At 54.3% G+C, this 57,671-nt stretch carries 37 protein-coding genes, 2 tRNA genes, 1 rRNA gene and 1 other annotated feature (1 of these 41 running past the window's edge); of the genes, 23 read left to right on the plus strand and 17 right to left on the minus strand.

The window, feature by feature from the left end; genetic code table 11:
• From BN4609_RS03185 to BN4609_RS03195, 3 genes are all read left to right on the plus strand, one after another.
• Positions 1-208 (plus strand): 16S ribosomal RNA (locus BN4609_RS03185); the annotation flags it as partial.
• 149 nt (positions 209-357) lie between these two features.
• Positions 358-434 (plus strand) — tRNA-Ala (locus tag BN4609_RS03190).
• A 593-nt stretch (positions 435-1,027) separates the two neighbouring features.
• Positions 1,028-1,104, plus strand: a tRNA-Ala gene (locus BN4609_RS03195).
• 170 nt (positions 1,105-1,274) lie between these two features.
• Positions 1,275-1,879 (plus strand) — a sequence feature (23S ribosomal RNA rRNA prediction is too short).
• A gap of 779 nt (positions 1,880-2,658) precedes the next feature.
• Here the strand turns inward: BN4609_RS03195 and BN4609_RS03200 are convergent.
• The 6 genes from BN4609_RS03200 to BN4609_RS15595 all read right to left on the minus strand — a co-directional run bounded on the left by BN4609_RS03200 (position 2,659) and on the right by BN4609_RS15595 (position 13,826).
• Positions 2,659-3,951 (minus strand): L-cysteine desulfidase family protein, encoded by a 1,293-nt coding sequence (locus tag BN4609_RS03200; RefSeq protein WP_068855268.1) that lies wholly within the window; start codon positions 3,949-3,951, stop codon positions 2,659-2,661.
• Positions 3,952-3,963: 12 nt separating this feature from the next.
• Positions 3,964-6,015 carry a protein-disulfide reductase DsbD family protein gene (locus tag BN4609_RS03205; protein WP_068855269.1) on the minus strand — a complete coding sequence of 684 codons (2,052 nt, stop codon included), beginning with the start codon at positions 6,013-6,015 and terminating at the stop codon, positions 3,964-3,966.
• 59 nt (positions 6,016-6,074) lie between these two features.
• Complete coding sequence (gene metG / locus BN4609_RS03210; RefSeq protein WP_068855620.1) at positions 6,075-8,120, minus strand: methionine--tRNA ligase; 2,046 nt, start codon at positions 8,118-8,120, stop codon at positions 6,075-6,077.
• A gap of 648 nt (positions 8,121-8,768) precedes the next feature.
• Positions 8,769-8,957 carry a hypothetical protein gene (locus tag BN4609_RS16395; RefSeq protein ID WP_164071561.1) on the minus strand — a complete coding sequence of 63 codons (189 nt, stop codon included), beginning with the start codon at positions 8,955-8,957 and terminating at the stop codon, positions 8,769-8,771.
• An 872-nt stretch (positions 8,958-9,829) separates the two neighbouring features.
• Positions 9,830-13,411, minus strand: a complete 3,582-nt coding sequence (locus BN4609_RS03215; protein WP_068855270.1) for a glycosyl hydrolase 2 galactose-binding domain-containing protein — start codon at positions 13,409-13,411, stop codon at positions 9,830-9,832.
• Positions 13,412-13,616: 205 nt separating this feature from the next.
• Entirely contained in the window at positions 13,617-13,826 is a 210-nt protein-coding gene (locus BN4609_RS15595; protein WP_164071583.1) for a biotin synthase, read from the minus strand.
• A gap of 528 nt (positions 13,827-14,354) precedes the next feature.
• Between BN4609_RS15595 and BN4609_RS03220 the strand changes: the two genes are divergently transcribed.
• Complete coding sequence (locus BN4609_RS03220) at positions 14,355-16,016, plus strand: glycoside hydrolase family 32 protein (protein ID WP_068855271.1); 1,662 nt, start codon at positions 14,355-14,357, stop codon at positions 16,014-16,016.
• Positions 16,017-16,237: 221 nt separating this feature from the next.
• Here the strand turns inward: BN4609_RS03220 and BN4609_RS03225 are convergent, their stop codons facing one another.
• The 7 genes from BN4609_RS03225 to upp form a co-directional block, all read right to left on the minus strand.
• Positions 16,238-17,353: an efflux RND transporter periplasmic adaptor subunit gene (locus BN4609_RS03225; RefSeq protein ID WP_068855272.1), complete on the minus strand. Its 1,116-nt coding sequence runs from the start codon at positions 17,351-17,353 to the stop codon at positions 16,238-16,240.
• Positions 17,354-17,478: 125 nt separating this feature from the next.
• A complete protein-coding gene (locus BN4609_RS03230; protein ID WP_068855273.1) occupies positions 17,479-18,723 on the minus strand; it encodes an ABC transporter permease in 1,245 nt (414 codons plus the stop codon).
• A 46-nt stretch (positions 18,724-18,769) separates the two neighbouring features.
• The gene (locus BN4609_RS03235; protein WP_068855274.1) at positions 18,770-20,032 is read right to left on the minus strand and encodes an ABC transporter permease; all 1,263 of its coding nucleotides are present in this window, start codon (positions 20,030-20,032) and stop codon (positions 18,770-18,772) included.
• Positions 20,033-20,042: 10 nt separating this feature from the next.
• Entirely contained in the window at positions 20,043-20,762 is a 720-nt protein-coding gene (locus tag BN4609_RS03240) for an ABC transporter ATP-binding protein (RefSeq protein ID WP_068855621.1), read from the minus strand.
• A gap of 86 nt (positions 20,763-20,848) precedes the next feature.
• Positions 20,849-22,528, minus strand: coding sequence for an ABC transporter ATP-binding protein (locus BN4609_RS03245; protein WP_068855275.1), 1,680 nt, complete (start codon positions 22,526-22,528; stop codon positions 20,849-20,851).
• Positions 22,529-22,596: 68 nt separating this feature from the next.
• Positions 22,597-23,487: an NAD kinase gene (locus BN4609_RS03250; protein WP_021992749.1), complete on the minus strand. Its 891-nt coding sequence runs from the start codon at positions 23,485-23,487 to the stop codon at positions 22,597-22,599.
• Between the two features lie 612 nt (positions 23,488-24,099).
• Positions 24,100-24,759 carry a uracil phosphoribosyltransferase gene (gene upp, locus BN4609_RS03260; protein WP_068855277.1) on the minus strand — a complete coding sequence of 220 codons (660 nt, stop codon included), beginning with the start codon at positions 24,757-24,759 and terminating at the stop codon, positions 24,100-24,102.
• Between the two features lie 361 nt (positions 24,760-25,120).
• Here upp and pckA point away from each other — a divergent pair, with 361 nt between their 5' ends.
• The 18 genes from pckA to BN4609_RS03350 all read left to right on the plus strand — a co-directional run bounded on the left by pckA (position 25,121) and on the right by BN4609_RS03350 (position 46,615).
• Entirely contained in the window at positions 25,121-26,734 is a 1,614-nt protein-coding gene (gene pckA, locus BN4609_RS03265; RefSeq protein WP_021992250.1) for a phosphoenolpyruvate carboxykinase (ATP), read from the plus strand.
• Between the two features lie 298 nt (positions 26,735-27,032).
• A complete protein-coding gene (locus tag BN4609_RS03270; protein WP_068855278.1) occupies positions 27,033-28,451 on the plus strand; it encodes a DUF6242 domain-containing protein in 1,419 nt (472 codons plus the stop codon).
• Positions 28,452-28,457: 6 nt separating this feature from the next.
• Entirely contained in the window at positions 28,458-29,141 is a 684-nt protein-coding gene (porG, locus tag BN4609_RS03275) for a type IX secretion system protein PorG (RefSeq protein ID WP_068855279.1), read from the plus strand.
• 57 nt (positions 29,142-29,198) lie between these two features.
• On the plus strand, positions 29,199-29,942 hold the full coding sequence (locus BN4609_RS03280; RefSeq protein ID WP_068855280.1) for an isoprenyl transferase: 744 nt from the start codon (positions 29,199-29,201) through the stop codon (positions 29,940-29,942).
• Between the two features lie 159 nt (positions 29,943-30,101).
• Positions 30,102-32,714 (plus strand): BamA/OMP85 family outer membrane protein, encoded by a 2,613-nt coding sequence (locus BN4609_RS03285; protein WP_068855281.1) that lies wholly within the window; start codon positions 30,102-30,104, stop codon positions 32,712-32,714.
• A gap of 52 nt (positions 32,715-32,766) precedes the next feature.
• On the plus strand, positions 32,767-33,279 hold the full coding sequence (locus tag BN4609_RS03290) for an OmpH/Skp family outer membrane protein (protein ID WP_021992255.1): 513 nt from the start codon (positions 32,767-32,769) through the stop codon (positions 33,277-33,279).
• A 74-nt stretch (positions 33,280-33,353) separates the two neighbouring features.
• A complete protein-coding gene (locus tag BN4609_RS03295; RefSeq protein ID WP_021992256.1) occupies positions 33,354-33,860 on the plus strand; it encodes an OmpH/Skp family outer membrane protein in 507 nt (168 codons plus the stop codon).
• Between the two features lie 73 nt (positions 33,861-33,933).
• The gene (locus BN4609_RS03300; RefSeq protein WP_068855282.1) at positions 33,934-34,443 is read left to right on the plus strand and encodes an OmpH/Skp family outer membrane protein; all 510 of its coding nucleotides are present in this window, start codon (positions 33,934-33,936) and stop codon (positions 34,441-34,443) included.
• The gene (murI, locus tag BN4609_RS03305; protein ID WP_021992258.1) at positions 34,443-35,294 is read left to right on the plus strand and encodes a glutamate racemase; all 852 of its coding nucleotides are present in this window, start codon (positions 34,443-34,445) and stop codon (positions 35,292-35,294) included. Before BN4609_RS03300 ends, murI begins: the two co-directional genes overlap by 1 nt.
• Before the next feature lie 324 nt (positions 35,295-35,618).
• Positions 35,619-35,825, plus strand: coding sequence for a hypothetical protein (locus tag BN4609_RS03310; RefSeq protein WP_068855283.1), 207 nt, complete (start codon positions 35,619-35,621; stop codon positions 35,823-35,825).
• A 110-nt stretch (positions 35,826-35,935) separates the two neighbouring features.
• Positions 35,936-36,481 (plus strand): NUDIX hydrolase, encoded by a 546-nt coding sequence (locus tag BN4609_RS03315; protein ID WP_068855284.1) that lies wholly within the window; start codon positions 35,936-35,938, stop codon positions 36,479-36,481.
• A gap of 800 nt (positions 36,482-37,281) precedes the next feature.
• Positions 37,282-37,836: a DJ-1 family glyoxalase III gene (locus tag BN4609_RS03320; protein ID WP_068855285.1), complete on the plus strand. Its 555-nt coding sequence runs from the start codon at positions 37,282-37,284 to the stop codon at positions 37,834-37,836.
• A gap of 95 nt (positions 37,837-37,931) precedes the next feature.
• A complete protein-coding gene (locus BN4609_RS03325) occupies positions 37,932-38,609 on the plus strand; it encodes a 2-C-methyl-D-erythritol 4-phosphate cytidylyltransferase (protein WP_068855286.1) in 678 nt (225 codons plus the stop codon).
• Positions 38,606-40,705 carry an ATP-dependent DNA helicase RecG gene (recG, locus tag BN4609_RS03330; RefSeq protein ID WP_068855287.1) on the plus strand — a complete coding sequence of 700 codons (2,100 nt, stop codon included), beginning with the start codon at positions 38,606-38,608 and terminating at the stop codon, positions 40,703-40,705. Before BN4609_RS03325 ends, recG begins: the two co-directional genes overlap by 4 nt.
• Positions 40,706-40,968: 263 nt before the next feature.
• Complete coding sequence (locus tag BN4609_RS03335) at positions 40,969-41,904, plus strand: peptidoglycan DD-metalloendopeptidase family protein (protein WP_021992593.1); 936 nt, start codon at positions 40,969-40,971, stop codon at positions 41,902-41,904.
• Positions 41,905-42,108: 204 nt separating this feature from the next.
• Positions 42,109-42,672, plus strand: a complete 564-nt coding sequence (locus tag BN4609_RS03340) for a phosphatase PAP2 family protein (protein WP_068855623.1) — start codon at positions 42,109-42,111, stop codon at positions 42,670-42,672.
• 189 nt (positions 42,673-42,861) lie between these two features.
• A complete protein-coding gene (locus BN4609_RS03345; protein ID WP_068855289.1) occupies positions 42,862-45,561 on the plus strand; it encodes a 4-alpha-glucanotransferase in 2,700 nt (899 codons plus the stop codon).
• 61 nt (positions 45,562-45,622) lie between these two features.
• Positions 45,623-46,615, plus strand: coding sequence for a M20/M25/M40 family metallo-hydrolase (locus BN4609_RS03350; RefSeq protein ID WP_241033180.1), 993 nt, complete (start codon positions 45,623-45,625; stop codon positions 46,613-46,615).
• Between the two features lie 171 nt (positions 46,616-46,786).
• Here the strand turns inward: BN4609_RS03350 and BN4609_RS03355 are convergent, their stop codons facing one another.
• From BN4609_RS03355 to BN4609_RS03370, 4 genes are all read right to left on the minus strand, one after another.
• Entirely contained in the window at positions 46,787-47,362 is a 576-nt protein-coding gene (locus BN4609_RS03355) for a chromate transporter (RefSeq protein WP_021992302.1), read from the minus strand.
• Complete coding sequence (locus BN4609_RS03360) at positions 47,359-47,904, minus strand: chromate transporter (RefSeq protein ID WP_068855290.1); 546 nt, start codon at positions 47,902-47,904, stop codon at positions 47,359-47,361. The genes BN4609_RS03355 and BN4609_RS03360 overlap by 4 nt, the downstream gene beginning before the upstream one ends.
• Before the next feature lie 188 nt (positions 47,905-48,092).
• A complete protein-coding gene (gene purL, locus BN4609_RS03365; RefSeq protein WP_241033181.1) occupies positions 48,093-52,022 on the minus strand; it encodes a phosphoribosylformylglycinamidine synthase in 3,930 nt (1,309 codons plus the stop codon).
• Positions 52,023-52,845: 823 nt separating this feature from the next.
• A complete protein-coding gene (locus BN4609_RS03370) occupies positions 52,846-54,336 on the minus strand; it encodes a family 43 glycosylhydrolase (protein ID WP_068855291.1) in 1,491 nt (496 codons plus the stop codon).
• A gap of 561 nt (positions 54,337-54,897) precedes the next feature.
• Here BN4609_RS03370 and BN4609_RS03375 point away from each other — a divergent pair.
• Positions 54,898-57,671 carry the 5' portion of a beta-sandwich domain-containing protein gene (locus BN4609_RS03375; RefSeq protein ID WP_068855292.1) on the plus strand. 832 nt of this gene lie beyond the right edge of the window, so the window shows 2,774 of its 3,606 coding nt (coding positions 1-2,774); it begins with the start codon at positions 54,898-54,900; its stop codon lies beyond the right edge, outside the window.

The raw sequence follows: 57,671 nt of genomic DNA on the forward strand, positions 1-57,671 counted from the left end.
CCACGAAGCTGGATTCGCTAGTAATCGCGCATCAGCCATGGCGCGGTGAATACGTTCCCGGGCCTTGTACACACCGCCCGTCAAGCCATGAAAGCCGGGGGCGCCTGAAGTCCGTGACCGCGAGGGTCGGCCTAGGGTGAAACCGGTGATTGGGGCTAAGTCGTAACAAGGTAGCCGTACCGGAAGGTGCGGCTGGAACACCTCCTTTCTGGAGTGAATTCTCATTCAATAAGAGCTTTTGCTCGTCTGTTTTCTCCTTCTTGTACTTATCTGTTTTTATCATAGAGAATTATGATGCTGGGTATTTATCTGTCCATGTGTTGTAATATACATGTGGAAATTTAACATCTCTGATTTGGGGGATTAGCTCAGCTGGCTAGAGCGCTTGCATGGCATGCAAGAGGTCAACGGTTCGAATCCGTTATTCTCCACCAAGTACACACCTTATTTAATATATATGGTTGTGGTCACGAAGATCTTTGACATATTGTACAAGCAAAACTGTAGTTAAGAAAACTCCGGTGCATACCGCGCCTTGAGCGCGTGTTGTGCCGCAGAACAGCTGAAAGTATGAGCCGCGCAGTCCCATGAGGGACGGCGCGAACGAGAAAGTAAATAAGGGCGCAGGGCGGATGCCTTGGCTCACGGAGGCGATGAAGGACGTGATAAGCTGCGATAAGCCGCGGTAAGGCGCAAATGGCCTGTGACCCGCGGATTTCCGAATGGGACAACCCGTCCGCTTGAACGGCGGACATCGCATCATAGGATGCGAGGCTAACCGGGGGAACTGAAACATCTTAGTACCCCGAGGAAGAGAAAATAAATCAATGATTCCCCCAGTAGTGGCGAGCGACCGGGGAAGAGCCCAAACCGCCGCTGTCTTCGGGCAGGGGCGGGGTTGTAGGAACGCCATGATGGCATGTGATGACGAGCGGAACCGACGTGGCGGTGGGGACGCCCGCGACAGCGCACAGAAGCGTCATGTGATTCATGAGGGTTTCCGGTCATCACCTTGCCTCAGACATGAGGGGGATTAGCTCAGCTGGCTAGAGCACCTGCTTTGCAAGCAGGGGGTCAACGGTTCGAATCCGTTATTCTCCACCAAGGACACACCTTATTCATATATATGGTTGTGGTCACGAAGATCTTTGACATATTGTACAAGCAAAACTGTAGTTAAGAAAACTCCGGTGCATACCGCGCCTTGAGCGCGTGTTGTGCCGCAGAACAGCTGAAAGTATGAGCCGCGCCGTCCCATTATGGGCGGTGCGAACGAGAAAGTAAATAAGGGCGCAGGGCGGATGCCTTGGCTCACGGAGGCGATGAAGGACGTGATAAGCTGCGATAAGCCGCGGTAAGGCGCAAATGGCCTGTGACCCGCGGATTTCCGAATGGGACAACCCGTCCGCTCGAATGGCGGACATCGCATCGTTATGATGCGAGGCGAACCGGGGGAACTGAAACATCTTAGTACCCCGAGGAAGAGAAAATAAATCAATGATTCCCCCAGTAGTGGCGAGCGACCGGGGAAGAGCCCAAACCGCCGCTGTCTTCGGGCAGGGGCGGGGTTGTAGGAACGCCATGATGGCATGTGATGACGAGCGGAACCGTCTGGAAAGACGGACCGCAGAAGGTGACAGTCCTGTATGCGAAGTCAGGGCATGTCAGGCGTACTCCTGAGTAACGCGGGACACGAGTAATCCTGCGCGAATCCGCCGGGCCCATCCGGCAAGGCTAAATACTCCCGTGAGACCGATAGTGTACCAGTACCGTGAGGGAAAGGTGAAAAGAACCCCGAGCTTTTGGAGATAAGCATTCATACGCTCGTCTAGATAGATGGTCATACTCATTGAGTCAATATCAGACTCATCTGTTTCTATCTTGACGATATCGAAATTGTCCAGTATTTCTTTGGGAAGAACTATACGGGCTAATTGTTCAAGCATGTTCATAATGCAAAGATACAAAATACTATGAAACAAAAAAAACATCCCCAGTACTTTTCCACTGAGCCGTTTTGTGTTAGCTTACCGCAGTTTTGAAATGCCGCTTCCTTTTGTATGAACGGATAATACACTTCTTTGTAGGAGGTGTATGCTATTGCCAAAACATATTGTTCTGTTTATCTGTTTTTACGATATTTTGTCGCAATAATTAAACTATTTGTCTACAAAAATAAGAAATATAGGCGATGATATTACGAATATCAGCATACAAAACAGTCCGTTTTAACTATTTTTAGCACACGTATCAATACCGTTCTGTCACCGTCCCGCTATTCCACCTTATTAATAATATATAAAGATAACACCTCCTACAAAGAGGTATATTATTCGTTTCAAAGGTCAATACTTCCTTTTTTCGTTTTTCAAAGATAAAAAACGACAATATGCGACGTACTGTCTTGTGGTGTGTTTTTCCGTTTCAAGGTATATGAAATAATGTGTGTCATGTCGGCGTTGGCATGATTGCGGTGCGGAGGATATACAGAAAGCCGGAGTAAAGACATCCGGTCAGCGCATATATGACAGACGTGCCACAACGCAAGGTCGTGACACGTCTGTTGTCTTAATCTGTTTTATGCTCACAGTCAGAGCCTCAGTTGGCTTGCGGCAGTGCCGTTGTCTGCATTCAGGCAGAGCGCGATGGGTTTGCCGTTCAGCAGTTCTGCTTGTGCGTCATGATGTCGAGCACCATCTCGTCGGTCTGGTTCATTGTCTCCGACCCGATGCGCGTGAGGTTGCGTATGGAGCGGTCCACGTCGTCGTCGATTATTCCCTCCACCGCCGTCACGCATCTGCCCTCTATCGCCAGAAGCGAGGAGAGCAGGGCGGTGGATACTCCCGACGCTATTTTCAGCGAGCAGCTGGGCTTCGCTCCGTCGCATATCATGCCCGTAAGGTTTGCTATCATGTTCTTCACCGAGTTGCACACGCGGTTGTAGTCGCCTCCCATGAGATAGGTGATGCCGCAGCTCGAGCCTATGCTTGCCACCACGCAGCCGCACACCGCTGACAGTTTGCCGAGGCTCTGTTTGATGTATATTGCCGTGAGATGGCTCAGTGTGAGCGCGCGTATCAGCTCCTCCTCGGTGTTCTCGTTCTCCATCGCATAGACAGCCACGGGGTTAGTGGCGCATATTCCCTGGTTTCCCGACCCTGAGTTGCTCATCACCGGAATCATGGCTCCGCCCATTCTGGCGTCGCATGCCGACGCCGTCTTCGACAGTATGTGCGAGAAGATGCTGTTGCCGAAGATGCCGTGACTGAGCGGACGGTCTATTGTCTTGCCCAGACAATGTCCGAAGTTGCCTTTGACAGACTCTTCGGCAGCCTTCAGGTTATACTGTCTTGTCTTCAGGATGAAAGCTATCTCGTCCACCGGAGTGGTGGTGGCGAAGTCGTATACGGTGCGCATGCAGAGTTCCGGATCGCCGTTGTCGCCGTCCTCGCAGCCGGTGTTCTTCACGTCGAGGAGCGTCTCTCCGTCTTTGGATATGTAGACGAAGTTGGTGTGCGAGCCCGATATCACCGCCTCCGCCTTATGACCTGCCGCCTCGCATACTACGTCGATGTAAAGCTTTTCGGTGATGTCCGCCTTCAGTCTTATGTCTATCCGTTTCTCCTCGACATACGCCTTGCCCTCCTCGAGTGTCTCCGGCGTCACGTCCTTTATCACCTCCAGCTCATACTCCGACCTGCCCACGATGGCTCCCAGAGCTATAGCTATGGGCAGACCAATCATTCCCGTGCCAGGTATACCTACGCCCATGGCGTTCTTCAGTATGTTCGCGCTCAGCATCACCGTTATCTTCTCCGGTCTCTGTCCGAGCGTCTCGGTGGCGCGTGCGGTGCAGAGAGCCACGGCGATAGGCTCCGTACAGCCCACTGCCGGCACCACCTCGCGCTGTATCAGTGCTATGATGCTCTGTCTTGTATTCTTGTCTAACATGCCGTCATGGTTTTATTCAGCTTGCCGTTCGCCATATCTCTCCAGTCCGGTCTGCAGGAACTTCAGGTAGTCGCTTATGTCCTTGTCGTATGAGCGGCTGCCTGCGAGCGGACGACCCTGATTGTCGAGCAGCACATAGAACGGCTGCGTGTTGGCTCCGAACTTCACTCTCTGCAGATAGCTCCACTTGTCGCCCACCGTGCGCAGCGTTCTCTCTGTTCCGTTCTCGGTTACGGTGAGAGGCTCCTTGAGCGGAGTCTTGTCGTCGACATAGAGCGAGATGAGCACGTACTTGTTGTTCAGCATGTCGGCGACATTGGCGTCTGTCCATACGGCAGCCTCCATTTCGCGGCAGTTGACACACCCGAATCCGGTGAAATCTATAATCACCGGCTTGCCCTCCAGACGTGCCGCCGCCATGCCTGCGTCATAGTCCTTGAACCTCGGATGCACCTCGTTCTTATACAGGTTGAAGTCCTGCGTGTTCATGGGCGGTGTGAACGCGCTTATAGCCTTGAGCGGCGCGCCCCACAGTCCGGGCACCATGTATGCGGTGAATGCCAGCGACAGCAGCGCGAGGAAGAACTGCGGGACGTTCGTCCGGCGTCTCTCGTCGTCGTGCGGGAAGTTGAACATGCCCAGCAGATAGAGTCCGAGCAGTCCGAATATGGCTATCCACAGCGCGATGAATGTCTCGCGGTCGAGTATGTGCCAGCCGTAGGCGAGGTCGGCTACGGACAGGAACTTCAGCGCGAAAGCCAGTTCTATGAATCCCAGCACCACCTTTATAACGTTCATCCATCCTCCCGACTTGGGCGCGGACTTAAGCAGTGAGGGGAACATTGCGAACAGAGTGAACGGTATTGCCAGTGCGATGGCGAATCCGAGCATGCCTATTGTCGGTGCGATGATGTTGCCTTGGGTCGACACTGCCACAAGAAGCAGCCCGATGATGGGACCGGTGCACGAGAACGAAACGAGCGCGAGGGTGAACGCCATGAGGAATATGCTCAGCAGTCCGCTTGCCGATTCCGACTTGCGGTCTATCTTGTTGCTCCACGACGAAGGCAGTGTTATCTCGAAAGCTCCGAAGAACGACGCTGCGAAAACGACGAGAAGCAGGCAGAAGAAGATGTTGAACACGGCGTTGGTGGACATCGCGTTGAGCGCGCTCGCGCCGAACAGAAGCGTGACGGCAAGCCCGAGCACGACGTATATCACCACGATGGACACGCCGTAGGTGGTTGCCTCGCGTATAGCCTTGCCTCTGTCCTTGTTGCGTTTGAGGAAGAAGCTCACGGTCATCGGTATTATGGGCCACACGCAGGGGGTGAACAGGGCGAGGAATCCGCCCGCCAGTCCGGCGAGGAAGATGTAGAAGAGCGATGTGTCGAGCGGTTCGTCATATGCCGACAGCTCCTTTATCACAGGTTGCCACAGGGCTTTCGCCTCGCTCTCTGAGAGCTGTGCGGCTGTCTGTGAGGCTGTAGCAGCGGTGTCTGCGGGTGCGGGCTGTGCCGCTACGGTGGCTGTGTCGGCAGTCCCGGCAGGCTTTGATGCAGCCTTCACGTCCTCTTTCTTCTCCTCGGGCGCGTTCTTCGCCGAGACTACGGCAGGAGCCTTCCCCGCTTTCCTCAGTTCCACCTGGGTGGGCGGCATGCACGTCTCGTCGTTGCATGCTCCGTATTCCAGATAGGCGTCAATGGAGTAATCAGGTTTTGTGAACCTTATCTTCTGTACGAACTTCACGCTGTTGCTGAAGTAGCGCACCTGCATGTTGAACAGCTTGTCGAACACGGCAATCTCCTTTCCGTGCGGTGTGAGCTTGCCCACGAGTTCTATGCCGTCCTTCTTGTTCACGTTGAATGTCGCCTCTATCGGTCCTCCTTTTATATTGGTGGAGTAGACGTGCCATCCCTCGTCAATCTTTCCGCTGAACACGATCTCGGCTTCCGCCGTTCCGTCGGTCTTCAGTTCAGCCGTGAACTTCACGGGATCCACCATCTGTGCGCCGCACATCACGGCAGTGACGAGCAGCATCGTAATTGTCAATAGTCTTTTCATAAGGGTGTCTGTTTTTGTATTATGATGATTATTATGGGAGCAGTCCCGTGACCACAGGCTTATCCCACCCGGCTTCCCGGCTTCACCTTGCCGAGCAGCGATGTCACGGTGAGCGAGCCGTCATAGTCCTCTGCCGAGAGAATCATGCCCTGGCTCTCTATGCCCATGAGCTTGCGCGGTGCGAAGTTGGCTATGAACAGCACGTCCTTGCCTATGAGATCCTCCGGCTTGTAGTACTTGGCTATGCCCGAGACAATGGTGCGGTCGGTGCCCGAACCGTCGTCGATGGTGAACTTGAGCAGCTTGTTAGCCTTCTTCACCTTCTCGCATGCCTTTATGTGACCTACACGTATGTCGAGCTTCTCGAAGTCTTCGAACGACACTGTCTGCTTCACCGGCTCTGCCTTATAGGCGGCAGCCTCGTTCGCCTTCTTTGTCTCCTCGAGCTTGTGGAGCTGACGTTCTATCACGTCGTCCTCTATCTTCTCGAACAGCAGTGACGGTTCGCCGAGCTTGTGCCCGCTCTTCAGCAGGTCGGTAGAGCCGAGTTGTGCCCAGTCGTATGCCTCCACGTTGAGCATCCCGCGCAGTTTTTTGCTGCTGAACGGCAGGAACGGCTCGAACGCAATGTCGAGGTTTGCCACCAGCTGAAGCGATATGTACAGGATGGTCTTCACGCGCTGCATGTCGGTCTTTGCCACTTTCCACGGCTCGCAGTCGGTGATGTACTTGTTGCCGATGCGTGCCAGGTTCATAGCCTCTTTCTGCGCGTCGCGGAACTTGAACACGTCGAGCAGCGACTCCACCTTCTGTTTCACGTCCTTGAACTCACTGATGGTCTGCCGGTCGGTCTCTGTCAGCTCGCCGCACTCGGGCACCACGCCGTCGAAATATTTCTTCGTGAGCTGCAGCGCGCGGTTTACGAAGTTGCCGTATACGGCTACCAGCTCGTTGTTGTTGCGGTCCTGGAAGTCCTTCCATGTGAAGTTGTTGTCCTTTGTCTCCGGAGCGTTAGCCGTGAGAACGTATCTCAGCACGTCCTGTTTGCCCGGAAGCTCCTCCAGATATTCGTGAAGCCACACCGCCCAGTTGCGTGATGTGCTTATCTTATCGTTCTCGAGGTTGAGGAACTCGTTCGCCGGCACGTTGTCGGGCATGATGTATCCGCCGTGCGCCTTCATCATCACGGGGAACACTATGCAGTGGAATACGATGTTGTCCTTGCCTATGAAGTGCACGAGACGTGTCTCCGGGTCTTTCCACCATTTCTCCCATGAGTCGGGCAGAAGCTCCTTCGTGTTTGAGATGTAGCCTATCGGCGCGTCGAACCACACGTAGAGCACCTTGCCCTCCGCGCCTTCCACCGGCACGGGTATGCCCCAGTCGAGGTCGCGCGTCATGGCTCTCGGCTGCAGGTCCATGTCGAGCCAGCTCTTGCACTGTCCGTATACGTTGGACCGCCACTCCTTGTGTCCTTCGAGAATCCATTCCTTCAGCCAGTCCTGATACTCGTTGAGAGGCAGATACCAGTTCTTTGTCTCCTTCAGCACGGGCTGCGATCCGCTTATGGCAGACTTGGGGTTGATGAGCTCGGTGGGGTCGAGGTCGCTGCCGCAGTGCTCGCACTGGTCGCCGTATGCGCCATCGTGATGGCAGTGCGGGCACTCGCCTGTGATATATCTGTCGGCGAGGAACTGTCCCGCCTCCTCGTCGTAATACTGCTTTGTGGTCTTCTCTATCAGTTTACCGTCCTCATACAGCTTTCTGAAAAAGTCTGACGCCACCTTGCTGTGGGTCTCCGATGTGGTGCGGCTGTATATGTCGAAGGAGATGCCGAACTCCTCGAAGCTCTTCTTTATCATCGAGTGGTATCTGTCCACAACGTCCTGCGGCGTGATGCCTTCCTTCTTGGCGCGTATCGTGATGGGCACTCCGTGCTCGTCGCTTCCGCCGATGAAGATTACGTCCTGGTGCTTCATGCGCAGGTAGCGCACGTATATGTCAGCCGGAACATACACTCCGGCAAGGTGGCCTATGTGCACTCCGCCGTTGGCATATGGCAGAGCTGCAGTTACAGTTGTACGTTTGTAGTTTTTCTGTTCCATTATCATGATATGTTTTGTTTCCTCTTTCAGAAAGTCCGGAAGCCTGTAAGTTCCGCACCGGTCGGTACGTGTGCGGATGGGTGGGGTGCGGTTTCCGGAATGTCCGGTGTGTATGTGGGGTGCGTGCTTTTAGCTTATCTTATTTAAAGATATTGCAAACGAGTGGAAAGAAAACTTGTTTTCAATTTCCAGAGTGCAGCTATATCTTCTGCAAAGATAATGAAAGGTGAGTGCAACAGCAAGTAAGGGAGACGTAGTTTCACTTAACTTGATACTGCCGAACCGCATCTTATCTTCTGCAAAGATACACCAAACTGCGTGCATTACAAAATAATGCGGTTTATTTTTCGCGCCATACTGACTGTGTGCCATGCCTTTTGCGTGGTATCACGGTATGCCGGTTGTTTTGTCACGGAATAATTGTATAAATATGCGTGATGACATACCGTTGTATGAATAAATATTCACCGTAACTTCAAAATACTCCTGTTTTCGCGCACGAGAATGCATCCGGTTGCAAATACGCGCGTTTTGAACGATTAGCGCAACACCTTGTCAGTCAACCGCTTGCGCTTTTTAGTGAGTCGGAAGACGTACCGACGGCTTGCGAAAGAGCCTCTTCCGCACCGCAGGAAAGCCTCTTTTGCGTCACGGGAAGGGCATTTTGGCGTCGCCGTTGAGCCTTTCCCGCATCGTCATACCGCCTTTTCCGCACACTTCCCGCGCCCGTATGAGGGTAGGGAAGAGACTCTTACGACGCCCGATGAGCCGTGTCTCATGCGTCGGGAACCATTTTACGGGCTTCCGCTTTTCTCTTTCGCGATTTTCCGTTGTCAAAATTTTTTACTGCGGGAATGCATAAATATGCATGTATGTGTGTGGCGAAAAGGCTGCGGAAGGGGTATTTGCCTGTATTAAAAACCGCTTTTCAGCGACATGTCATCATCTCCCCCTCAATAAAACCACAATGCGCCAGCCAGTAGAGACGCAAAATCTTGCGTCTCCCGACCACCCCATCGCCAACCTTTATGCACTATAATATGCTGATGATAAATGCGTTCCTCCCTTGTGAGACGCAAGATTTTGCGTCGCTACTTTGTGCGGGCGGAGATCCTACCTGAACAGGTGAATACACCTCCGACATTGCTTTTTTGCCTCATTATCGTCTCCTCAACCCCATTGCTCATTGTCGCTGTCATGTTGTAAAACGTTTTCTACTGATTCTGTATGTAATATCATACATAAAAGCTCCTACCGACTTGTCTGACGGCAGCGGCGGGTGCGGATGGAACATAACGGTTTGTCGGCGAATGGAAAAATAAATGAGGAGCCGTGTTTCGCCAAACCTGACTCCTCATAAGATTATTAACCTAACGAAGCTTATTATTCACGTATCTTCACAGACACACATTTATATAGAATGTTTACCACTATATGGTCGCAAAGTTAACACGTCTGCATGGATTTATACAATACGTATTTTGCATATGATGATTCTATCCTGATGATTGATGTCAAACGTGTTCTTAAATTGTTCCGTGTCTTTCACACACATAATAATAACAACAAAGGTACAGGAAATACTAAAAATATAATGTTAAAAGATACAAAAACACTGTATATTTGTTGAATTTCGCAGGCTGACAGGAACTATGTCACAATATGTACGACATATTTATGTCAGCCTGCGGATGTTTTCGTGATAAGTACTATTGTATTTTCTGTTCTTTCACGTTGAATCCCGACAGTTCTATGAAGGCGTTTCCGCCTCTTGCGTCGGCAGCATTCCAGCTCACGTCAACGGTGCGGCTCTCGCCCGGCATGAGGTGGAAGTAGTTGTCGGAGTAGCTCACCGGCAGAATCTGTCCGCCGTCCCCTGCCTTCAGGTTGAGCCTTATCATCATAGCCGGAGTGTCCGACGGGTTTGTCACGGTCACTGTTGAGCGTGTTCCCGTGGCCTTTACCGATGTCCGGAGAGCGGTCTGCGGCAGTGTGTTCAGCTCCTGAAGGTTGCCCTCATCGTTGGATGCCACGTAGAAGTTGTGCGACAGTGTGCGTCCCTCCGCGTCGTTGAGCCACAGGCGTATGAAGTATACGTTGCCGCCGTTGAGGCTCACCTTGTCGTCCACATGCAGTCCCTCGGGCACTACGGTGGAGTCGTCGTCGCTGCTGACTGTCGCCTGCATGGTTTTTACAGTGCGTCCCCTGACGTCGGTAATCTCCACTTTGGCGGTCAGTCCGGTGCGGTTGCCTGCGCACAGGTTCACCACTTCCACGTTGCGGGTCGATGCGTTCCACTGTATGTGGAGCGGCTCGCAAGCCTTCTTGCATCCGAAGAAGGCAGCCGTAGGTTCGAAATAATAGTCGTAGCACTGCCATGTCATGCTCGGCCAGCAGGCGTGACTCATCCATATGAGGAGCCCCTGCCGGTCGCGGCTTCCCGACTCATACATCGCCCGGTAGCCGTCGTAGTTCTGCCATTGGGCCAGCTTTGTGAACGCGGCGGCGTTGTCCGGCTTGCCGAAAGCCTTCTCTATTATGGCGTTGAACGTCGCTCCCCGCTGTGCGCCCTGCATGCAGTAGTCGTGCTGTCCCCACTCGTCGCCCTGCGGCCACAGTGCCTCCGGGCGTAGCGTACGTGCCAGTCCCTCGTATGTCATTACGTTCGGCATGCCCCGCTCAGAGTGCAGTTTGCCCGTCTGACGGTCGAAGTATTCCTTCGGAGGCAGTGCCCAGTAAGGACCGTGACCGCTCACTCCGTCGTCGGCGGAGCTTGAGATGTATCCCAGTCCGGGGTGCAGCGTCTTCACAAAGTGGCGCAGCCGTCTGTCGATAGACTCTGGCGGATAGCCCTCGTTTCTGCCGCAGTAGATGCCGATTGACGGATGGTTGCGTATGCGTTTCACGTAGTCGTCGGCGTTGCTCAGGAACATGTGCTCGTCGAGAGGGTCGGGACCGTCCGCCGGGTTGGCGAGCCAGAAGTCCTGCCACACCATTATGCCGTATCTGTCACAGGCTTCGTAGAACTCCTCGTCGCCTGTCTGTCCCACCCAGTTGCGTATCATGTTGAAGTTCATGTCGCGGTGGTTTCTCACCGCAATGTCATATTCGCGTCCGCGGTAGCACAGGTTGTTCTCGCTGAATCCCCAGTTGCCGCCCAGCGGTATGAACCGTCTGCCGTTGATGTATATCTTCAGCTGCGTGTCCATGTCCTTGTAGTCCATCTGGCGTATGCCCGCCTTGAAGGTCACGGAGTCTGACGTTCCCCTCTCCGTAACGAACTCGAAGCCCGCGTCGTAGAGGTAAGGCGTGCCGTATCCGTTGGGCCACCACAGGTTCATGCGGCGGTTGCGCAGCTCCGGAAACTCCTCCGGCAGGAAGGCTATCTCCTGCACCGCGTATGTGGGGAGCACCACGCGCTTCTCTATCTTCAGCCCTCCTATCCATCCGCGCAGTGTTCCGCTGACGCTGTAAGGCATGTGGTTGGTCAGTATGACCGACGGTGTGATGGTGGCTGCGGTGTCGGGCAGTGCCAGCTCGGAGGTTATCAGAGGGTCGCGCATGGTCACCGCTCCGGAGGCGGAGAGCCACACGTCGTTCCATATACCTATGTTCCTGCCGCGTATTGTCGATATCCAGTCCCATCCGATGGTGGCGTGGAACGTCGGGTTGTCGTATCCCAGAAGACCTCCGTTGAAGTCGGTGTCCTTGCGGTATTTCTCCTTCACCGCTCCCGGATGGGCGTTCTTGATTATCCTCACGGCGAGCACGTTGCGTCCGTCGCGCAGCAGCGGTGTGATGTCGGAGTGTCCGCGCATGAACGCTCCGTCTATTCTTGCCGCCTGCCTGCCGTTGATGAATACGTCGGCTTTCCAGTTTATGCCGTCGAGATTGAGCATGACGCGCTTGCCTTTCATGTGTTGCGGCAGGTCGAACTCGGTGCGGTACCAGAAGTCGGAGTTGAAGAACGACTCGGAAATCTGCATCAGATTGTCGGCGTAATTGGGATTGGGGAGAGCTCCTATGTTCACGTAGCTCATCAGAACCGTTGCGGGCACGGTGGCTACAGCCCACGAGCTGGCGTCGTATCCGGTGGAAGATATGGCGCGCCCGTCGCCCTTCACCTCCGAGGCACGCTGTATGCGCCAGTCTCCTCCGTTGAGAGAGAAGCGGCTGTCGCCGCCCCCTTTCACGGGCTGGGGCTTCGCTGTGAGTCCTCCGCGACCCATCACCTCAAGCTCGCTGAGCACATACGGGGCGGCTGTGGCTCCCTTGAGCATCAGCACCCGCACATATCTGCCCTTGCCTCCGGGACACGCCACCTCGTCGGTCTTGCCGTTGCCGGAAGGCAGCTGCGCCACGGTCTTCCAGTTGCGTGCGTCGTCCGACGACTCTATGCGTCCGCTGCGCGCCTTGTTTATCCAGTGAAGCCTCACCTTGTCGAACTCGCACTGTGTGCCGAGGTCCACGTAAACCCATTGCGTCCCGGCTTTCGCGCTCATCCACGCGCTGCCGAACTGCGCTGCCGGCAGCACGTCGGTGACAGCCCGGTCGCCGTCGAAGAACTTTATCTCCGTCACGGTCCAGTGCACTGCTCCGGGCATGGAGAGCTCCACCTTCAGGTTGTCGAAGCTCACGTCGCCCGTTCCCAGGTCTATCACCGCCTCGATGTTGCGTGTCGGGAGCATCGGACCCTCGTCGGTGTTCTTGTTCGGGTCGCTGTGCGCCTTGCTCTTCGACGCCTTTCCCGGCAGTCCTTTGCCGGTGAGCTTTCCGAGTGTCCGCCGTGCCGCGCCTTTCTTTCCGCCGGTCAGCGAGCTTACGGTGATGGCGTATCCGCCCTTTGACCGCTCGCTGTAAGCCATGCTGCATACTATCTTCACACGGTTAGCACTCACCTTCATGTTGTGCCACCGGTAGCTGATGAAAGCCTTCTCGCCCATCAGGATGTTGCGCGTGTACTCGCCTCCGTCTATCGCCCACTCCCTCTCACGGCGCGGAAGCGTTCCGCTGTTGGTCTCCGCCGTGAGGTAGGGCGGCTGCGTCTTGTGCACGATGCCGTCGGTGACGAGCTGCGCCGTGAGGTTGTAGTCGTGCGAGGACGAGGCGTAAGCCATGCGCCGCAGTGCGATGTTGCGGTAGGAACCGTCGGCGGTGAGCAGCGGTGCGAAGCTCTCTCCGGGCGCACCGGGATATATGCCGACAGGCGCGTTCCTGCCGTCGTCGAAGCTTGATAGCATCAGTGACAGCGACATGATGGCTGCCAGATGCGCTGGTTGTCTGTATTTCATATTTTTGTATAGATGTTTTGTCTTTCTGTATCCGTCACTTGTGTCACAGATTTCCGGTAATGTGGTCTCGATGGCTGTGCACTGTCATATGGCGGGCATGCCTCGCGCAGAGGAAGACAGCCATGCGTTCGTGACCTTAAATTTACGCCTTTATTTGTCAGAATGACAGACTGTGTAACATTAATTTACGTGAATTAACATTAATTCAATACTGTCTTGCGCCTCTGTCCATGTTTTTTTCATAAAACAGGCTGCGCTCGGCAATTTGATAGCAAGCTCTCATTGCGCTCACTGGCACTGTTTTTATATAAAACAGGCTGCGCTCGGCAATCAGAGAGCAAGCTCTCATTGCGCTCGTTGGCACTGTTTTTATATAAAACAGGCTGCGCTCGGCAATTTGATAGCAAGCTCTCATTGCGCTCACTGGCACTGTTTTTTTGAAAAAGAGACGGCATTCTTCGGATTATATATAAGTCCTCATCACGTCGTATGTCCGGACGCTTCGTGACAGCGGTTTTTACGTGCTTGTGTAACAGCTTGAGCCACAACGGTTTGCGAAACGGGCTTTTCGGGCTTGCGAAAGAGGCTTTTCCGCATCATGAAAGAGCCTCTTCCGCAGTCTCAAAGAGGCTCTTTCGCAAGCCCGAAAAGCCCGTTTCGCCAAACCGTTGTGGCACAGCGTGTTACGGAATGGGGCTGAAACGGCTCGTGACCTCTGTCTGACGAGCCTTTCCATAGTGCTGTGCGGGATGTGCGGAGGGACTGCCTTCCGCCGTGCCGGGGACTCGGGACACATGCTGCGGAGTGCGTGAAAAATGATAAAATGGACCGGATACATTTCAATTATAAGTTTTTTTATATTATTTTTGTACTGATATTACGAAACAGTCTTATGATTGGTACAATCTGTTACTGAAACAAACAATAAACAATAAAATGGATTATGAGAATGCGCAGGCTATTATTCTTGTCTGCCGCGCTGGCTTTCGGATGCGTGTCCGTGGCTGATGCGGCTGACGTAAAAATCAAGATTACAAAGAAGTACATCAATTTCCCTGTATCCCACAAGTCTGACCGGAAGACCATGGAGATGTCGGTAAAGGGCGGAGAGACATGCCGCTTCGTCATACGTCTTGCCGAGGGAGAGCCCGACTACTGGACGTTCCGCGACGTGAGCGCGCTGAAGGGCAAGACCGTCACGCTGACCTACGACGGCAGCGGGGAGGCTCTCGCAAAGGTTTGTCAGGACGACCGCATAGCGGGAGGGGAGAATATGTATAAGGAGAAATACCGTCCGCAATATCATTTCACGACGAGACGCGGATGGATAAACGACCCCAACGGACTCATTTATTATAAAGGCAAGTATCATCTGTTCTACCAGCACAACCCGTTTGAGCGCGAATGGGAGAACATGCATTGGGCGCACGCCGTGAGCACCGACCTCGTGCATTGGCGAGAGATGCCTCTGGCGCTCCATCCCGACACGCTCGGGACCATCTTCTCAGGCTCTGCCGTGATAGACTACGGCAACACTGCGGGGTGGAACTCGAAGGACGGCACGCCCGCGCTTGTGGCGTTCTACACGTCGGCGAAGGGCATACAGAGGCAGAGCATGGCATACAGTCTGGATGAGGGAATGACGTTCACGAAGTATGAGGGCAACCCTATCATCGACTCGCACGAGAAGTGGCAGACCAACGACACGCGCGACCCGAAGGTGTTCTGGTATGCTCCGGGCAAGCACTGGGTGATGGTGCTCAACGAGCGCGACGGTCATTCGATATACAACTCCGTGAACCTGAAGGACTGGACATATCAGAGCCACATCACCGGATTCTGGGAATGCCCCGAGCTTTTCGAGGTTGCGGTGGACGGAAACGGCGGCAACAAGAAGTGGGTAATGTGGGGAGCGTCGGGCACTTACATGATTGGCTCGTTCGACGGAAAGACGTTCACGCCCGACGGACCAAAGCTTTGCAACCTCAACGGAAGCGCGTATGCGGCGCAGGTGTTCAACAACATACCTGCCAACGACGGCAGAGTGATAAAGATAGCGTGGGGAAGGATATCGTTCGAAGGAATGCCTTTCAACGGCTGTATGCTCCTTCCGCAGGAACAGATGCTGTTCAACACAAGGAGCGGACTGCGCCTCGCGAGCCGTCCGGTGAGGGAAGTGGAGCAGCTGTTCACGAAGGTTTATTCGGGCGAAGACCTCAGCATGCGGCAGGCGAACGACGTGATGAGGCAGTTTGACGGCGACGACGTGCTGCGCATACGTATGACAATGCACCTCAGCCATGCCACCGACGCCGGACTGAGCTACCGGGGACAGCGCATAGTGAACTACGACATGAACGGCAACCGGCTTAACGGCGAGTTCTATGCAACCGACGATCCGGGCAGCATGATGCTCACTGCGGACGTCTACATGGACAGGAGCATGGCGGAGGTGTTCGTCGACGGAGGCATGTATTCATACTCCATGGGACTCGACGTGCGCAGCACGAGCAAGGAGGGATACGTGTTCTGGGGCAACAACATAAAGATAAGGAGTCTCGAGGTGTATAAGGTGAAGTCCATATGGGACGGATATGCCGAATGAGCGGAGGCTCCACAGTGTGTGTATATGGATGAAGCCGTGGCGCGGTGTGCGCGGTTACGGCACATGACAACGCGGAAGAGGCGGCACGGAAAAATTTTCCTGCCGCCTCTTCCGCGTTGTCGTATATTATAAATATGTGTGGCTTTATGCCGTCATGAGCCTTCCCACGTGCGGCTGCCGTCGTGTCCGCGCTTTGTGAGGACAGGCTTCCCGTCCAGCCGTTACTGCTCTTTCTTGTCGTCGGTTATTATCTTCGGACCTCTTACCCTGTCTTTCAGGGTAAGTCCTTTCTTTATTTCGATGTTGATGCCGTCGCTCAGTCCGGTTGTCACCTTGCGACGCTCGTATGTCTTTTCGTCGCCTTCGCCTTTCACGATATACACGTATGTGTCCTCACCTTCGAACTCGATGGCGCTCTCGGGAATGGTAAGCACGTTCCTTGCCTGCGCGAGCACTATCTCGGCATTGGCACTGTAGCCGCTACGTATGTTCTTGCCGCCGGTCACCTTTACGGCTGCCTTTATCTCAAACTGGTTGGCTCCGTTGTTGTCGACAGCCTTCGGCGAGATGTATTCGAGCGACGCGTCGAACTTCGTATCCTGCAATGCGCCCACCGAAAGCTTCATAGGCATGCCCGTGACAAGGCGTCCCACCTCCGTCTCGTCGATGTTGCCGCGGAAGATAAGGTCGTTCATGTCGGCTACGGAGGCTATTGTCGTACCGTCGTTGAACGTGTTCGACAGGATGACGGAGTTGCCCACCTTCACCGGAATGTCGAGTATCACGCCCGTGATGGTGGAGCGCACGAGTGTGGAGCTTGCGCTGGCGTTGCTCTTCGACACACCGTCGCGCACCACCTGGAGGTTGTCCTCCGCCGCGGCAAGCTCTTCCTCCGCCTGCCGGTAAGCCTGGGCTATCTTGTCATACTCGTCCGCCGACACCAGTCCTTTGTCGTAGAGGACCTTCTCGCGCTGGTAGTCTGTGCGCGCCTGCTTCACGTTTATGTTGGCAAGACGCAGCCGCGACTGTGCCGAACTGAGCTGTCCCATGTCCGGTATCACCTTTACCTTGGCAATCACCTCACCCTCTTTCACCGTGTTGCCCGCTTCCTTCAGCAGTTCGCTTATGATGCCGGAGATCTGCGGCTTTATCGCCACCTCGTTGCGCGGCTCTATCTTTCCCGTCACCACTGTGGTCTTTCTGATGTCGGCTTTCTTGGGAGTGAACTCGTTGTAAGCCACAGGCTGCGGCAGCGATTTGACGTAGAGGAACACGAAAGTGCCTATGAATATCAAGGCGATGACAGCCGCGACTATGAACTTGAAGTACTTTTTCATATCTGTTAGTGTGTTTGTATGCTTGTTATAACGATTCTCTTTGACAATAATAATATGTGTACGGATATATTATAATATGTGTATTTTAGTTTTACGATATATGTATTGGCATTGCGTTCCGTACGTCACTCGTCTCTCATAGCATCGACCGGCTTTATGCTCATGGCTCTTGCTGCCGGTGCGAGACCTGCCAGCACCCCGAGGACACTTAGCATCGCCACCGCCCCTACGGCTGTCCAGAAGTCTATCTGGAAGTGAGCCGCGACGATGCCGTCGCTTGTATTAGCCACCTCAAGCATCTGTAGGATTATCACGACGAACAGTATGCCGCTCATGCCGGCTACCGCCGTGAGGATGATACTCTCGCTTATGATTTGTGAAAGGATGTCGGTGGGGGTGGCTCCGATAGCCCGCCGTATGCCTATCTCGGTGGTGCGCTCGCGCACTGTCACCATCATTATGTTGGAGACTCCTATCGCTCCGGCGAGCAGTGTGCCTATGCCGACGAGCCATATGAGGAAGTTCACACCTGAGAAAAGGCTGTCGAGCAGTCCGAAAAGCACTTCGGTGTTGAACACCATGACGGCTTTCTCGTCGTCGGGAGCCACGTTGTGCGCCCTCGCTATTACCTCGCGCATGCGCTGCGAGAGCTCGTTCATCTTCGTTCCCGGCTTCGCCGTGGCGCATATAAGGTCTACCCTGTCGCCCAGATTGTATGTCTGCTGCATGAGCGAAAGCGGCACCACGACGCTCTCCTCGGCGCTTCCGTTGATGTTCATGTTGCCTGCGGCATAGTCGACACCTATCACATTATAATATATGGAGTCTATCCTGACGAGCTGTCCGCACGGGTCTCCGCCTCCCGGAAAGAGCGTCTTGTACACCTTCTTGCCTATAACGCACACCTTGCGGTGCTGTCTTATGTCCATGTCGTTGATGTATCTGCCGTAGAAAAGCTGCGGACTCTCCACCCGGATGTAGTCGGGCAGTGTCCCCTTCACGGTGCAACTGATCTTCTTGTCGCTGAAAGTGGCGTTGCCGTTCCATCTCGACAGCATCGGAGTGACTACGTCCAGCTCCGGCACCTGAGCCTTCAGCCGGTCCACGTCCTTGTAAGTCATGTTCCATTGGCGTCCCTTCCGCAGTCCGTTGTGCGCTTTTGTGGTGGGCTGGGCGAACACTATCGCCGCGTTGGTGGCGAATCCCTCGAAGTTGTTTGAGAGCATCTCCTTCAGTCCGCTGCCTCCTCCTATGAGTCCGACGAGCATGAACACGCCCCAGAACACGCCGAATCCGGTGAGGAACGTGCGGCTTTTGTTTCTCGTGAGCGTGTCGAGTATCTCCCTGAATCTGTCTATGTCTACTTTCATCCCAGTGTCGTTTATGTTTTCACAATCCCTTCCGCGCAGGTCAGTGTCACTCTGCCCGCAACGCCTCTATGGGTCTGATGTGCGCCGCGCGGCGTGCCGGGACGAATCCGGCGACCGTTCCCGCCACTATCATCACGAGCGTTGCCTGTATGCATACGTCCAGTCCCACGGTGGGGTCGACGAACATCGCCGCCTGGAACAGTCCTGTGTCCACCTGCCGGTTGCCGATGGTGGCGTCCATATACATGTTCGCGGCTATGCCGAGAACCATTCCGATGTATCCGAAGAAGGTTGTTATGATGATGCTTTCTGTTATGATCAGCCGCAGAATGGACCACGGGCTCGCTCCTATCGCCTTGCGTATGCCGAACTCGTGTGTGCGCTCCTTCACTGTTATGAGCATGATGTTGGACACTCCCACGACGCCCGACAGCAGGGTGAAGAGCCCTATTATCCATAGCGCGGTGCGTATGATGTCGGTTCCCTGGTTCATCTGCATGTTCTGCGTGAACCTGTTCCACAGCCAGACAGCCTCCTCGTCGTCGGGCGCGGCACGGTGGTTGCGGTTTATTCCTGCGCGGTATGCGCTCTCAAACTTCTCGTTTTCATCCATCGTATTGAGACCGGTGAAGGTGAAGAATATCCTGTCCGCCTTGTCGCCCCGGCTGTAAATGGCACGCAGGGTGGTGAATGCCGTGTAGGCGTCGGTGTTCATCCGGCTGTTGTCATCCTTGTATATGCCAGCCACTCTGAATGCGAGTCCGCCCACGTCCACGGTCTTTCCGACGAGCGACTGTATGTCGTGCGGCGCGAGTTCCTTTGCCTGTCCCTCGCTCAGGACTATCGTCTTGCGCTGCTCTCGTATGTCGGTCATGTTGACGAACCGTCCGTAGAGCATGCTTATCTTGTTGATGTCAGCCTTGTTGGGATAAGTCCCGCATAGGCTGTTGCCGCTCACGTATTCGTCGCCGAAGGCTATCCTGACCCCCGACTGCGATATTTCGGCACCTGTCGTCTCTACGTTTCCGGTGAAGTTATTGCCGGTAGCCGTGATGTCGTTGTCGTTGAGTTCTATGCGCCTTCCTTCTTTCAGACCGTCGTAAGGCTTCGATGTGTATCCGCCGAACACCATCATCGAGTTGTCCAGAAACTGTCCGGAGTTCTGCATGATGGCGTTAAGCAGTCCGTTTCCGGCTCCGAGGAGGAATATGATGATGAATATTCCCCATGCCACGGAAAAGCCTGTAAGAGCCGTGCGCAGTTTGTTGCGCCCTGCCGTGGTCAGTATTTCTGCTATCATGTCACGCATGGTCGTGCTGTCATTTCATTAGTCCTGACGTGCCGAAGGGGCTCGCGTTGTGGTCGATATTGTCCTCAATGTTGCCTATCAGTCCGTCCTTGATGTGTATTATCTTGTTTGTCTCGTTTGCCACACCGCTCTCGTGTGTCACCACGACGATGGTGATGTGCTCCTCTTCGTTGAGTTTCTTGAGCAGTTCCATCACCTCCACGCTTGTCCGTGAGTCGAGTGCGCCGGTGGGTTCGTCGGCAAGTATTATCTGCGGACGTGTTATCAGCGCGCGCGCTATTGCCACACGCTGCTTCTGTCCTCCCGAGAGTTCGTTTGGATAATGCCCTGCCCACTGTGCCAGACCGAGTCTTTCGAGGTATTCCATAGCCATGGCATGACGCTTCCTGCGGCTCACACCCTGATAGAAAAGGGGCAGCTCGACGTTCTCCACCGCCGATTTGAACGCTATGAGATTGAAAGACTGGAAGATGAAACCTATCATCCTGTTGCGGTACTCGGCTGCGCGCTTCTCCGAGAGGTCTTTTATAAGAGTGCCGCCAAGAAGATATTCGCCCGAGTCGTAGTTGTCGAGGATGCCGAGAATGTTGAGCAGTGTGGACTTGCCCGAGCCCGACGCGCCCATGATGGAGACGAACTCGCCCTCCCCGATGTCGAGGTTTATGCCCTTGAGCACGTGGAGCGGCTGCGCGCCGTGGTAGGTCTTGTTGATGTCTTTTAGAGTTATGATTGACATTTCTTGGATGTTTATATGTTAGACTGCATTCGTGCCGTCATGGTTGCAGTGTGTGGTGGAAGAGCCTTGCCAGCCGTATGTCATGTCCGTTCGATGCGTTCCACCCTCAGGGTACGGTCGCAGTAGTTTATGACAGCGGGACGGTGGGTTATGAATATGATGGTTTTAGAGCGGTCGCTCATGATGTTCTGCAGCAACCGGCACTCCGTATCGTTGTCGAGAGCCGACGTCGCCTCGTCGAAGAGCATCACCGGACGGTCGCGCAGCAGCGCACGTGCGATGGATATGCGTTGCGCCTGTCCCTCGCTCAGTCCGCCTCCCTGCTCGGTGCAGACGGTGTCGAGCCCGTCGGGAAGGTCGCTCACGAACTCCGCGCAACTCTTTCTCAGAGCCTCCCTCATCTCCTCGTCGGTGGCGTCAGCCTTTCCCATCAGCAGGTTGTCGCGTATGGTTCCGCTCATGAGGGTGTTGCCCTGCGGCACGTATACCATGTTGCACCGCATGAGCGGCGAGAGGATGTGGGATGATGAAGAGTCGTATATCTCTGCCGTTCCCTGCTGTGGATGGAGCAGCGCGAGGATTATCCTGATGAGCGTTGTCTTGCCTGCGCCTGTCTCACCGAGTATAGCCGTGCATGAGCCTGGCTCGAAGTCGTGGCTCAGGTGTTCTATAACGTTGCGCGAGCCACCGTCATACAGATAGGTGATGTCGTTGAGACGTATGCCGCACGGACCGTCCATCCTGACGGGCTCGCCCTGCTCCTCGAGCGGATTCTCCTCGAGTTCCATAAGTCTTTCGGCGGCAGTGAGCACGCTGACGAACGCAGGTACCAGTCTGGTGAGGCTGCGGGCGGGAGTCTGTATCTTGTTGACGAGTTGCAGGAACGCCGTCATTCCTCCGAAGGTGAGCGTCTGTTGCGACATGCGCAGAGCCGCCCATAGGAAGGCGATGAGGTATCCTGCGGCGAAGCCGGTGTTGAGCACGAGGTTTGAGATGACCGAGCACGAGGTGCGCCTCACCACGTTCTGCCTCAGCTCGCTCTGTGTCTGCTCCAGCTTGTCTATCATGTTGCGGTCGTTCTCGAGTGTCTTTATGAGCATGCGGTGCTGCACGGTGTCCTGCAGGACGCTCTGAACCTTGCTGTCGGAATCGCGCACGAAGCGTGTGAGACGGCGCATGTGGACCACATACACCTTGCTGCCGATGAGGAATACGGGTATGAGCACCACTATGACAAGGGCGAGAACCTTGTCCATGAGGAACAGGCAGAAGAACGCGCTGACAAACATCACGATGACCGAGAGCGTGTTGGGGATGGTCTCCGTGAGGAAGTTGATGACGTTGTTCACGTCGAACTCCAGCCGGTTGAGCACGTCGCCGGAGTGGCGCATCTCCCGTCCGCGCCACTCGGAGCGCAGTATGCGGTCGAGCATACGCTGCTGCATGCGGTTCTGCGCCTTTATTCCGAGAATGTTGCGCACCCACACCGACGCTATGTTCAGTGCGAAGTCGCACAGTATGAGTGCCGCCATGATGCCCACGGCGAAGTATATGGAGCCTTTCGCCGAGCCCGACGCCACGTCGATGGCATGCTTCACCGCCCACACCTGCGAGAGGCTCGTGATGACCTGCGCTATGCCTGTGGCGGCGTTGAGCACCGCCTGCAGCCTGTTGCCTCGCCACTGTCCCCACAGCCATTTCATTATCCGCGCTGCGGTGTATTGCGTGTCCGGTATCTTGAGTATCTGTCTGATTTTCATCTGGTGAGATTGTTTTCGCCTCCCGGTGTGCCGCTGCCGTGCCCGCCGTGGCGTGTTGCGGTGATGTGTCAGTCCTTCCGTTTGTCCGCGCCCCACATCATCTTCTCGCGCAGCGACGCGAAGTAGTTGTGCCCTGGACGCTTCACTATGTTAGTGACGAAGGGTGCCTTCTCTATTGTTATGGACGTGCCCTCGGTGAGGGTCTCGCTCCGTCCGTCGACGGCAAGCAGGAAGTTGTGCGAGCGCGACTCCACGCTCAGCGTCACGGTGCTGTCTCCGCTTATCACTATGGGGCGCACGTTGAGGCTGTGCGGAGCCACCGGCGTGAGGCACACCGTGTTGGTGCGCGGCACGATGATGGGTCCTCCGTTCGACAGCGAGTAGGCTGTCGAGCCGGTGGGGGTCGACACTATGAGTCCGTCCGCCTGATAGGTGACGAGCGGTTCGCCGTCTATGCACGTGCGTATGCTTATCATCGACGCGTTGTCGCGCTTGAGTACGGCTATGTCGTTGAGCGCGAACGGCTCGTTGCGGAGCTGTCTCGTGCCCGTGCTTACCATGAGGGCGGTGTGGCTCTCGGTGGTGTACAGACCGTCGTAGATGGCATTCAGGGCCGTGCCGAACTCGTCGGGCATGACGTCGGCGAGGAATCCCAGCCTGCCGGTGTTGACGCCCAGGATGGGGATGTTCTTCATTCCTACCCTCACCGCCGTCTTCAGGAACGTGCCGTCGCCGCCCATAGATATGGCGAAGTCGGCTTCAAAGCGGTCGTCGTCGAACACCTCGGGCGATGCGGAGGGCATCTGTCCGTAGCGCATGAGGAAGTCGCAGAACGGGCGGTCGATGAGTATGCGCGCGCCGTGACGTTCCAGATGCGAGATGACTTTGTGTATTGATGCCGACTTCTTGCTCTGAAAAGTGTTTCCGAATATAGCAAATCTTAGTTTATCTGACGCCATTCTTGTTGTTTTAAAAAACAAATATAGTGGAAGACCGTTACTGCGTCAGAGAGGAACTTACATGTTTTCCCGTCTTTGGCAATGCCGTGCCGAATACTATATAGTGCAAATATACGCATAATTAGAATAACCTCCAAATATTTGCCGCTAAAGAATGGGCGCGCGCGGAGAGAAAATCCGGGGAAGGGGAGGGGCGGTGTGACGGTAATATATTTTGACAAATGCGGTGCGGCTCACGCCCTCGTTCTGTGCGCGTAGGGCATGCCGGAGTGGCTTCTTCGGGGTGTCGGGGGAGCCGTCAGCGTGCCTTCCGGCTGCCATATGTGCCGTTCCGTGTGCCGATACGGGCTTTTCCGTGACGCGGAACGTGCTTTTCCGGAGCATGAAAAAGCCTCTCCTGCGGCGCGAAACGGTGTGTTCCGTACCGTATGAGAGGCTGTTCCGTATCCTTATATCCGCAAAGCGGCTGACTGTCAGAGAGTTGCTGGCGACGCCATTTTCTCCGTATTTGCGCCCGCCGTCCGTCCCGTCAGCGTGCAGGCTGCCTGTGAGGACGAATGACTGTAGTTTTTTTTGACAGACGCGCTGTGCTCTTCCGCCTGTTTCCGGGCATCATATTTTCTCGCCGTAGCACAGGTCGCCCGCGTCGCCGAAGCCCGGTACGATGTATTTGTGCTCGTTAAGCCCCGGGTCGATTGCCGCGCACCATATCGTGGTGCGGTCGTCGGGGAACGTCTTCCTGATGTGGTCGATGCCCTCCGGCGCGGCTATCACGCATGCCACATGCACGTTCTTGGGCGTGCCTTTCGTGAGCAGAGCCTTGTAGGCAAGCTCCATCGAGCCTCCGGTGGCAAGCATCGGGTCGGCTATGATGAGCGTCTTGCCGTCTATGTCGGGCGTTGCGAGATACTCCACGTGTATGCTCACGTCGGTGTGTGAGCGGTCGGTGTACTCCCGGTATGCGCTCACGAAGGCGTTGCCTGCATGGTCGAATATGTTGAGGAACCCGCTGTGGAACGGCAGTCCCGCCCTGAAGATGGTGGCAAGCACCACCTTGTCTGCCGGAACGCTTACCATTGCGGTGCCCAGCGGTGTGCGCACCTCGCGCTCCTCATAGCTCAGCGTCTTGCTTATCTCGTATGCCTCGAGCTCGCCTATGCGCATGATGTTGTTTCGGAAAAGCAGCCGGTTGTGCTGGTAATCCTTGTCGCGCATCTCGGACATATACTGGTTGATGATGGAGTTTGTCCGACTGAAGTCTGTTATTTTCATGATGTTTAAGTTTGTTTTTTATTGTCTGACGGCAGCGCGCAGCCTCCATCTTGCGGAGGATGAGGCGTATATGCGCCGCCTGTGGCTCCGTGTTGACAGGCAGATGATGCCGCACAGACGGTTCCGGCGTGCAAATTTAGGGAAAAACTTTTGTAGTTTGCCAACTCCAAATTGCAATTAAGACAATGCCGGTAAAATTTTTTTGTTCTTTAACATAAAAAGATTTATAGTGCCCTTTTTTGTGATAATTAAGTTTGTTGTTTTATTTCTTTTTTCATAACTTTGCCTCGGTTTTGCAAGAGCAAGGCTTTCTTGACAAGAACGGAACAGAAGATTTATTCACATCTAAATATTTATTGAAATGGCAAAATTTGATAAGTCAGTTTTAGAGAAGTACGGAATCACAGGTACAACTGAGGTCCTCCACAACCCTTCTTACGAAGTTCTTTTCGAAGAGGAGACAAAAAGCGACCTCACAGGTTACGACAAGGGTCAGGTGACTGAGCTCGGAGCAGTAAACGTAATGACAGGTATCTACACGGGCCGTTCTCCTAAGGACAAGTTCATCGTTATGGATGAGAACTCCAAGGACACGGTTTGGTGGACATCAGACGAATATAAGAACGACAACAAGCCGGCTTCTCAGGAGGCATGGGCTGCCGTTAAGGAAATAGCAAAGAAAGAGCTTTCCAACAAGAAACTGTACGTAATAGACGGTTTCTGCGGTGCCAACAAGGACACACGCATGGCTGTACGCTTCATCATGGAGGTGGCATGGCAGGCTCACTTCGTGAAGAACATGTTCATCCGTCCGACAGAAGAGGAACTCGAGGAGTTCGAGCCGGACTTCATCGTATACAACGCTTCAAAGGCAAAGGTTGAGAACTGGAAAGAGCTCGGCTTCAACTCAGAGACAGCTGTTGTATTCAACGTGACATCAAAAGAGCAGGTTATCATCAACACATGGTACGGCGGTGAGATGAAGAAGGGTATGTTCTCAATGATGAACTACTTCCTGCCGCTGAAGGGCATCGCATCTATGCACTGCTCTGCAAACTGCGACAAGAACGGTGAGAACACCGCCATCTTCTTCGGTCTGTCCGGTACGGGCAAGACAACTCTGTCTACCGACCCGAAGCGTCTGCTCATCGGTGACGACGAGCACGGCTGGGACGACAACGGAGTGTTCAACTTCGAGGGTGGCTGCTACGCTAAGGTAATCAACCTGGACAAGGAAAGCGAGCCGGACATCTACAACGCTATCCGTCGCGACGCACTCCTTGAGAACGTCACAGTGGACGCTAACGGCAAGATAGACTTCACAGACAAGAGCACCACAGAGAACACCCGCGTGTCTTATCCTATCTATCACATCGACAACATCGTGCGTCCTGTAAGCCACGCTCCGGCTGCAAAGCAGGTCATCTTCCTCTCTGCCGACGCGTTCGGCGTGCTGCCTCCTGTATCAATACTTACTCCGGAGCAGACAAAGTACTACTTCCTGTCAGGCTTCACAGCAAAGCTCGCCGGTACAGAGCGCGGCATCACAGAGCCTACTCCTACATTCTCGGCTTGCTTCGGTCAGGCATTCCTCGAGCTGCATCCTACAAAGTATGCTGAGGAACTGGTTAAGAAGATGGAGAAGAGCGGTGCCAAGGCTTACCTCGTAAACACAGGATGGAACGGCACTGGCAAGCGTATCTCTATCAAGGATACACGTGGCATCATCGACGCAATCCTCAACGGCTCTATCAACACAGCACCTACGAAGACCATACCTATGTTCAACTTCGAGGTTCCGACAGAGCTCCCGGGCGTTGACCCGAAGATTCTCGACCCGCGCGACACATACGACTGCGCTTGCAAGTGGGAGGAGAAGGCAAAGGATCTGGCTGCACGCTTCATCAAGAACTTCGCCAAGTACGAAGGCAATGAGGCTGGCAAGGCTCTCGTAGCTGCAGGTCCGAAACTCTAAGAATTTTTCTTGAACACATAAACGGAGGCGGTTTCCACATCGGGAGCCGCCTTTTTCTTTTGTCGCATGTGACGATGAACCACACCTTATTATATATTATATGCTTCCGGAACGCGCTTTGACGCCACGCTTCCGCCAAATGCTAAAAAAATCACAGGGGCACAGGCTAATCACTAAACAAACTTAAAAAACATGGCTTTAACAGCTAAATAACACAATAAAGCATTAAAAATAGGTTCTATTTGCAGAATTCTGATTAAATTTGCAGCTAAAAATTAAAAGTAGTTCGAGTGTAAAAATGAAAATAAAACTGATACCTTTGATGGTTGTTGTCTGCGGAATACTGTCGCTGGCATCATGTCTTAACGACGACAACGACTTCGTCTATTCGGACGATACCGCGATAACATCGTTCACATTGGGAAAACTCAATCAGGTTTTTCACACCAAATCATCGCAAGGGAAAGACAGTACATACAGGAAATCCGTGGATTACAGCGGTCACAAATTCTATATAGATCAGGTCAAATGTGAGATATACAATCCCGATTCTCTGCCTTTGGGCGTCGACGCAAAGAAGGTGTTGTGCTCCATAGGCTCAAAGAAAGCGGGATATGTGGGAATAAAGAGCATGACAAGCGACTCGCTGAAATACTTCAACAGCACCGACTCTACTGACTTCTCAGTGCCGCGCGACTTCTACGTATACAGCAATTCGGGAGTCGCATACAGGAAATACACGGTGAGAGTGAACGTGCATAAGGAGAACGCGGAGGACTTCGTGTGGAAGAAGATGACCACCGACAATGCCCTTGCCGGACTCGTAGGCATGAGGGCTGTGGCTCTGGACGGACGGCTGTTGGTGCTTGGCAGCAATGGCAGCAACACTCTCGTATATGCCTCGGAAGACGGCGCGGCATGGACAGACATCACGTCAAAAATAGGCGCGGAGCTGTCTGCTGACGCTTACAGGAGCGTTGTGACAAGCAACGGATGCGCGTATGTCTATGACAACGGAGCGTTGTTCAAGACCTCAGACGGCAATGCCTGGGTTGTTGCGGCACGCACTCAGCTCAGACAACTGGTAGCGGCAAGCAGCTTCAGACTGTATGCCTACGACACGGACGGATGTCTCGTGGAGTCGGAGGACGACGGTGCCACATGGACACTTGCCCTGACTGACGCCACCGGTGACCTCCTTCCTGATACGGACATTACCTATGTGTGCTCGCCGATGCCCACAAACAAGTCTACTGACAGGGTGGTTCTTGTGGGCAACCGCAGCGTTGCGGAGCACCCGGACGACACGGTTTCCATGGTATGGGGTAAGGTTGACGAGGGCGCGGACTACAGCGAGAACCAGCCGTGGACATACTATGACGTCTCTTCAGACAACAAGTACAAGGCTCCGCGCCTTAATAACATACAGACAGTGGGCTATGACAACTGCATACTTGCAGTGGGCGGAGAAAGCCTCGGAGGCGCGCAGCACAGTGCGTTCGACCAGTTCTACCGCAGCGCGGACGGCGGCATAACGTGGCGCAAGGACTCCGTGGTGACTGTTCCGGGCGGAATAAAGGTGTCACCCGGCTCTTTTGCCATCACCGTAGATAAGAACAGCTACATCTGGCTGGTCTGCGGAGGAAGCGGACAGGTGTGGCGCGGACGCACCAACAGACTCGGGTGGATAAAGGAAGAGAACATGTTCATCGAATGATATGAAATGAGAAAGGCCTTCATAACGATCATCCTGACAGCCTGCTCGGTCTTTGCCGGCGCACAGACCGACGACCAGTATCGCATGGAAATAGGTGCGGGAGTGGGCATGATGTCTTATGAAGGCGACTTTAACGGCAGTATCCTTAAGAACATGCAGCCGATGGCGTCGCTCGTGCTGCGCCGTATATTCAATCCGTATATGGGTCTGAAGCTCACCGGAAGCTACGGCAAGCTGAAGGGTTCGTCCAAAGATGTGCAGACATATTACCCCGACTACAGGGAGAACCAATATGATTTCAGCAATACACTCGCAGATCTGAGTCTGGTGTACGAATACAACTTCTGGCCATACGGCACCGGACAGGATTATCGCGGGGCAAAAAGAATAACGCCGTTTGTCTTCGCAGGCATCGGTGCCACCTACGCCTCGGGAGGCGGAAAGAATGTCTTTACGGGCAATATACCTTTAGGTGTGGGTGTGAAATATAAAATAGGAGAAAGGCTGAACCTCGGTCTGGAATGGGCGATGCACTTCTCGCTGAGCGACGAACTTGACGGTGTGAAGGACCCCTACGGCATAAAGAGCACCGGACCGTTCAAGAACACCGACTGCTACTCGGCATTGCAGATAACGCTCACATACAGTTTCATGCCTAAGTGCCGCACTTGTCATAACGACGATGAATGACGAACGGCTGACACACTGTGGCGTACTCTATTGCTAACAATAAAATATCTGGTTTATATGCTTGACGTTTTAGACAGAAACAATGTTCCCCGGCACATTGCAATCATTATGGACGGCAATGGCAGATGGGCTGCCGAACGCGGCAAACCGCGCAGTTTCGGGCATCAGGCTGGTGTCGACACTGTAAGAAGAATCACCTCGGAGTGTACGCGTCTGGGCGTCAGGTATCTCACGCTCTACACCTTCTCCACAGAGAACTGGAACAGACCTGCCGGTGAAGTGGCTGCTCTCATGGGGCTTGTACTGTCATCACTCGAGGACGAGATATTCATGAAGAACAACGTGAGGTTCCGTGTCATCGGTGATATAGGACGCTTGCCGGAGGAGGTAAGGCGCAAGCTGGCAGAGACGGAAGAGCATACGGCGGGCAATACGGCGATGACCATGGTCGTGGCTCTGAGCTATTCGGCACGCTGGGAGATAACACGCGCTGTAAGAAACATTGCCGAGCGTGTGGCGGAAAAGGCTCTTTCGCCCGACGACATTGACGAGGATATGGTGTCGGAGAACCTTGTCACCTCCTTCATGCCGGACCCCGACCTGCTCATAAGAACCGGAGGCGAGGTGAGAGTGAGCAATTATCTGCTGTGGCAGATAGCCTACAGCGAGCTGTACTTCTGCGACACCTACTGGCCCGATTTCAGCGAGGACGACCTTCACAAGGCTATAATAAGCTATCAGGGACGCCAGCGCCGGTTCGGAAAGACAGGCGAGCAGGTGGAGGACGGCGACTGCCGCTGACGGCGGAAGACAGGCATGCATGAAGGCATGCAGGCTTGTTGTGTATAAGGAAATATAAAAACTGAATGATAATAAACGTGGAACGGCGGACATATCCCGGTGAAACGGAATAGGGAAAGCACTGTTCCTGCTCTTGATGAAAGATTATATTAAGCGACTATGAATGTAAGAAAGCTGTTGATTGCCGTGGCAACGCTCGTCTGGAGCGTATGTGCCAGCGCACAGGACAAGATAGTTTATCCCGACATTTCCTATGCCGGCACACCGAGGACTGTTACCATCGGCGGAATAACGGTGTCTGGAGTTGACGGTTACGAGGACTATATGCTCACCGGAATATCCGGTCTTTCAGTCGGACAGACTATCTCCCTGCCGGGCAACGAACTCACCGAGGCTGTCAAGAAATACTGGAATTACAGGCTTTTCTCTGATGTTTCGATTGTTGTCGACTCGCTTGTCGCCGACAAGGCGTACCTTAACATCAGGCTGCGTGCCAACCCCCGGGTGTCTGAGGTGAACTATATCGGCATCAAGAAGTCGGAGCGTTCCGACATGGAAGAGAAACTCGGACTGCTCAAGGGACTTCAGGTGACGCCTAACACCCTTGACCGTGCCAAGCTCATCGCAAAGGGTTACTTCGACGAGAAAGGCTTCAAGAACGCTGAGATAAACATCATCGAGCGTCCGGATGTGACAAACAAGAATCAGGTTATACTTGATGTCATAATAGACAAAAAGCAGAAGATGAAGGTAAGGAGCATCATTATTGACGGCAACAAAGCCTTCTCCGACAGCAAGATAAAAGGCGGACTGTTCCGCAAAGGAGCTTTCTCGAAAACCCATGAGGCAGGAAAGCTGTCCACATTCCTTAAGTCAAAGAAGTTCACTCCGGAACGATGGAAGGCTGACAAGCAGCGTCTCATCGAAAAGTATAACGAGAACGGATACCGCGATGCGGTGATACTGAAGGACAGTGTATGGAATGTCGACGACCGGCACGTCAATGTTTATGTGAAGGTAGAGGAAGGACAGAAGTACTATCTGCGCAATATCACGTGGGTGGGAAACACCGTCTATCCTTCAGACCTGCTTGCCAAGGTGTTCGGTATGAAGAAAGGCGACGTCTATAATCAGAAGCTCATGAACAAGCGGCTTAATGAAGACGAGGACGCAGTGGGCAACCTGTACTGGAACAACGGCTATATCTTCTATGAGCTCACTCCTGCCGAAATCAATATCGACGGCGACTCAATCGACCTTGAGATGCGTATCATAGAAAGACAGCAGGCTCGTGTGAGCCGCGTACGTATCAACGGAAACGACCGTCTGTATGAGAACGTGGTGCGCCGCGAGCTAAGAACGAAGCCGGGCGACCTCTTCTCGAAGGAGTCACTGATGCGTTCGATGCGTGAGATTGCGGCAATGGGACATTTCAATGAGGAAAAAATAAATCCTGAACCAGTTCCTAACGAGGACGACGGAACCGTTGACATCAACTGGAATCTGGAGCAGAAGACCAACGACCAGGTCGAGTTCTCGCTCGGATGGGGACAGACCGGTGTGATAGGACGTGTGGGAGTGAAGCTCACCAACTTCTCCATGCGCAACCTCTTCAACAAGAACCGTGAGCACCGGGGCATCATGCCGATAGGCGACGGAGAGGTTCTCTCCTTCGGAGCACAGACAAACGGTACTTACTACCAGTCTTACAACGTGAACTATTCCACCAATTGGTTCGGCGGAAAGAGACCTATCCAGTTCAACGTAGGTGTGTTCTTCTCAAAGCAGACAGACGTGTCGAGCAACTATTACAACAGCGCTTATTTCAATAACTACTACAATTATCTGTACGGATACGGCAGCAGCATATACAACAACTACGAGAACTATTACGACCCGGACAAGTATGTGCAGCTCTTCGGAGCCTCGATAGGATGGGGCAAGCAGCTCCGCTGGCCGGACGATTACTTCACTCTGTCGCTGCAGCTCGCCTATACGCGCTACATGCTGAAGAACTGGAGTTACTTCCTTCTTACCAACGGAAACTCCAACAACCTCAACTTCACCGTGTCGCTCAGCCGTGTCTCCACCGACAGCCAGCTTTTCCCGAGGCGCGGTTCGGAGTTCCTCTTGTCGCTGTCGCTCACTCCGCCATGGTCGGCGTGGGACAACAAAGACTACAAGAACCTCGCCACAAACTCCCAGTCGCCCAATTTCGACCGCGAGCAGCAGGAGAAATACCGCTGGATAGAGTATCACAAGTGGAAGCTGAAGGCAAGAACCTTCACCGCGCTTTCGGGCGGCAACAAGTGCTTCGTGCTCATGACGCGAGTTGAGTTCGGCTTGCTCGGCAGCTACAACAAGTACAAGAAGTCACCGTTCGAGACCTACTACATGGGTGGTGACGGTATGACAGGCTACTCCACCGGCTATGCCGAGGAAACGATAGGACTGCGCGGATACGAGAACGGCTCGCTTACGCCTTACGGATATGAGGGATATGCCTACGACCGCATGACTCTCGAGCTTCGCTATCCGTTCCTGCTCGGCAACACAACGATATACGGTCTGACGTTCCTTGAGGCTGGAAACGCATGGAACGACACCAAGAAGTTCAATCCGTTCGACATGAAACGTTCTGCCGGTATAGGTGTCCGCATCTTCCTTCCGATGGTCGGCATGATGGGTATCGACTGGGCATACGGTTTCGACAAGGTGTTCGGAGTGAAGGGCGGAAGCAATTTCCACTTCATTCTCGGACAGGAATTCTGACGGACGGAACATCACGCAGATGTCATTAACAATAAAACAAGGAGGACATATTATGAAGAAGATACTTATAATTGCCGTATTGGCGATGACAGCCATGACCGCCGGGGCACAGAAGTTTGCCTTGCTCGACATGGAATATATACTGAACAACATCCCTGCCTACGAACGTGCCAACGAACAGCTCAACCAGGTTTCGAAGAAGTGGCAGGCGGAGGTGGATGCCATAAGCAACGAGGCGTCCACAATGTATAAGAACTACCAGAACGAGGTAGTGTTCCTCTCTCAGGAGCAGAAGAAGGAACGTCAGGAGGCGATAATGAATAAGGAGAAGGAGGCGGGTGAGCTTAAGCGCAAGTATTTCGGCCCCGAAGGAGAGCTGTTCAAGAAGCGCGAGAGCCTCATGACCCCCATACAGGACGAGATATACAACGCCGTGAAGGAGATATCCGAGCTGCGCGGCTATTCGCTCGTGCTCGACCGTGCCAGCGACACGGGCATCATATTCGGCTCGCCGAAGATAGACATCAGCAACGAGGTGCTCGAGAAGCTGGGCTACTCCAACTGACGCGCAATGCGGCAGACACCGCACAGTCAAGTATAAACAAACAGAACAAATAACACAATAAACAAAAAAAGAAAATGAAAAAGCTTATTTTAATGTTGATCATGTTTGCCCCGCTGGCAGCATTCGCACAGACACCGAAGTTCGGTCACCTTAACACGCAGGAGATAATGTCGTCCATGCCCGAGCTGATAAAGGTGCGCGGTGAGCTCGAGGCAACTGCAAAGCAGTATGAGAACGACCTCAAAGCCATGCAGGACGAACTGCAGCGCAAGGCTGCCGAGTACGACAAGAACAAGTCTACCATGAATGAGACAAAGCAGAAGGAGACAGAGACAGAGCTCATGACCCTTCAGCAGAAGATCCAGCAGGCTTATCAGGACAACTCGGAGGCATTCCAGAAGGCACAGCAGGAGAAGATGCAGCCCATCACCACAAAGCTTCTCGATGCCATAAAGGCTGTCGGCAAGGCTGGCGGTTACGTCTACATCATGGACCTCTCAGCCGGAATACCTTATGTAAGCGACACGCTCAGCAAGGACGTTACCGCAGAGGTGAAGGCAGAGCTTAACAAGATGAAGTAAGCAACACATAATCAACAACCAACCATACTGTGCCATCATTGTCATGGCACAGTTTTTATCTTTTCTGAATATTATGAAAAAGCTGTTCTTTCTGTTAATGTTTTCAGTCATGGTATGCACTTCCCGGGCACAGTCACTGAGGTATGGCTATTTCAGTCTTGACTCAGTTTTCACTGCCATGCCGGAGTATGCGGTGGCTCAGAAAAACCTCGCTGACCTGCGTGCCAAGTACGACGAGGAGATGAAACGTGCCGAGGATGAGTTCAACGCCAAGTATGAGGAGTTTCTCGAGACGCAGCGCGACCTGATACCTTCCATTCTGTCCAAGCGTCAGACGGAGCTTCAGGAGATAATGGAAAAGAACGTCGCTTTCAAGAAAGAGGCTGTCCGGCTGCTCGACGAGGCACGCAAGGACGCTTACGCACCCCTGCGTGAGAGGATATTCGAGGCAGTGCGTCGCATAGGACGTGAGCGCGGGTATGCCTTTGTGCTCAATACCGACGGAGACGCATGCCCTTATCTCGACGCCACTTGCGGCGAGAACATCGCTCCTTTGCTCAGAACGGCACTGAACATACACTGATGATGCGGCACGAAAACATCTTTCCATCAGCCCCGGGACCCATCGGGGTGTTCGACTCAGGGTACGGAGGGCTCACCGTACTCCATGGCATCCGCCAGCTCCTTCCGGCATACGACTACATGTATCTGGGCGACAATGCGCGCGCGCCTTACGGTTCGCGCTCGTTCGAAGTGGTTTATCAGTTCACCCGTCAGGCGGTGATAAAGCTCTTCTCCATGGGATGCCATCTTGTGATACTCGGCTGCAACACCGCCTCGGCAAAGGCTTTGCGCACCATACAGCAGCGCGATCTGCCTGAGCTTGACCCAAAACGGCGCGTGCTCGGCATCATCCGTCCGACGGCGGAGAACATCGGAAGCCTCACGCGAAGCCGTCATGTGGGCATCCTCGCCACCGAAGGCACCGTGCGGAGCAGGAGCTATTCGCTCGAGATAGGCAAGCTGTTCCCCGACATCACAGTGTCCGGTGTGGCATGTCCGTTGTGGGCTGCCATCGTGGAGGCAAACGAGGCGGACAGTCCCGGAGCCGACTATTTCGTGAAGAAACGCATCGACCAGCTCATGCGTACCGACCCTCTCATCGACACCATCGTGCTCGGCTGCACCCACTATCCGCTCCTTATGAACAGCATAGTGAAGAATGTGCCCGACGGTGTGCGCATCGTGCCGCAGGGACATTATGTGGCGGAGAGTCTCAGCAACTATCTGGAGCGTCACCGCGACATCGCCGCGAACATAACGCAGGGCGGAACCTGCCGCTATTTCACCACCGAGAGCGAGGACAAGTTCAGGGAAAACGCGCAGATATTCCTGCACGAGAAGGTGAGCGTGAGCCACGTTGAGCTCGACTGACTCCTTCGTCCTGCCATGCCGTCGGTCCGCAGAGAGCCTTCCGCGGCGTCCTTCGCGCTGAGCCGCAATGTGTCATCCGCAGTATAATAACATTGTCTTATGCTGTAAGATAATCTTTTTTAAGTAGATGTTCTAAATTAATTGCCATCATATTGTGTACTGTTCTGGAGCTGCATTCCAAAGTCCGAAGAGGGAGTGTAGCGGGCTACACGACCGATGAGACTTTGGGATGAAGCCCTGAACAGCGCACAGGATGATGGCAAAGATATATAACATATTAGTAATTTTATAATATCGGTTAATTTTGAACAGCTACTTATGCAAATGAAACCTGCCTTAAAGCGTCGTCTGGCGCGCTATTTTATCGTATTCATTCTTGTCATGGCGGTCAACGGAGCGGTACGCCGGATAGTGCCTTACGAGGAATGGAAAGACCTCAATCTGCTTGTCAACGCCGTCGAGTCGCTTCTTGTCACATTGCTGTTCGTCTTGGCTGACAGCGCGATACGCTGTCTCAGAAAGCGCAGTTGAGCCGGAACGCCCTGCCGGTCGCGCCCCCGCAGTGACATCAGAAGGCACTCGCCCGACTGTATTCAGGCACATGCGGCATATAAGTATACAAAAAACAGACACATCACAATATGAAAGACATGAAATGGGACGTGCTCCACAGCGAGTACATCATCCGCAGACCGTGGCTCACGGCACGCCGCGACAAGGTGAGACTGCCCGACGGCAGAGTGAACGATGAGTATTATGTGCTTGAGTATCCCGACTGGGTCAACGTCATAGCCATCACCCCCGACGACCGCTTCGTGCTCGTGAGACAGTATCGCCACGGACTCGGGCGCACGTCGTTCGAGCTGTGTGCCGGTGTGTGCGAGAAGGGTGAGACGCCTGAGGAGTCCGCCCGTCGCGAGCTGTTTGAGGAAACCGGATATACCGGAGGAGAGTGGCACGAGCTCATGCAGCTCTCTGCCAATGCCTCGACAAACACCAACATCACCCGTTGTTTCGTGGCGCGGGGAGTCACGAAGACCGATACGCAGCATCTCGACGCGACAGAGGACGTCGAGGTATACTGTATGGAGCGCAGCCGCGTATACGACATGCTCTGCCGGGGCGAGTTCATGCAGTCGCTCATGGCGGCTCCGCTGTGGCGTTTCTTCGCCCTCGACGGCAGGTGAACCGGCATCACCGGCGTCTCCCTGCACCTTCCGCCGCTCCGCACATCCGTAAGACAGGGCAGTAAAAAATCTTTACATCGGCTTTTTGCAATCTGTGAGCGAGGTGCCGCCCCAGCACTCTACGCATCAGCCGTCCGGGCATGCCGTGCCACCGTTTCCGCTGTTCTTTTATACTATACAGTTGGTATTTCCCTCCTATTCCGGCTCTCCCGTTCTTCCCGATTGACTTTTTCTCCGTGCCAGAAAGGCTCTTGTGTACTGCCGTAAAGCCTTTTCCGTGATGCGGAAAAGCCTCTTTCGCGTTGCGATAAAGCCCGTTTCGCGGCTCCGAAAAATGATTGTTTCCATGTTGTTTTGTGCAATCGGCTGTGTCACAGCATATTATCTGAAATGCCGAAAATCCGCGTATTTGCCGCCTGACAGCTTTCCGCCTGCAAATAAACGGTTCTCGTGAGGATGTCGTTGTTCGAATATTCCGCGACAGTAGACACATTGCGCGGTTATGCATGTCCCTTCAGTGTGTGGCGTTTGTTATTATATGGTGTACTCGGCAATCCTTCGGAATACTGTTTTTATCACACGTCAGCCTACAGTCGTCATCCGTATAGTGTCATAATCTTTTCAATGGGCGGCTTCGTTTGAGTTATAGCGATGCGGTTGTTTGCGCCGCCCGGGTGCTCATTACAGGCAGTCCGTAATGTCAGCCGTGGTCTTATTTTGTTTCTTTTAAATATCCGCCATACCGTAATTTCAAAAAAAATGTGTAAGTTTGCAATTGAACATAACCAATAAAAGAGACAATGGCAAAAGTATATGAGTTTCTTGCCGACGGCTTCGAGGAGGTCGAAGGCATGGGTCCGGTGGACGTTCTGCGTCGCGGAGGAGTGGATGTGAAGACGGTGAGCGTCACAGGCTCTGAGATGGTAAGCACTTCCCACGGTGTCACGGTAAAGGCTGACATGCTGTTTGAGGACGCTGATTTTTCCGACGCCGACCTGCTTATGCTTCCCGGCGGAATGCCCGGCTCGGCTACTCTCGACATGCATGAGGGTCTGCACACTGTGCTTGCAGCTCACAACAGTGCCGGAAAGCTCATCGGAGCGATATGTGCCGCGCCCATGGTTCTCGGACGCATGGGGCTGCTCAAAGCCCGCCGCGCCACATGCTATCCAGGGTTCGACAAGTATCTTGAGGGCGCGGAGTACACCTCTGAGCTTGTAACCGTGGACGGAAACATCGTCACCGGCAAGGGACCTGCAGCAACGCTGCCCTACGCCTACAGGCTTCTGGAGATGCTGGAAGGCGCGGAGAAGTCGCGCGAGGTGGCTGAAGGCATGGGCTTCTTCTGGCGTTAAATGTCCGCACTTTACGCCTGACGGCACGGCATGGACTGTCCTGCTGTCAGGCAGATGAATGGTTTTAACATCTTGGCTGTAAAAAAACTGAAACGATGGATTACGTCATAATAGTGGCAGGCGGAAAGGGTCTGCGCATGGGCAGCGACGTGCCCAAACAGTTTCTCCCGCTCGGCGGCGTGCCGGTGCTTATGCGCACCATAAGCCGTTTTGCCGGAGCGATGCCTCGGGCGGGCATCATCCTTGTGCTTCCCGAGAGCCAGCACGACTATTGGGACAGCCTCTGCCGTCACCATTCGTTCGATGTGGAGCACACTGTCACAGCCGGGGGCGACACCCGCTTCGCATCGTCGCGCAACGGACTTCTTGCCATACCGGCTGACGCCGACGGGCTTGTGGGCATACACGACGGTGTGCGCCCGTTCGTGTCGGAGGAGGTGATACACCGCTGCTATGCCGCCGCGCGTGAGCATGGGGCAGCCATTCCCGTCGTGCCCGTCACCGACACGCTGCGCCTTGTCGGTGCTGACGGCGGCGGACACAACGTGCGGCGCGACTCCTACCGTGTGGTGCAGACACCGCAGGTGTTCGACATAGCCCTCGCACGCCGTGCCTTCGACCGTCCTTACTCTCCGTCGTTCACCGACGACGCGTCTGTCATAGAGGCGTCCGGACATGGTGTGGCGATGGTGGACGGCAACCGTGAGAACATCAAAATCACCACTCCGTCCGACCTTATCATAGCCGAGTCATTATTAAAAGTCTGCCCGTGAGCGAAGTTTTCGACCAGGACATAAAGTATCTGCCGGGTGTCGGTCCGAGAAGAAGGGACATTCTGGCAAAGGATCTGAACATCACGACGTGGGGGCAGCTGCTTGAGTACTTCCCCTACAAGTACATCGACCGCAGCCGTGTGTACAGCATACGCGAGCTGACGGGCGACATGCCCTTCGTGCAGATAATGGGGCGCATAGTCAGTTTTGAGGAGTTTGCCACGGGAGTGAGGCAGAAGCGCATCGTGGCACACTTCACCGACGGCACCGGGATGGTGGACATTGTGTGGTTCAGAGGCGGACAATATCTCTATCAGCAGTACAAGATAAACGAGGAATACGTAGTCTTCGGACGCCCCACCGTGTTCAACGGACGATACCAGTTTGCCCATCCCGACATCGACAAGGCTTCAGACCTGAACCTCTCGCAGATGGGACTACAGCCCTATTATTCCACCACCGAGCGCATGAAGAAGAACGGAATGAACTCGCATGCGGTGGAGAAGACCATAAGGACCCTGCTCACCCTCATACCGCGTCCGCTTCAGGAGACGCTCCCTCCGTTCATCACCGGTCCGCTCCATCTCATGTCGCGCGACACGGCTATGCGCGCCATACACTATCCGCGCAACACCGAGGAGATGCAGCGGGCACGACAGCGGCTCAAGTTTGAGGAGCTCTTCTATGTCCAGCTCAACATCGTGCGCTACGTGAGCGACCGCCGCCGCCACTACAGGGGCTATGTGCTGAGGCGCGCAGGCGACCTGCTGCACACGTTCTTCCACGACCGTCTGCCATTCCCGCTTACCGGAGCGCAGAAGAGGGTGATGCATGAGATACACGACGACATGCGTTCCGGTGAGCAGATGAACCGCCTGCTGCAGGGCGACGTGGGCTCGGGCAAGACACTTGTGGCGCTCATGGCGATGCTCATAGCCGTGGGCAACGGTTATCAGGCGTGCATCATGGCTCCCACTGAGATACTGGCAGAGCAGCATTTCGACACGATACGCAACTTCCTCGGCGACATGGACGTGAGGGTGGAGCTGCTCACCGGCACCGTCAAGGGACGCCGACGCCGCATGGTGCTCGACGACCTCCTTGCCGGAAAGGTGAATATCCTCGTAGGCACTCACGCCGTGGTGGAGGACACCGTGCGCTTCTCCTGCCTCGGACTCGCCGTCATCGACGAGCAGCACCGGTTCGGTGTGGCGCAGCGCGCACGCCTTTGGAGCAAGAGCGACAATCCTCCCCACATTCTCGTGATGACCGCCACGCCCATCCCGCGTACCCTCGCCATGACCATATACGGCGATCTCGACGTGAGCGTCATCGACGAACTGCCGCCCGGACGCAAGCCTGTGCGCACCATGCACAAGTATGACAGCCAGACCGTGAGCCTTTACGACGGCATCCGCAAGCAGATAAAGGCGGGACGGCAGGTTTACTTCGTGTTCCCCGTAATAAGCGAGAGCGAGAAGAGCGACCTCAAAAACCTCGAGGAAGGATATACCGCCCTGTGCGAGATATTCCCCGAATGCAGGCTCAGTAAGGTGCACGGACGCATGAAACCTGCCGAGAAGGACGCCGAGATGCGTAAGTTTGTGAGCGGTGAGACGCAGATTCTCGTCGCCACGACCGTCATTGAGGTGGGCGTGAACGTGCCCAACGCGTCGGTCATGGTGATACTCGACGCGCAGCGGTTCGGGCTTTCGCAGCTCCATCAGTTGCGTGGAAGGGTGGGGCGCGGAGCCGATCAGAGCTACTGCATCCTCGTCACCGGATACAAGCTGTCTGCCGAGACGCGCAAGCGCATTGACATCATGTGCCAGACAAACGACGGGTTCCGTATAGCCGAGGCTGACCTCAAACTGCGCGGTCCGGGCGATCTGGAGGGCACGCAGCAGAGCGGTGTGGCATTCGACCTGAAGATTGCGGACATCGCACGCGACGGTCAGCTCGTCCAGCTGGCACGTGACGAGGCGCAGAAGATAATAGACGCCGACCCGAAATGCGAGAGTCCGGAGTTCGGAATGCTGTGGCAAAGACTGGCGCAGCTGCGCGACAGCAACGTCAACTGGGGAGCGATAAGCTGACGTCAGGGCGTCCCTGCGCGGTCTCACGCGCCATACGCGCATGCGTGCGTGTTTATACAGAGGTGTTGATAATAATCGTCTGATTAATAGCACATTTGCTAAAAAATAGATAAAATCTGTTAAACAGACACCGGTTATGAGAAAAAACGAGTATCTTTGCGGTGTTTTTAAGTTTTATGTAATACTTTTTGTCCATTATACACCTTTTGAAGGAATAATCCGTTTGTTCCCTATTGATATTGGACACCTAAAAAAATAAGATTTTGAAAAGACTTGTTAGGACATTATTTATAGGCGCATTGTTGGCTTTTTCGGCAACGCAGGCATCGGGACAGGACCTCTTGGCAAGGCAGGCTCCCATCGACAGGAAGATGAAGACGGTGGACACCATCATGTTGAAGAACATCACTGCCAGAGAGGAAATGGAGTCGCCGGCAGCCAGACTCTACGACGACTGGGACAACTCTTACGCACACCGTGCCACCGAAATGCCAGACCGCTACCGCATAGACCTGCGTAACTTCTGCATGCCGACACCGAGCCGTGTGGTGACAAGCAACTTCGGATGGCGTTGGGGCAGGAATCACAAAGGACTGGACATCAAGGTTTACATAGGCGACACCATCCGCGCGGCGTTCAGCGGCAAGGTGCGTGTGGTGAGCTATGAGCGCAGGGGATACGGCAATTATGTCGTCATACGCCACAACAACGGTCTGGAGACCACCTACGCGCATATGTCGAAGAATCTTGTGAAGGAAAACCAGATGGTGCGTGCGGGCGAGGCGATAGGTCTGGGTGGCAACACCGGACGTAGCACAGGGTCGCACCTGCACTTCGAGACACGCCTCTGCGGAGTGGCGCTCAATCCGGCTCTCATGTTCGACTTCCGCGAGCAGGATGTCACGGGCGACTATTATGTCTACAACAAGGACACTTATGAAGAGGAATCACGTGAGGCTACGCGCCTCCGCGGCAAGATAGGCAACGGCGGATATACGCCTGATCTGGTGAAGGGAATAGACAGCAGCGAGGCTGACTCTGAGTTCGGCGGCAAGGTGCTTTATCATAAGGTGGCGTCGGGAGAGACGCTGGAGAGCATCGCCAGGAAGTATGGCATCACTGTGGACGAGATATGCAAGCTCAACAGAATACGCAAGACTATGCGCATACGTGCCGGACAGATACTCAGATACTCTTAATCCGTGACACCGGTCTTGGCTAAAAAGATATAGAACGAATCAGATATGGGAATGTATGCCGGCAGTGGCGCATTCCCTTTTTTGTTTGTCCTTGCGCGCAGAGTGCCTGTGGTCATTCCACGCTTGCGGCTGTCATGCCATGCGTTCCTGCGCAGGATGGGTCGGGATATTTTTATTATGACATTTGGATATTATTATTATGGTATGAGAAAACTTGTTGTTCTTCTTTTTGTTATGTGCGCCCTTCCGGCGCATGCGCAGCATAAGAGCTATCACGGAGACGGCATAGACGACTATCTGCGCTTTGTTCCCATAGCGTCGGTATACGCTCTGAAGGCGTCGGGAGTGGAGGGGGCAAGCTCATGGAAGAGGCTGTTGGTCAACACGGCGACATCGTGTGCCATCACCGTAGGCGTCACATGGGGACTGAAGGCAGCCATAAAGGACAACCGGCCTGACGGTACCGGAGACGACGCTTTCCCTTCGGGACACACCTCGTTCGCCTTTGCCGGAGCCACAATCCTGCATAAGGAGTATGGAAAGGTGTCGCCGTGGATAAGCGTGGCGGGCTACGGAGTGGCGGCGGTGACGGCTGTCGACCGTGTGAGACGGCACCGCCATGAGTGGGACGATGTGCTTGCCGGAGCGGCGATAGGCATACTTGCCACCGAGGCGGGCTATTTTCTCGGCGACCTGATAACCGGAGAGCAGAGCCGCTATTCTGTAGGCGTGGGGGCAGAGGGTGTGATGGTGTGCATCCGCCTGTGACATGTGGCGGTGCGGCTCATGCTTGGACAGGATGCATAAACTTTCCTTCAAATGTTCTTTTTTTCGAATTTTTTGTGTAAGTTTGCGTAAGCAAATATGCCTTGTCGGGCTGTTCCCGGCAGCCGGAAGCTTGTCGCAGCCGGTGCGGGGCGGTATGCTTATAACGTTAACAGGACAATCGAAAACCGTATGAAACTGAAGTTTTATATCGAATACAACACCGTTTCCGGTGAGGAACTGATGCTGAACGTATTCACCGGAGCGAATGCCGGTGACTGCAAGCCGCGTGTCTATCGCATGTCTACGGGCGACGGGAGGCACTGGAGCTGCACGCTCGAGAACTTCCATTCGGAAAGTCATCCCGTGATAACATATTATTATAGTGTGGGAAGCGGAGGCCGCGTGGTGCGGAGAGAGTGGATTCTTTACCTTCACCGCCTTGAGTTCTCGGTGCTGGGGGCGGCTTCTTATGAGATGAATGACATGTGGATGGACATGCCTGCCGCCTCCTGGCTCTATTCATCAGCCTTCTCCGCATGCGTAAACCATGCACGCTTGCAGAGTGTGAAGCCTGCGTCTTATGGCTCGGTGGTGCGGTTTGTAGTGCACGCGCCGCAACTTAGAGAGGGCGAACGGCTGGTCATCACGGGCAGTCACGACGCTCTCGGCATGTGGGATGTGGCGAAGGGAGTGTCCATGACAGAGCATAATGTCAACGAATGGATAGCTGATCTGGATGCGGCAATGTTCTCCGGAAAGGCTTTGGAGTTCAAGTTCGTGGCGGTAAACGGTGCTGACGGCAGCGCGTTCATGTGGGAGAAAGGCGGCAACAGGGTGTTCAGGGCATGTCTGTGCCGTCCCGGAGAGGTCAGGACATACTGTCTGCGGAATGCCGATTTCGACATCGCTCCGCGTCGGCTTGCCGGTACGCTTGTGCCGGTTTTCTCGCTTCGGTCGGAGAAAAGCTTCGGAGTGGGCGACTTCGGCGACCTTAGAAAGATGGTCGACTGGGTGGCGCGGACAGGTCAGAGAGTCTTGCAGATACTGCCGGTGAACGATACCACGACAACGCATACGTGGAGAGACTCCTATCCTTACAGCTGTATAAGCGTCTTCGCACTGCATCCGCAGTATGTGGATCTGTCAAGGCTGCCGCCTGTAGCCGACAGGAAGGTCAGACTGCAATATGAGGTTCTGCGCGAGGAACTCAACGCCTTGCCAGCCATCGACTACGAGCGTGTGGGCAGGGCGAAGTTCGATTATCTGCGCGTCCTGTACAGACAGGAGGGAGGGAAAGTGCTTTCCTCCGCGGCGTTTGCCGCTTTCTTCAGTGAGAACGACTCATGGCTCGTGCCTTATGCGTGCTATTGCAGTCTGCGCGACAGCTACGGCACCGCCGAGTTCCGGCTGTGGAAGGAGCACAACCGTTGGGACGAGAGCGAGCGGAAGGCACTTTCCGATCCGCAGGACGATATGTTCCGGAGTGTCGCGTTCTATTATTATGTGCAGTTCATATTGTACACACAGTTGCGTGAGGTGCACGATTATGCGGTCCTGCAGGGCGTCGTGCTGAAGGGTGACATACCTATCGGAGTGAACCGCAACGGCTGCGACGTGTGGCAGGAACCTGAATATTTCAATCTCGACGGACAGGCGGGAGCACCGCCCGACGCCTTTTCGGAGAAAGGACAGAACTGGGAATTCCCTACGTACAACTGGCAGCGGATGCTTGACGACGGCTGTATGTGGTGGATAAGGAGGCTGCGCCATATGTCGGTGTTCTTCGATGCGTACCGCATAGACCATGTTCTCGGCTTCTTCCGCATATGGGAGATACCTGTCGGAGCGGTGGATGCGCGCATCGGACACTTCTCTCCCGCACTCGGACTCACGCGTGAGGAGATAGAGGCATACGGTCTTCACTTCCGCGAACAGCTCTTTGTCGAGCCGTTCATCACGGAGAACGTGGTGGCTGAGGTGTTCGGTGAGCGTGCCGGAAAGGTTGCCGACACTTATCTGGACCATTCACACAGCGATGTCTACAGGCTTAAGCCGGAGTATGCCACGCAGCGTCTCATATACGCGGCGTTTGAGGACAGCAGGTCGGCGGACGACATATCGGTGCGCGACGGACTGTGTTCGCTTGTGAGCGGAGTGCTTTTCGTCCGCGACCATAAGGACCCGCAGAAGTTCCATCCGCGCATTTCCGCACAGTTCGGATATGCTTACAAGGCACTCGGAGAGACTGACCGGAATGCCTTCAACAGGCTTTATGACGATTATTATTACCGTCGCAACAACCAGTTCTGGTATCGTGAGGCTATGAGAAAGCTGCCTGTCATCACGCAGGCGACGCATATGCTGGCGTGTGCCGAAGACCTTGGCATGGTGCCGGAATGCGTGTCTTGGGTGATGGATGAGCTGCGCATACTCAGTCTGGAACTTCAGACGATGCCGAAACAATGGGGCGACCGATTCGCGGACATCAACCGTTTCCCTTACCGTTCGGTCTGCACCATCTCCACGCACGACACTCCTACGATGCGTCAGTGGTGGGATGAGGACCGCGAACGTGCAAGATATTATTATAATGTGACGCTCGGCATGCATGGAGAGGCTCCACATCCCATGCCGGGATGGCTGGCACGGGAAATCATCGCGCGCCATCTGGCGTGTCCGTCTATGATTTGTGTCATTGCCATACAGGACTGGATGGCTGTCGACGAGCGTCTCCGCAGGCGCGATGCCGATGCCGAGCGTGTGAATGTTCCGGCTGACTCACATCATTACTGGCGTTATCGCATGCACGTGAACATAGACGATCTGCTTACCGACATCAGTTTCTGCAGGAATGTGAAGGACATGGTTATCGGCGGAGGACGCGGCTGACGTGACATGGAAAGGTTTTTTCTGTGCGTCAGGTAATCGTTTGTTATAAAATGAAAAGTATATGATAAAGAAGTTATTGTTGATATTCTGTGTTGCAGCGACCGTGTTTCCGCTTGCTGCCGACGCCTCCGCTCCTTACCCGAACAGCCCGAAGAAGGTGAGGGCGGCTAAGGAAACGGCGATGAACACAATCACGGTGGAGGCGGCGAGAGCGCATATCGGTTTTCTCGCCTCCGACTGTCTGTATGGCAGGAAGACCGGAAGCGACTGGGCGAGCGTTGCCGCCGCGTACATCGAGTCGATGCTGCGGCAGTACGGAATAAGCCCTCTCGGCTCCTCATACAGCCATCCTTTCGATGTGACGGTGAGACTCAGGGAGCGCAACGACTCGGTGAGAGTGGCGATGAAAAACGTTCTCGGGATGATAGAAGGGCGCAATCCGGACGAGTATGTGGTTGTAGGAGCACACTTCGATCATCTTGGTGTGGGCGCGAAGGTTGACGGTGACTCCATCTACAACGGTGCCGACGACAACGCCTCTGGCGTAAGTGCGGTGCTGCAGATAGCCCGCGCGTTTGCGGAAAGCGGCATACAGCCTGAGCGGAATGTCATTTTCGCATTCTGGGACGGTGAGGAAGCCGGTCTGTACGGTTCACGCCACTTTGTCAGTACATGCGCTTTCCTCGACAAGATAAAGGCATATCTCAATTTCGACATGATAGGACGTAACAACAAGCCCGACCGTCCGCGCCACACGGTGTACTTCTACAGCGACACCAAACCCGCCTTCGGAGAATGGCTGAGGCACGACATCGCAGAGTACGGACTGCGCCTCGAGCCAGACTACCGGCCGTCGGACAAGTCCATCGGAGGCAGTGACAACGTGTCGTTCGCAAGGAAGGACATTCCTATAATATGGTATCACACCGACGGCCATCCCGATTATCACAAGCCGGGAGACGAAGCCCTGCGCATCAACTACGACAAGGTGATGAACATAACACGCGCCGCGTTCCTCAATCTTTGGAACCTTGCCAACGCGGAAGACTATTGACGGTATGCCGTAACGTGGTGTCTTTCATGCCTGTAAAATATGAACCTCCCGCTGCGTAAAGGCGTTCCGCAGCGGGAGGTTCACATTATTAATATATATAGGCAGCCTCACCTCACCATGATACAGATTGTCCTGTATCCGGTTTTTACTGCCGCCAGTTTGCCGGACGTCTCAGTAGAGCAGCATCAGACCCGCGAACGCCGCCCAGCCAATCATCTTTATAGGGTTTATCCTCATCACTTTCGTGCCCACATACGTAGCCACGAACAGCCAGACACTTATCCAGAACTGCCACGGATTCTCCTCAACGGAGGAGAAGTTCTCCTTTGTCATGAGCAGCAGAGCAGCCGCTCCGAGCAGTCCTACCACCGCCGGGCGCAGTCCGCTGAACACGTCCTGCACCGGTTGCGTGTGCATATACTTCAGAAAAATCCGGCATATGAGTATCATGAGAATGAGCGACGGCAGCACAAGTGCGAACGTCGCGGTTGCGCTTCCCAGCACAGCCATGGTCTCGTTGAAGCCAGCGTTGTGCACGGCAGTGTACCCGCAGTATGTCGCCGAGTTTATTCCGATAGGTCCCGGAGTCATCTGGCTTATGGCGACAATGTTTGTAAACTCCGCCGAAGTGAGCCACTGATGCCTCACCACGGTCTCCGTCTGTATGAGCGACAGCATTCCGTATCCCCCTCCGAATCCGAAGAGACCTATCTGGAAGAATGTTATGAAGAGTTCTAAGAATATCATTCCGTTGGTTTTAACAGTTTTCCGTAGAGATAGCCGCCTAATCCTGCGGCGATGATTATGAATATGGGATTCACCCCGATCTGCCATATGAGCAGCGCGCTTACTATCGGAATCCAGCAGTTTGTTATCGTTATGCCAGCGCTTTTTGCCAGACTGAACGTGGGAGCGGCTATGAGTGCCACCACAGCCGGTCTGATGCCGCGGAATATGGCTTCCACAGTGGTGTTGTCCTCAAAGCGTTTGAAGAACATCGCAATGAGCAGGATGATGAGGAACGACGGCAGAGCCGTGCCCAGACAAGTGCACAGCGCGCCTCTCAGCTTGCGCAGCTTGTAGCCTATGAATATGCTAACGTTTATGGCAAACACTCCCGGACAGCTCTGCGCTATGGCTATGAGGTCGAGAAACTCCTCCTTTTCTATCCATTTGTATTTGTCCACCACCTCTGCCTCTATTATCGGAATCATGGCGTATCCGCCCCCGAGTGTGAAGGCGCCAATCTTGAAGAACGTCTTGAAAGACTGTATATAAATGTTTGCCATGTGCGGGAATTTGATTCTGTGTTGTCTTTTGCGCTGTGCGTGAAAATGTCTTCGCCTTGGCGCAAAAAGCCCTTCCTGTGTGTTTATGTGACGCTTTTGTGTTCAATACATGAAACAGGAGCGCGGCAAGCCCGTTTGTGTCCGGGCGTGGCTCGCGCTTTCCTGTCTTCTTGTCTTATGTAGAATTATCAGTGCTTCTCTATCCATTTGCGTGCGTTTACGAACGCCTCTATCCACGGTGTCACCTCGTCGCCAGCGCGATCGGCAGGATACCATGCGTTCTGCCACGGGAAGATGGCGCGCTCCAAGTGCGGCATCATCGCCACGTGGCGTCCGTCAGCCGAGCAGATGCCGGCAACGTTGTAGTCTGACCCGTTCGGGTTTGCCGGATAGTCGCCGTAGCTGTACTTCGCCACGATGTTGTATCTGTCTTCCGACTCGGGCAGAGAGAACTTCCCTTCTCCGTGAGCCACCCATATGCCGAGTTTGCTTCCGGCGAGCGATGAGAACATCACGCTGTTGTTCTGCGGTATGTCCAGACCGAGGAACGCGCTCTCAAACTTGTGCGAGTCGTTGTGAAGCATGTGTGCGCGGCTTGTGTGCTCAGGGTTGATAAGGTTGAGCTCCACCATCAGCTGGCATCCGTTGCATATGCCGAGCGACAGAGTGTCCTCCCTCGCATAGAACCTGTCGAGAGCCTCCTTTGCCTTCGGGTTGAAGAGGAACGCGCCCGCCCATCCCTTGGCAGAGCCGAGAACGTCGGAGTTGGAGAATCCTCCGCAGAACACTATCATGCTGATGTCCTCCAGTGTCTCGCGCCCGCTGATGAGGTCGGTCATCATCACGTCCTTCACGTCGAAGCCTGCCAGATAGAGCGAGTAAGCCATCTCTCGCTCGCCGTTGGTTCCCTTCTCGCGTATGATGGCAGCCTTTATGCCCGAGCGTCCGCGCCTGTCGGCAGACAATCCGTAGCTCTGGAGTGTGCCTTTGAAGCTGTCGTTGAACTTCATCTCAATCGGCTGGCTGCTGTAGTTGGCGAACCTTTGCTCCGCATATCCGTTGAAACTCTGGTCGCGGTCGAGCAGATAGGATGTGGTATACCATACCTTGCGCAGCGCGTCGATGTCGAATGTATGTTCGAACGCACCCTTCTTTACGACTATGGTGCGCTCCTTCGGTGTGGGATAGCCTATCTTGGCGTAGCCTATACCCTCGTCTTCCATGAATCTGGCGAACTCCTCCTTATGCTTGTCAGACACCTGTATGACCACTCCCGGGTTCTCCGAGAAGAGTAGTTTCACCATGTCGTCGTCCTGTATGTCGTGCAGGTTGATGTGCATTCCGCCCTTTGTGTTGGCGAAACACATCTCGAGCAGGGTGGTGATGAGACCTCCCGCGCTGATGTCGTGACCTGCCATTATCCAGCCTTTGCCTATCATCTGCTGCACAGCCCCGAAGCAGTCGGCGAAGTATTCCGGGTTTTTCACTGTCGGAACATCATCGCCCACCTTGCCCATTGTCTGTGCGAAGGCACTTCCTCCGAGCCGTTGCTTGTCGAAGGAGAAGTCGATGTGATAGAACGACGAGTTCTTGTCGTTCACAGCCACGGGCGACACCACCTTGCGTATGTCGCTCACCTCTCCTCCCGCGCTCACGATGACTGTACCCGGAGAGATGATTTTCTCGCCGCCTGGATACTGCTGTGTCATCGACAGGGAGTCTTTTCCTGTTGGCACATTCACCTGAAGCGCGATGCAGAAGTCGCTCAGTGCGCTTACGGCAGAGTAGAGACGGGCGTCCTCACCCTTCTGTGAGCGGCAGGGCCACATCCAGTTGGCGGAGAGAGACACGCTCTTCATACCGTCGCTGAGCGGCGCCCACACGATGTTGGTGAGAGCCTCTGCCACAGAGAGCACGCTGCCTGCCTCTGGCGAAGCGAGCCCTGCCTGCGGCGCATGTCCCAGAGCCGTGGCGATGCCTTTGCGTCCGCGATAGTCGAGAGCCACCACTCCGCAGTCGCTCAACGGCAGTTGCAGCTGTCCCTGACACTGCTGGCGGGCGATCTTTCCGGTTACGGAGCGGTCCACCTTGTTGGTGAGCCAGTCCTTGCAAGCCACCGCCTCGAGCTGCAGCACGTTGCTCACATACTCGTCGAGCATCTCCGGCTGTTTGGTCACATCGCAGTAGTCAGCGTCCGCATAGTGCCGTTCCACAGTCTCGTCCCTCATTATTGTCTTCGGCGAGTGGCCGAACATCTGTGCCACGTCGAGGTCGAACGGTCGCACGCCGTCGCCCTGCACGAATGAGAAGTGCGCGTCGCCTGTCGTCTCGCCCACCACATAGAGCGGCGCGCGCTCGCGCTCGGCGATGCGCCGTACATGGTCGATGTGCTTCTCGTCGATGAGCAGTCCCATTCGCTCCTGGCTCTCGTTTGCTATTATCTCCTTCGCCGAGAGCGTCTTGTCGCCTATCGGCAGCTTTGTCATGTCAATCTCTCCGCCGCACTCCTCTACAAGTTCTGACAGGCAGTTGAGGTGTCCTGCCGAGCCGTGGTCGTGTATGCTGACAACCGGATTTGTGTCTTCCTCGCACAAGGCACGCACAAGATTGTAGGCACGCTTCTGCATTTCGGGGTTGGCACGTTGCACAGCGTTGAGCTCTATGCCGTTTGAATAGCGTCCGGTGTCTACCGACGACACCGAGCCTCCGCCCAGACCGATGCGGTAGTTGTCGCCTCCCACCACTACGACCTTATTCCCTTTCTGCGGCTCTTTCTTCAGGCAGTCGCGCCGTGTGCCGTATCCCACGCCTCCGGCGAGCATTATCACCTTGTCGTAGGCATACTTCTCCTCACCCTCCTTGTGCTCGAAGGTGAGCACTGAACCGCAGATGAGCGGTTGTCCGAACTTGTTTCCGAAGTCGCTCGCACCGTTGGACGCCTTTATGAGAATCTGCTCCGGAGTCTGGTAGAGCCACTTGCGTACGGGCAGGATTGATTCCCAGAGGAAGCCCCTCCCAGCCTCCCCGGTGGGGAGGGGAGAAGAGGGCTGAGGGGAGGGGGCGGTATTATCCGCAACCGATTGTCTTGTCTCTGCCTTCGATTTATTTATTTCATCATTGCCTGCAACGTTATTATCCGAAGCTACGGACTTTGTATCGTCAGATAAGTTGTTGGTTCCGCCAGTCTCGCAAGCCTCGCATCCCCTCCCCACCGGGGAGGTCGGGATGGGCTTCAGTCTCGGATACGCCGTCATATACACCGCTGTTCCCGCAATGGGCCATGAGCCGGTGCCGCCTCCCATACGGTCGCGTATCTCTCCTCCCGTGCCTGTCGCCGCTCCGTTGAAGGGCTCCACGGTTGTCGGGAAGTTGTGAGTCTCAGCCTTGAGCGATATCACGCTCTCGATGTCCTTCACCCGGAAGTAGTCGGATGTGGACTGGTCCTCGGGTGCGAACTGTTCGACCACCGGTCCCTCGGCGAACGCCACGTTGTCCTTGTAAGCCGACAGAATCTTGTTGGGGTTCTCCTGTGTCGTCCTCTTTATCATGGCGAAGAGGCTCGACTCCATCTCTTTGCCGTCGATGATGAATGTCCCTCCGAATATCTTATGGCGGCAATGCTCCGAGTTTATCTGCGCGAATCCGAATATCTCAGAGTCGGTCAGCGGTCTGCCGAGCTGCTTTTCAATCTTGTGGAGATACTCCATCTCCTCCGGCGAGAGAGCCAGTCCCTCCTGCTCGTTGTATTCCTCAAGATTCTCCACGTGCCTTATGGGCTCCGGTTTGCGGTTCACTGTGAACACGTTCTGGTCGAGTCCGTTGTACATGCGTTGCAGCATCGGGTCGTGCTCCGAGTCCTCGTTCTCAACGGGGAAGAACTCCTCAATACGCGAAATGCCGTGAAGATTCATGTTCTGTGTAATCTCTACGGCATTCGTACTCCATGGTGTGATCATCTCGCGGCGCGGTCCCACGAAATAGCCTTCCACCTTTTCGCTCCCGATGAGTGCGGCGTCACCGTAGAGCCAACTAAGTTCGTTGATTTCGTCTTTACTGAGCTGATGGTCAACGTCTGTCGCTATCACGCTCTGCTGTGAAGTCTTGAAAAAGAGAATCATGATTTATAATGTTTTGTATTGTTTTGTTCTGAGCTTTCGCGCCGTGCGTCCGCCGCAGCGGTGAGTGCGGGATGATGTGCCGCGGCGGCATCGTGCGATTGGGTAATCGGGTGCCGCAGCATATCTTTTGCAAAGATATTGCAAGCGAGTGGAAAGAAAGCTGGCTTTCAATTTCCCGAGTGCAGCATATCTTCTGCAAAGATACACCAATTTTCTGATATTCGTTTCAAATCACCGCTCATATATTTCAATAATGTGTCTGCGGGTCTCATAATATATGATACATGTTTATGTATAAATATGCAATGCCGGTGCCGCACGTGTATATTTATTCATCACCAACCCCGCGAGAATGCCTCTGAAAGTCAGGAAAAACTTTTCGCCGCCATATACGCGCGTATTTCGCGTTTAAGGTAAGGCTCTGATATACAGCATGTTTACCGGAACGGTGATTCGGGAGACACCATACCGCCATGCCGAAGAGCCCGTTCGGGAGTGCGGAAAAGCCTTTCCAGCATCATGAAAAAGGCTTTCCGAGGGTGTGGAACAGTCCCTTCCGCACCGCCTCCGTGTGGAAGCAAAATACGGAAACGGGGTTTTCCGGCTGCGAATTATGATATATATCACGTTTTATATATCCGTTCGCACAAATCCGCGTGCAAACATCCATGTTCCGGTACTGTCCGTTCCGGCATGCGTCACTTTCTTTTGCAAATTCCCGCTGTAAATATTTTTTACTTTCATAATTGCATAAATATGCATTCGCACACACGATGCGTTGCCGCCGTCACGGCACAGCGGACAGCGGCTTGCGCCACAGCCGTCATCGCTTAGAGGCGTCGCCTGTTATCGGGCACACCTTTATGTTCTCGAACCTCAGCTTTCCGTTGCGTGCGAAGAAGCACAGCTGGGAGCCCTTCTTTTCCGGAAGACGATTGACGATGCATCTCCTGTTGTCCACGCATACGTCTATTATGTCGCCTTTCATCACTATTGTGAGCTTCATGGGTTTGTCGAGTCCGGTGACGGCGGAGATGGAAGAGTCGTGCAGGCGTACTGTGCGGTTGTCGCTGTTGAATGACAGTTTATAGCTGTTTATGCCTTTGTCCTCTGAGCGCAGGAACATGCCGAACTCCTCGTAGTTGCCTTCCGGAATGACGTCGAGCGTTACTACGCAGTTGTATGGCACTCCCGTGGCATGCGCTCCGCATATGTCGCCGCGCGCGTCCACGCTGATGCTGCCCGGCGAGGAGACCGTCGCGCCGTCGGTGGGAGTGAGGGTGAGGCTTAGCGGAGAGTCTGTTTGCGGCATCACCTCTTCAGGCAGTCGGGTGGCGAGGTCGCCGTTGTCGAGCTGCAGAGCCTCACGCAGCACGACGCAGCCACCGAAGAGCTCGCCTCCCGAGTCGGTGTTGCCGTTGCGGCTCGGCACCCATCCCGCCACTATGCGGCGTCCGTCTGTGAAGGCGGCTGTCTTAGCCACGTTGACCCACTGTTCGAGCAGAGCCTGCGATTCTGGATACTCCCACGGACCGTAAGGCGAGCGCGACTTGAGATAGTAGGTGTCTCCCGCCTGTCCGTAGACGAGATAATACCAGCCGTTCCACTCAAAGTAGTCGGGACATTCGGGCACGTGTATTGTTCCGGAGAGCACCGGCTCACCCACCTGCCATGTCTTCAGGTCGGTGGATGTCATGTGTACCAGACAACCTTTTCCCTCGTTTATCGTCGCCTCATTCTTCTCGCTGGACACGAAAAGATGGAAAGTGCCTTCGCTGTCTATGGTAGCCTTCGGGTCGCGGAAGTTGCGTGTGCTGTAGCCCGGGGCTGATGTGTAGAACGGGTTGGGCTTTTGCTTGGTGAAGGATAGCGCGTCGCTGCTCACGGCATAGCTCAGTTGCTCTGCCACGTTGTTGCCGTCTGTGAGCAGTCGTGTGGCATAGAAGGCATAGAACTTGTCTCCGTCGCTCACCACAGAGCCTGTGCAGATGGACTTCTCCCAGTCTTCGTCTATGCCGATGGCTATGGGGTGGTGGGTCCATGTCTTCAGGTCGCGCGTGGTGCTGACACACCACTGGTGTCCTCCGAGACCGTTGAGCGAGCCGTGATGCCCCTCGTCGAGGAGCCAGTAGAGATAGAACGTGCCGCCGTGGAAGAACGGAATGCAGTCGCCTACGAACTGGTTTCCTCCGGCAGGGGTGAAATACTGCATCTCTCCGGGTTGCACGGAGGGGTCGTATTTTGCCGGTCCCTGCGCCTGCGCTGTCGACAGTGAGACGGCGGCAAGCATTGAAATGATGATGTTTTTTCTCATATGCGGTATGTGTTATGATTGTTGAGTGTAGGTTTTTATCGGTTCTTCGTCCGTTGTCACGGCATATTCGCCGTGGTGATACGGTTTGGGCGAAGCTGTGAACAAATATAATAATAAAAAGGAATAAATGTATGATGTATCGCTGTAAAATGTGTATAATAGGGCAGCAAAAGTATGGTATAATGTAAAAGAAAGTATTATATATGTGTAGGACAATCGGTATGACAGGACTGGGCGGAATATTTGACGATGTGGCGGTAATCGGACGAAGGAGGCTTTCGGCGGCAATGCCGGCACCATTGTTTTAATATGAACAGATGTATAAATTTTGTTAATGTTTTGAATTTTGCTCCCCGATTTTTTATTTTTTTCATTCCAAGGTTGTTATTATAAATAAAGGAAATGGTGAAAACAGAGATATCTGTGTATCTTTGTAGAAGATAAGCTGCACTCGGGAAACTGAAAGCACGCTTTTTTTCCGCTCGTTTGCATTATCCTCACACCTGACCGGCTTGATGGAATGTACATATTTTAACCTAATTATATTCAATAATAACTGTTATGCATAAAAAAATCTTATTGATGGCTCTTGCCTCCTGCATGACGCTCGGCACTGTGTCGGCTCAGGACAGCGGCGGCAAGAAGATGAAAGCCTACATGGTGGCTGACGCCCATCTGGACACTCAGTGGAACTGGGACATACAGACCACCATCAAGCATTATGTATGGAACACCATAAACCAGAACCTTTATCTGCTCGACAACTACCCGGACTATGTGTTCAACTTTGAAGGTGCGGTGAAATACTCGTGGATGAAGGAGTACTATCCGTTGCAGTACGAGAAGATGAAGAAGTATGTAGCCAACGGACGGTGGCATCTTACGGGAAGCGGCTGGGACGCCAACGAGACGGTGATCGTGTCGCCCGAGTCGTGGCTGCGCAACATCCTGCTGGGTCAGAGTTTCTATCGCAGCGAGTTCGGCAAGGAAAGCACCGACGTGTTCCTGCCCGACTGCTTCGGCTTCAGCTATTTCATACCTACGCTTGCAAGCCATTGCGGACTCATCGGCTTCTCCACACAGAAGCTCGGATGGAGAAACCATGCCTTCTATGAGGGCGGAAAGAAATATCCGTTCACCATCGGACTGTGGCAGGGTATAGACGGAAGCCGCATCATGATGACGCACGGATTCGGCTACGGCGAGAGATTCCCCGACGCCGACATGTCGCACAGCAAGAGGCTGATGAAGGAAATAGCCGAGAGCCCGCTCAACATGGTATACCGCTATTACGGTACGGGCGACACGGGCGGCTCGCCCAATCTGGCATCGGTGAGAGGTCTGGAAAAAGGAATAAAGGGCGACGGTCCGATAGAGATAATAAGCGCGACGAGCGACCAGATATACAAGGACTTCCTGCCTTACGAGAATCATCCCGAGCTGCCGGTGCATGACGGAGAGCTCTTCATGGACGTTCACGGCACGGGATGCTACACCTCTCAGGCTGCCATGAAGCTTTACAACCGCCAGAACGAGAACCTCGGCGACGCAGCCGAGCGTGCCTCCGTGGTTGCCGAATGGCTCGGACAGGGTGCCTATCCGTTGCGCGACCTCACCGAAAGCTGGAAGCGCGTGCTCCTGCATCAGTTCCATGACGACCTTCCCGGAACAAGTATACCGCGTGCGTATGAGTTCTCATGGAACGACGAGCTTATCTCGCTGCAGCGTTTCTCAAACAACCTCACGACTGCGGTGAGCGGTGTGGCAAACCGCATGAACACCAACGTGTCGGGCACTCCGGTGGTGCTCTACAACACACAGGCATTCCCCGTGAGCGCGGTGACAAGCATCACTCTGCCCGACATGGCTGCTTCCTACAGTGTGACCGATGCCAAAGGGCGCAAGGTTGCGTCGCAGGTGGTGACCGACTCGAAGGGAAAGCGCAGTCTGCTCGTCGACGCGAGTGTGCCGTCTACGGGCTTCTCGGTGTACAGCGTGAAGGCTGGCGGAAAGGCTTCCGCGCCTGTAATCAAGTCTGCCAACATGATAGAGAACTCCGTATACAAGGTTACGCTTGACAAGATAGGCAACATCTCGTCGCTCATCGACAAACGTAACGGCAAGGAACTCGTGGCTGCCGGAAAGTCCATCGGACTCGTCATATTCGACGACTGCCGGTCGGAGGCATGGCCCGCATGGGAGATTCTGAAGCACACTGTGGACAAGGCTCCTGTCGACATAAAGGAAAACGTGAGCGTGACGATGGTAGAGAACGGTCCGCTCCGCAAGTCGCTGCGTGTCACAAAGAGCTATGGCGACACGAAGATAAACCAGTATATACGTCTGTATGAGGGAAGTCAGGCAGACCGCATCGACTTCTACAACGAGGTGGACTGGCGCTCGCTCAACGCGCTGCTGAAGGTTCAGTTCCCTCTCACCGTAAGCAATGAGAAGGCTACTTACGACATCGGACTCGGAAGTGTGGAGCGCGGAAACAACCGCGAGAACAGTTATGAGGTGTATTCTCATGAATGGACCGACCTGACCGACCGTTCGGGCAACTACGGCGTGACCGTGCTCAACGACTCAAAATACGGATGGGACAAGCCGGACGACAACACAATACGCCTGTCGCTCCTCTTCTCTCCGAAACCGGGAGGCGGATATGCTTATCAGGACCGTCAGGATCTGGGATATCATGAGTTCACTTACAGCATCGTGGGACATGAGGGACAGCTCGACAAGACAGAGACCGTGCAGATGGCTACAGCCTACAACAGTCCGATAAGGGCGTTCAAGTCGCCGAAGCATAAGGGTGACCTCGGACGTGAGTTCTCGTTCGTATCGTCAGACAACGACAACGTTGTTGTGCGCGCGCTGAAGAAGGCTGAGACCGGCGATGAGTATGTCGTGCGCGTTTATGAGACTGCCGGTAAGGAGGCTCAGAGCGCGAACCTCACTTTCGCCGCAGACATAGTGAAGGCTGTGGAGGCTGACGGTACGGAGAAAGAGACAGGTTCCGCATCGTTCAGCGGCAACAAGCTGAGCGTCAGCATAAAGCCGTTCAGCGTGAAGACCTATCGTCTCAAACTGAAGGACAACGTGTCGGAGAAAGCCGGTACATGCTTCGCTGACGCAAGAAGTCTGGAACTGCCGTTCAACAAGAACTGTTTCTCATACAACGAGTTCCGCGCAGCCGGCAACTTTGAGGGTGGCAACAGCTATGCGGCAGAACTTCTGCCTAAGGACGGACTCACCGTGGACGGAGTGCATTTCACATTCGGAGAAATGGATACAAACAACGGACTCGCATGCGACGGTGACACAATAAAGCT

Origin of the sequence: Leyella lascolaii, from assembly GCF_900079775.1 — a bacterium.
In the GTDB taxonomy this organism is placed as follows: Bacteria; Bacteroidota; Bacteroidia; order Bacteroidales; family Bacteroidaceae; genus Prevotella; species Prevotella lascolaii.

Bases quoted from the DNA above. Each gene is read 5' to 3' on its own strand.
- BN4609_RS03200 (WP_068855268.1), bottom strand. From the start codon at position 3,951: ATGTTAGACAAGAATACAAGACAGAGCATCATAGCACTGATACAGCGC.
- BN4609_RS03205 (WP_068855269.1), bottom strand. From the start codon at position 6,015: ATGAAAAGACTATTGACAATTACGATGCTGCTCGTCACTGCCGTGATG.
- metG (WP_068855620.1), bottom strand. From the start codon at position 8,120: ATGGAACAGAAAAACTACAAACGTACAACTGTAACTGCAGCTCTGCCA.
- BN4609_RS03215 (WP_068855270.1), bottom strand. From the start codon at position 13,411: ATGAAATACAGACAACCAGCGCATCTGGCAGCCATCATGTCGCTGTCA.
- BN4609_RS15595 (WP_164071583.1), bottom strand. From the start codon at position 13,826: ATGAGAGCTTGCTATCAAATTGCCGAGCGCAGCCTGTTTTATATAAAA.
- BN4609_RS03220 (WP_068855271.1), top strand. From the start codon at position 14,355: ATGAGAATGCGCAGGCTATTATTCTTGTCTGCCGCGCTGGCTTTCGGA.
- BN4609_RS03225 (WP_068855272.1), bottom strand. From the start codon at position 17,353: ATGAAAAAGTACTTCAAGTTCATAGTCGCGGCTGTCATCGCCTTGATA.
- BN4609_RS03230 (WP_068855273.1), bottom strand. From the start codon at position 18,723: ATGAAAGTAGACATAGACAGATTCAGGGAGATACTCGACACGCTCACG.
- BN4609_RS03235 (WP_068855274.1), bottom strand. From the start codon at position 20,032: ATGCGTGACATGATAGCAGAAATACTGACCACGGCAGGGCGCAACAAA.
- BN4609_RS03245 (WP_068855275.1), bottom strand. From the start codon at position 22,528: ATGAAAATCAGACAGATACTCAAGATACCGGACACGCAATACACCGCA.
- BN4609_RS03250 (WP_021992749.1), bottom strand. From the start codon at position 23,487: ATGGCGTCAGATAAACTAAGATTTGCTATATTCGGAAACACTTTTCAG.
- upp (WP_068855277.1), bottom strand. From the start codon at position 24,759: ATGAAAATAACAGACTTCAGTCGGACAAACTCCATCATCAACCAGTAT.
- pckA (WP_021992250.1), top strand. From the start codon at position 25,121: ATGGCAAAATTTGATAAGTCAGTTTTAGAGAAGTACGGAATCACAGGT.
- BN4609_RS03270 (WP_068855278.1), top strand. From the start codon at position 27,033: ATGAAAATAAAACTGATACCTTTGATGGTTGTTGTCTGCGGAATACTG.
- porG (WP_068855279.1), top strand. From the start codon at position 28,458: ATGAGAAAGGCCTTCATAACGATCATCCTGACAGCCTGCTCGGTCTTT.
- BN4609_RS03280 (WP_068855280.1), top strand. From the start codon at position 29,199: ATGCTTGACGTTTTAGACAGAAACAATGTTCCCCGGCACATTGCAATC.
- BN4609_RS03285 (WP_068855281.1), top strand. From the start codon at position 30,102: ATGAATGTAAGAAAGCTGTTGATTGCCGTGGCAACGCTCGTCTGGAGC.
- BN4609_RS03290 (WP_021992255.1), top strand. From the start codon at position 32,767: ATGAAGAAGATACTTATAATTGCCGTATTGGCGATGACAGCCATGACC.
- BN4609_RS03295 (WP_021992256.1), top strand. From the start codon at position 33,354: ATGAAAAAGCTTATTTTAATGTTGATCATGTTTGCCCCGCTGGCAGCA.
- BN4609_RS03300 (WP_068855282.1), top strand. From the start codon at position 33,934: ATGAAAAAGCTGTTCTTTCTGTTAATGTTTTCAGTCATGGTATGCACT.
- murI (WP_021992258.1), top strand. From the start codon at position 34,443: ATGATGCGGCACGAAAACATCTTTCCATCAGCCCCGGGACCCATCGGG.
- BN4609_RS03310 (WP_068855283.1), top strand. From the start codon at position 35,619: ATGAAACCTGCCTTAAAGCGTCGTCTGGCGCGCTATTTTATCGTATTC.
- BN4609_RS03315 (WP_068855284.1), top strand. From the start codon at position 35,936: ATGAAAGACATGAAATGGGACGTGCTCCACAGCGAGTACATCATCCGC.
- BN4609_RS03320 (WP_068855285.1), top strand. From the start codon at position 37,282: ATGGCAAAAGTATATGAGTTTCTTGCCGACGGCTTCGAGGAGGTCGAA.
- BN4609_RS03325 (WP_068855286.1), top strand. From the start codon at position 37,932: ATGGATTACGTCATAATAGTGGCAGGCGGAAAGGGTCTGCGCATGGGC.
- BN4609_RS03340 (WP_068855623.1), top strand. From the start codon at position 42,109: ATGAGAAAACTTGTTGTTCTTCTTTTTGTTATGTGCGCCCTTCCGGCG.
- BN4609_RS03345 (WP_068855289.1), top strand. From the start codon at position 42,862: ATGAAACTGAAGTTTTATATCGAATACAACACCGTTTCCGGTGAGGAA.
- BN4609_RS03350 (WP_241033180.1), top strand. From the start codon at position 45,623: ATGATAAAGAAGTTATTGTTGATATTCTGTGTTGCAGCGACCGTGTTT.
- BN4609_RS03355 (WP_021992302.1), bottom strand. From the start codon at position 47,362: ATGATATTCTTAGAACTCTTCATAACATTCTTCCAGATAGGTCTCTTC.
- BN4609_RS03360 (WP_068855290.1), bottom strand. From the start codon at position 47,904: ATGGCAAACATTTATATACAGTCTTTCAAGACGTTCTTCAAGATTGGC.
- purL (WP_241033181.1), bottom strand. From the start codon at position 52,022: ATGATTCTCTTTTTCAAGACTTCACAGCAGAGCGTGATAGCGACAGAC.
- BN4609_RS03370 (WP_068855291.1), bottom strand. From the start codon at position 54,336: ATGAGAAAAAACATCATCATTTCAATGCTTGCCGCCGTCTCACTGTCG.